Below are 57,671 nucleotides of genomic sequence, written 5' to 3' on the forward strand. Positions count from 1 at the left end.
AATTTGGGTGACCGCTTCGGCGTAAAGATCACCCTTGCTCTCAAAGTAACTATAGAAACTTCCCCGGGTGAGCCCGGCATCAGCCATAACGTCGTCGATTGACACAGTATCGAACCCACGGCGATTGAAGAGTCGCCAGGCGCTCCGAACAATTTTCTGTTTGGTTAGGCGGCGGTGGTCAGCAGGATACGACATCGAACCTCTCTCTCGCGCGACAAGCTGGTGTTTCGATCTTGAAAGCCACAAGCAAGCAGTAGGATCGCTTGGGAGCGCTTTTACAAACTGCGGTACCGTCGCAACCGTTCCACCGCAAGCCGGTCACGGCTTCTCTTACGCAGTAAACTCTTCGTTCCCGCACCGAAAACTAAAATTCAATTTAGTAGTGTCGGCGGATTGGCGGACCTACACAAGCTTCACGGGGCGTTCTAGTGAATCCTAGTGGAGCTCCCCCATGTCAAACACCTCGGTAAAAGTCGCCGTCCTCTTCGTGCTCTTGGCCTTGCCTGCCTCTTCATTTGGGCGCGGCGGAGGCTCGGCTGGAATGGGACATTCAGGAGGGGTAGGAGGGGCCCGGTCAAACGCTGCTCGGTGTCTGGCATAGGTTCAATCGCCGCGTCGATCTTGAGAACCATGTCCGTGGCCTTCTCAAGAACCTCGGTCTAGTGATCGGCCGCGCCACGTTCAATGTCTTCGCCGTGCGAGCCGAGGAGTTGATCGAGGGCCGTCCTGAGTTGGTGGCTGCGATCAGGCCGCTGCTCGAAGCCCGCAATGCCGTCGAGCAGCAGGTCAGCGACCTCGACCGCAAGGTTATGAAGTTGGCTCGTCGTGATGCGCAGGTCCCAGCGGTTCATGACCATACCTGGGGTGGGCTCGATTACCGCGCTTGCATTCAAGGCAGCGATTGACGATCCGGCACGGTTCGCGCGATCGAGAAGTGTGGGTATGTCGGATTAACGAGCAGACGGTACGCTTCAGGCGAGATCGACTGGAGTGGTCGCATCTCGAAGTGTGGTGATGCCATGCTTATCACGCAACGCCACCGCGGCTGTGGCCATTGATACGTTGCTTCAGAAGAGCGGACGGCGTGAACACGATTACGCGACGCGGAGAATTCGGCATCTCGGTGCCGGTCTTCGGATTGCGGCCGATACGCTGACCTTTTTTGATTTTTCTTGTCATAGCTCTGTTTCCTTTCAGTTTCAGAATCGCCGATCACCCTGCGCACGGCGTAAGTACCATTGATCGGCCCTTGGTTGTTGAACGTCGGCGGGAATGATGGGGTGTGAGTTGAGGTGGTGGCTCACCTGAGAGAGCTAGGGTTTCGCGGTTCGCCAGTTCTCCAGGTGAGCCCCTTAAGATTTCGAAAGTCGCGCCCGCAACTTCCGAATAGGATCACCACTCAGTAGGTGCAGGTGTAGGGCAAGTCGTATGACGTGTAATACGGACAGCTGCCGTAGTCGTAATAGCCGCCGAAACCACGTCTTCCATTGCCATAGTGATCTCGGCCCATGCCCGCCGTGCGAGCTCCGCCGAAGCCAGCCATGTGACCTCCGCCAAAGCCACCAACATGACCTCCGCCGAAGCCACCCATAGAACCTGCGCTGAAGCCGCCACCGCCCCCGTGTCCTCCCCCGCCGCCGCCGCCGCCACCACCACCGCCTCCGCCACCGTGAGCCTGCGCACCCGTCGCAAGCAGTGACCCGGCCAACAAGGCGGTAGCCAATACCATCATCGTTCTTCGTCCAGTCATGACACTTTCCTTTCAATGGCCAGAGCCATTAGTGATCATTTCTCGCCCAGGCCTCATATGGTCGCCCGGCTCCCAATCGCTAACGGGAAATTTCGAAGGCATTAATCGGAGCAGCCGATTGCGCCCGGTTAGCACACAGGCATCGCCACAATGGATGCCGACCTGGCACGCTGCTCAGCGCGCTGCCAGTGCTTCAATGTCATGGTCGGGCGCAAAGGCTCTCTTGGTACCGGTCAGACACACTCGGATAAGATTTCCGAGCATCCTGAATTCGGCGCCGCGCGAAGTTGTCGGCCGCCAGGCCAGGACCAGGGTGCGGAACGGCTTGTCTGGAAAGAGCGGGCGAATCACAACATTGCGAGTTGAAGCGAGCTCCGAATCCACCGCGATCTGGGGCATTAGTGTAATGCCAAGTCCTGCGGCCACCATCTGGACAAGCGTTCGCAGGCTAGTCGCCTGGAAGATTTCATTGCGAACCGGATCCACGATCCGACATGCCTGCAGCGAATGGCTGCGCAGGCAATGCCCGTCCTCGATCAGCAGCAGTTGCTCACGCGCCAAGTCATGACGGTTTACCACTTTGTGATGGCGAAGAGGATGGTTGCTCGGCATCGCTACGACGATTGGATCTTCCGTGATTTCCATCGCCTCGACATCACCAAGTTCGTAGGGAATGGCCACCAGCAAAATGTCGAGCTCTCCTCCAGCGAGCTTGTCCAGCAAGACTGGACTCGGAGCCTCCCGCACGTACAGCTTGAGCTTCGGCTGCGCAGTGCCCAGATGCGACAGCAGCGAGGGCAGGACATAGGGCCCGACTGTCGGGATTATCCCGAACCGCAGCGGCCCGGACAATGGCTCCTGCGCGTTGCGAGCCAACCCGACCAGTTCCTCGGCGTCGACCAGCAGGCGCCGGGCGCGCGTCGCGATCTCTTTCCCCAAGGGCGTCAGCATCACGTGGCGATGGCTGCGCTCAAACAGCGTGACGCCCAGCCGTGCCTCGAGCTCCTTGATCCCTCCGCTCAGCGTCGATTGCGTGACCGCGCAACTTTCCGCAGCACGGCCGAAATGGCATTGCTCGGCCAGCGCGCACAGAAAGCGGAGTTGTTGAAGACTGGGCAGGATCACCATCGGGATGTCCAATGAAGCTGTGCGTTTTTATCCATTGGACCAATGGCCAGGAATGGCGGACCTTCCGCAGACAGGAGATATGAGCCGGTAGATGAACTTTCCATGGTCGGTTGCACATAATCGATCGCTTGCGAACATCTCACCATTCGGTGAAGCACCATGAACTACCGCCAACATTTCGCATCCGCCATCGAGTCAGTTCGCGGTGAGGGCCGACGGTGTGGAGGCCGCAGTGTCGCCCAACACTCAAGCGTGATGAGCATGGTGCTCGTTTTCTTCCTACATCGAAAACGACACGAAAGACCAATCTTGCAGGCAGTGCGGTCATCGTGTTGCCGGGATCTCGATTACTCGTGAACAGGAATGACACTTCATGGCCAAACGCCCCACCCTCACCACCATCACCGGCATGCCGGTTGCCGACAACCAGAACAGCATCACGGCGGGCCCGCGCGGCCCGGTGCTGATGCAAGATTTCTTTTTGTTCGAGAAGCTTGCCCACCAGAACCGCGAGCGCATTCCCGAACGCGGCCAGCACGCCAAGGGCTCAGGCGCGTATGGCACGCTGACCATAACTCATGACATCATGAAATACACAAAGGCTAAGGTGTTGCAGAAGGGCAAAAAGACCGAAGCTTTCCTGCGCTTTTCGACGGTCGCCGGTGAGCGCGGGGCCGCCGATGCCGAGCGCGACGTCCGCGGCTTCGCGCTACGCTTCTATACCGAAGAAGGCAACTGGGACATGGTCGGCAACAACACGCCGATATTCTTCGTGCGCGACGCGCTGAAGTTCCCTGACTTCATCCACACCCAGAAGCGGCACCCGAGAACCAACATGCGGTCGCCGACCGCGATGTGGGATTTCTGGTCGCTGTCGCCAGAGAGCCTGCACCAGGTCACCATTCTAATGTCAGACCGCGGCCTGCCGCAGAGCTATCGCAATATCGACGGCTTCGGCTCGCATACCTACTCGTTCATCAACGCCAACAACGAGCGGCACTGGGTAAAATTCCACTTCAAAACCATGCAGGGTATCAAGAACTGGACCAATGCCGAAGCCGCCGAGAAGGTCGCGCATGACCGCGAGACCCACCAGCGTGACCTGTTCGAGTCGATCGAGCGCGGCGATTTCCCGAAGTGGAAGTTCTCGGTGCAGATCATGCCGGAGAGCGATGTCGGCAAGCACTGGTACAACCCCTTCGACCTTACGAAAGTATGGCCGCACAAGGATTACCCGCTGATTGAGGTCGGCGTGCTCGAGCTCAACCGCAATCCGGAGAATTATTTCGCCGAAGTCGAGCAGGCCGCGCTCTCGCCCGCAAACATTGTGCCCGGCATCAGCCATTCGCCAGACAAGATGCTGCAGGCGCGCATCTTCGCCTACGCCGATGCGCACCGCTACCGCGTAGGCGTCAATGCTGATCAGCTTCCTGTCAACAAGCCGCGCTGCCCCGTGCACACTTACAACGCCGATGGTGCCATGCGGCTCGCAGGCAACCCGAATCCTGATGCCTATTACGAGCCGAACTCGTTCAACGGCCCCGTGCAGGACGAACGCTTCCGCGAGCCGCCGCTGAAAATCTCGGGCGATGCCGACCGCTACAATCACCGCGACGGCAACGACGACTATCGTCAGCCGGGCGACTTGTTCCGGCTAATGACGGCCCACCATAAGCAGCAGCTCTTCCATAACTACAAGGCAGCGATGGAAGGTGTGCCGGTCGAGATCGTCAAACGGCAGATCGTCCACTGCTACAGGGCCGATCCCGAATACGGCACTGGCGTCGCCAAGGCGATGGGCATCAATTTCACGCCGCAGATGATCGCCGCGGAGTAACCGCCGCTCGCTTCGGCGACCGGCGGCCGCTCCTCCCGCGCCGCCGGCTACCCCTAAACAATTCAATGCGAGCGGCGCACGCTCGTCTCTGGAGATCAACAATGTCTAACCGGATTGCACCCAAGCTCCTTGCGGAGTTCATCGGCACCTTCTCGTTCGTGTTCATCGGCGCCGGCGCCGCGGCCGTGGTCGGCGACGGTGTCGGCCTGCCCGGCATCGCCGCGGTTGCCTTCGCCCATGGCTTGGCCATCATGGCCTTCGCCTTTGCCTACGGCCCCGTGTCGGGCGGGCATATGAACCCCGCCGTCACGGTCGGCGTGCTCGCCGCCGGCGCGATGCGCGCCGGCGACGCGGTCGGCTATATCATCAGTCAGCTCATTGGCGGTGTCGCTGGCGCGCTCTTCTTGCGGGTCGTACTGGGAGGCGCGGAAACCGGCCTCGGCACGCCTGCGCTCGCGCACAACCTCGCTCTCGGCGCGACGACCCTCACGATCACGCCTGCTGCCGGCTTCATGATCGAGGCCGTGCTCGCCTTTTTCCTGGTGACGGTCGTACTCAGCACTGCGGTTGCGGGCCGCGCGGGCAATCTCGCCCCGCTTGCGATCGGAATGACGCTGACCCTCAACATCATCATGGGTGGGGCCCTCACGGGCGCACCATTCAATCCCGCGCGGGCGCTTGGCCCGATGGTCGCGACCGGCAATTTCAACGATGCCTGGCTGTACGTGATAGCCCCGCTCGTTGGCGCCATCGTCGCTGCCCTCTTGCACACGGGCCTCGCTCACCTCGCCCAAGAGGGGACGGCGTCGGCCGGGCCTGGCAGCGCCGCCCAGACGCCCGCTGAATGAGTCCCATTCGCGACTCATGCTTCAAGCTCAGAGCGAAATGGCGCTGCTGCCGATCGGCAGCGGCGCGGTCAGCAGTCGTGACGCGAACTCGGAGTAGCAGGGTTGGCCGGTCAGCCAAGCCTGCTACTCGCGTAGCGAGGTAATCGGTCGACGCGCGCGATCCGTACGCACCTTGCATTTTGCAGATGAAATCTCCCTGTTAACGGCTAAAGATTCCCTGTTCATCGAAATATTTTCCCTGTTAGCTTGAGTAGGGAATTGTTCGAAAAATCCATGCAGCACAGTGGTTTCGTGCAACGAAATTGGCGTCTGAGAGACCAAAATCACAAAATTCCCTGTAAAATTCCCTGTTTGCAGGGAATTTAGCCTGGAGACGGGTGCGATCAGCACTGCGTCGCCAGCCAGACAGTCCAGCAACTGGATGCCAAATTCAAACAATCTTAGCGCGAATTCATCGATAGTCTCCGGCTGATATTCGAAATATTCCCGTTTTGGGGAGACTTCGATAGGAGACCGGGGTTCGATCTGCACTGCGTGGCCCGGGTCGGACGGCAATTCGTGGAAGTTTTCGGCGGTACCTCGCGCGGCAGTATCTATGGAATGCGCACGTTCACAACGGGCGAGCGATGTCGCGCAGCGAGTTTCAGCTTTTGATCTGGACGTATCCATTGAAGACAGAACACGCAATCTAACGTGCAACCGGCGATCCAATTGTGGTCGTCACAGGGAAGTTAAATTTTTGTTAAGTTCACCTGCTTAGGTCGCCTAAGTCGGAGGCACCCCTGTTTTCGGCGAACGTTTGGTTTGTCCAGCCATCCCCGACAGGAAGATCAACTCGCCTCTCTAGCTCGCCGCCTGCCTCACGCCATTCAATTCATCGACGCGAAAACATGAGTTTTCGCGAACAGCTTTCTGTGCTCTTTTTTTAGGAGAATTTCCATGGGTCCCGGTTCCATCGCCTTCACTGGCTTCAACGTCCTGCCGAACACAGTGTCGCAATTCAATTTTGTCGCGTTGGAAGGCATCACCGCCGGGACGACAATTGCCTTCACCGACAACAATTGGAATGGCTCGGCGTTCACGACGAACGAAGCCACTTGGACCTGGACGGCGACCAGCGACGTTGCTGCCGGCACCATCGTCACACTCAACGACCTGATCCCCGGCAATTTTGGCGGCACGGCGCACCCGGCCAGCAATCTCGGCACGGTAGCTTATTTCGGCACCCAGCCTGTCCAGCAATATCAGTTCGCGGGCGAAACTCTTTATGCCTATACCGGCGACGCGGCGAATCCGACGTTCCTAACGGCTTTCGCCACCGGAAACCTGACCGGCAGCGAGTTGACCAATACCAGCCTCGTCGAAGGCGTGAACGCGGTCTCTTTGAATAACACTGTCGAGGGGATCTTCTATCCAATGATCTCCGTCTATGACGGTCCGACCTCCGGCTTCAGTTCCTTCGCCGATTATCTGGCGGCGCTACACCAGTCTGACAACTGGACCGGCCAGCGCGCCTATCCCGATGCCGGCAACGACGGCACGCATCCCGACCTGCCGCTGCCGACCGATCCACTCACCGTTGATCCGACGGTGCAGACCATCGGCTTTGCGCCCGATTCGGTTCGTGTCTCGGTCACGGAGGGGCAGGCCGGCGAGAGCACCATCCTGACTTTCACAGTCGTGCGCTCGGGTTCGACCGAAGGTGCGATCGACTTTTCCGGCTCGCTGCTTGCCGGTGCCGGCATTGACGCCGCTGACTTCGGCGGCACGCTGCCGACCTTCTCCGGCATGATCGCGGCCGGCGCGACATCTGCCGTTGTGACGATCACGGTCTCCGGGGACATTCGCTATGAGAGCAACGAGACATTCGACATCGTTCTTGAGGGTGGATCGAATCCCGGCCACGAGGTCGTCGTCGGCGGAAGCGATACCGCGCATGCGACGATCACCAATACCGATCAGCCCCAAACCGTAAATTTTGCGGCAGCGTCCCAGAATCTTCAGATGACCGAAGGCAATGCCGGCGAATTGACGTTGACCTTCACCGTCGAGCGGACGGGCGGAACGCTGGGCGAAACGACCTTTACAGTCGTCGCTCCGGCGGGCGGCAGCACCGCCAATGGCGATGATTTCGGCGGCGTTTTCCCCTTCACCGGGACGATCCCGGATGGCCAAAGCTCGGCAACGTTTACGCTTACGATCAACGGCGACGTCCGCGCCGAGCTGACCGAGCAACTCCGTCTGCAAATCACATCCGTCGGCAACGAACCGGTCGGCGCGATCATCGGTAACGGTGGATACGCATCCGCAACCGTGACGATCACGAATGACGACCCTGCCTTCACCGGCAACGTCATTGGCGCTGGCGAGATCGTTGAGACTCCAATTACCGTGGCGGGCGGCGGTCAGTTCACGGTGGAAGCGGGGCAAGCTCGATGTCCCCGGCAACCAGATTGCGCTGCAGTGGAGCGGCGCGAACAGCCATCTCGTGGTTGAGAATGCCGGGCTGATCAAAGCCGACGGAACAGCGATCCACAGCACCTCTGATGCGAGCGGTTCCCTCACCATCAACAACCTTGAAGGCGGCAAAATCGAAGGGACGGTCAGCACTGGGAAGTTGTACATGGGATCTTCGGTCACGCTCAACAATGCCGGCACGATCGAAGCGCGTGGCTCGGTCATCGCCTTTGCCAACGCCGCCGACAACGGCGCGTCGGTCCTTCATCAACAATCTTGAAGGCGGCATCATTCAGCAGACCGGCGGTGGCGATTCGGTCATGCTGTATCTTGACACCAAGCGTGTCGGCGGCGCGATCGTCGTCAACAATTCCGGCCTGATAATGATGGAGGAAGGACACGTCGGCGGCGGCGATGTGATGGACTTTGACGAGAAGCTCGATGGTGTGGTCAACAACTATGCCACCGGTCATATCGAAGGCTCGCGCCATGCCGTCACCGGCGAGCGCGCCATCACCGTCTACAACGAAGGCACCATGATCGGCCGCAATGGTTCGGCGGTAAACATGGACACCTCCGGAACGGAGGTGGTTACCGTTGTCAATCGCGGACGGATGGAGGGTCGTTCGGCCGATCTCACCGACAGCGATGGCGACGCCATCGACGTCGATTCTCTGCTGACCCTGGACAATTACGGTTTCATCGGCGGCATGGGCCATGAGGGCTATCACAACGGCGAGCCGAACGTCTCCGAAGGCCTTGCGATCGGCGGCGGCACGATCCGCAATCATGCCGGTGGTGAGATCTACGGCTACGGCCGCGGCATTCAGGTCGACAATTCCAGCAACGGAAACGCCTGGGCTGCGACCACCATCATCAATGCGGGACTGATCCGCGGTGACGGGCACCAGCCGGAAGGCGTCGATCCGGACGATTTGGCCGGCTTCGACCTGCGCGGCAATGAAGCGATCAATCTGATCAACGACTTGAACGATTCCCTGACCAACACCGGTACCATCATCGGTGGTGTGTCGATGGGTCGGGGCAACGACCTCCTCGTCAACAAGGGTACGATGACCGCGACCGGCGGTTCGGCAGCAAACCTTGGCGATGGCAACGACACGTTCGAATTCCATGTCGGCTCGAATGTCACCGGCCTGATCGATGGCGGCGCGGGCAACGACACCCTCAAGCTGATGGGCGCCGGTTTCGGTTCGCTCGGTGCCAATGCGAACTTCGAAAAGCTCGATGTTCAAAGCGGTATGTGGACGCTGCAGAGCGATGCGTATGACGCCGTGAATATTGCGCCTGGCGCGACGGTAACGTCGCAGGTCAAGCTTGCCGATCAGGGCGAGATGAATGTTGCCATGGGTGGCATTGTGCTGGTCACCAATGGCAGCGATGCAGTGGTGGCGGAAGGTGCTGCCGATATCGAGAATGCCGGTCTGATCCAGGCGCTCGGCATGCAGGGCGCGAGCTTTGCGAAGGCGATCGTCACCAATGGCGGCACGATCCACAACAAGGCCGGCGGCACGATCCTGGCCATGGGTGCGACCATCGTCTCGGGAGCGTCCGCCGTTGCCGGCGCCGACATCGTCAACGAAGGTATGATCCAGAGCCTTTCGGGTCAGGCCATCGCGCTTGTTGGCGATCAAGATGACTCAGTTGCCAACAAGGGCATGATCAACGGCAGCGTCGATCTGGGCGCCGGCGACGACACGCTGAGCATTCACACCGGCTCCAGCATCACGGGTGCGGTGAACGGCGGCGAAGGCGCTGACACCGTCAAGCTGGTCGGAACGACTCCGACGACCGTCGGCAGCTTCAACAGCACAGGTCTCTCAAGCTTTGAAAAGCTGGTGGTCGCCGAAGGCACTTGGTCGGTCCTGAACAGTAGCGTTTACTCCGACATCACGATTGAGGACGGTGCGACAGTGACGTCCGGCATCATTCTCGACAATACCGATCACCTGGTTGTCGAGGCCGGCGGCAAGCTCGACGTTACGGACAATGCCATCTCCTGGGAAGGCTTCGGCGAAAACAGCAACGTCGTGGTCGACAATGCCGGGCTGATCGAATCGGACTTCCGTGTTTTCAATACGCAGGGAGGTCAGAGCGGCGACTTCACCTTCAATAACCTTGAAGGCGGCATCGTGCGCGGCTCGTTCAGTCCGCGTCAGGAAGTGCGGCCGGAATCGGTGATCACTTTTAACAATGCCGGCCGGATGGAATATTCCGAGCGCATTTTCGAGCTCAAGGAACTTGTGAAAGACGGCGCTCATGTCGTCATCAACAACCAGGCAACGGGCGTGATCGAGCAAGTTGGCGGTGATGGCGAAGAGGACGTGATGGTCCTCGACGACAACACGGTGGTCAACAACTGGGGCGTCATCAAGTCTCAGCAAGGTTCGGTCGGTGGCGGCGACGCGCTCAACTTCGACAGCGGGCGCGATAGCTCGGTTCACAACTATGCCGGTGGCCTGATCGAAGGCTCCCGTCATGCGGTGACCGGCAAGCAGGACTTCACCATTGTCAACGAAGGCACGATGATCGGCCGCAACGGTTCGGCGGTGAACTTCGACACAAACGCCAACGAACTGGTCAAGATCACCAACCGCGGCACGATGGAAGGCCGCTCAGCCGGACTGTCCGACTCGGATGGCGATGCCATCGATGTCGACGGTCTGGTATATGTCATGAACTACGGCCGCATCGCCGGCCTGGGGGCTAACGGCTATCACGATGGCGAGCCGAATGTGTCCGAAGGCATCGCGATTGGTGGCGGCACTATCTTGAACTATGGCACGAACGCCGAGATCTATGGCTACGGCCGCGCCATCCAGGTCGATGACTCCAGCAACGGCGGTGCGTTGGGAACGACCTTCATCAACAATGAGGGCCTGATCAAGGGCGATGGTCATGGTCCGGAGGGCGTCGATCCCGAGGATGCAGCGCAGTTCGACCTGCGCGGCAACGAGGCGGTCAATCTTGTTGGCGATTACGCCGATGAGATCATCAACGGCAGCACCGGCCGGTTCGTCGGCGGTGTGTCGATGGGAGGCGGAGACGACCATCTGCAAAGCCTGGGCTCGTTCACCGCGACTGGCGGCTCGGCGATCGATATGGGCGCCGGCAACGACACGGTGTACCTGTACACCGGCGCGACGGTGCAAGGTACGATCCTGCTCGGCACCGGTGATGATCTGTTGCTCTCGACCGCTGACAGCGGCTTCGTGATCGATGCCGGCGACAGCGACGACCAGATGTATATCTCGGGCTACACCGGCGGCAACGACACCCTCGGCGGCGGCGCCGGCAACGACGTGATCTACGCCGGTCTCGGCAACGACCAGATCGACGGCGGCGCCGACAACGATACGCTGAGCGGCGAGGACGGCAACGATCTGATCAAAGGTGGGGCCGGCGACGATACTACCCTCGGCGGTCGCGGCAATGACACATTCCTCTACAATCCGGGCAATGGCGGATCGATCGTCGGAGACGGTTCTGACATCATTGATGGCGGCGAAGACATTGATACGCTGAAGATCAGCCGTCTGGCATCTGAGCAGAATACCTACACCATCGCCGCAGCCGGCAACGGCTTCTCGGTTTCCGTCGACAACTTCTCCGGCGGCGCGCCTGAGGCCTTGCTGTCGGTCACCAATGTCGAGAAGGTGGACGTCGAGTTGAAGGGCAATGAGTGGTTGGTGCTCCGCGACAACCTGACCGGTCTTGCGCAGGTGACTGTCACGGGCAACGACGAAAGCCAGACGCTGTTCACGGCGGGCCTTGGTTCGGCAACGGCAGTGATCGCCAGCCTCGGTGGTGGTAACGACGGCTTCTATGCCGGCCAGGCTCCGGCCGCGGCAACTGTCGATGGCGGCGAAGGCGTCGATACCATCAGCTACTCGATCACAGGCAGCCCGGTCACGATCGATCTCGGAGCCGGCACGGTGGTGCGCGGCAACGTGACCGACATCGTCAGCAATTTCGAAAACGCAACCGGAAGCCAGGGCAACGACACCCTGATCGGCAGCAGCGCGGTCAACGTGCTTCAAGGCGATGCGGGTAACGACCGCATCATTGCCGGCGCTGGCGACACTGTCGCAGGCGGCACCGGTGATGACGTGATCGAAATTGCGATCGCGACCGGCGCTCCGGCGTCGATTGATGGCGGCGAAGGCAACGACACCGTGAAGCTGCTTGGCAGTGGAACGGGTGCTCTCGGTGCGACGAGCAACGTCGAAAACCTCCTGGTGCAGAGCGGCACCTGGTCTGTTGCGGCCAGCGACTATGCCTCGGTCACGATCGAGGATGGTGCCACGGTGACGAGCACGATCGCTCTCAACAAGGACGACACGCTGACTGTTGAACATGGCGGCAAGCTCATCAGCGCGACCGCCATGACCTGGGCTGGCGGCGGCGGCGTTGTCGTCGAAAATTCCGGTTTGATAGAAACATCGAGCCGCGTGTTTAACACCACAACGGGCGCGACCGGCTCCTTCACCTTCAACAACGACGCTGATGGCGTGGTTCGGGGGTCACTCAGCCCGCAGCAGCGGGCGGCAGCAGACGCAGCTGTCACGATCAATAACGCTGGCATCATGGAGGCCAGCGGCCGTGTTATCGACTTCCAGAACCTCGTGTCTGGCGGCGCGGATGCCACGATCAACAATCTTGCCGGCGGCGTCATCCGCCAGACCGGCAGCGACACCGATGTGATCCGTCCGGGCCAGAACACCACCGTTAACAACTGGGGCACGATTACCACGGCTCCGGGCTTTGTCGGCGGCGGCGACTTGATCGACTTCCAGAGCAGTACCGGTGGCAAGGTCAACAACCATGTCGGCGGCTGGATGGAAGGCTCGCGCCATGTTGTGACCGGTGACAACGCCATTACCGTTGTGAACGAAGGCACGATGATCGGCCGCAACGGCTCTGCGGTGAATATCGACAATGGCGGAACCGAAGCTGAAAAGGTGTTCGTCACCAACCGTGGTACCATGGAAGGCCGTTCGGCCGCACTGCTCGACTCCGACGGCGACGCCGTGGATGTCGACGGTTTGGCGCAGATCCTGAACTACGGTCGCATCGCCGGCATGGGTGCCAACGGTAGGCATGACGATGAGCCGAACGTGTCCGAAGGCATCGCGATCGGCGGTGGCACTATCTTGAACTACGGTGCGAACGCTGAGATTTATGGCTACGGTCGCGCCATCCAGGTCGACAATTCCAGCAACAGCAATGCGCTGGGCGAGACCTTCATCAACAACGACGGCCTGATCAAGGGCGACGGCCATGGTCCCGAAGGCGTGACCCTTACGCCCGCGGAGGTCGCCAAGTTCGACCTGCGCGGCAATGAGGCGATCAACCTTGTCGGAAACTACGACGATGAGATCATCAACGGCAGCACTGGCCGGATCGTCGGTGGTGTGTCGATGGGCGGCGGAAACGACCACCTGCAAAGCCTGGGTTCGTTCATAGCGACCGGCGGTTCGGCGATCGACATGGGTGCCGGCAACGACACGGTGTACTTCTATGCGGGCACCACAGTGCAAGGCACGGTCTTGCTCGGCACCGGTGATGACCTCGTGCTCTCGACCGCTGACAGCGGTTTCGTGATCGATGCGGGCGACGGCGACGACCAGATGTACATCTCGGGCTACACCGGCGGCGACGACATCCTTAGCGGTGGCGCTGGCAATGACCGCATCTACAGCGGACTGGGCGAGGACCGTATCGACGGTGGGGCTGATAACGACAGCCTCTACGGCGAAGCCGGCGACGACCTGATTTTCGGCGGCTCCGGCAACGATATCGTCGATGGCGGCGCCGATGACGACGTCATCTTCGGCGATGCCGGCAACGACACGCTGATGGGTGGTCTCGGCAACGACGTGATCAAGGGTGGTGCCGACAATGACACCTTCGTTGTGCAGGCTACGGGTGACGGCCGTGACAGCTATGACGGCGGTGATGGCATCGATACCCTAGATTACAGCGCGCTGAATCTGGCGGTGAACCTGACTCTCAAGGATGGCGTCACCACCTATCAGACCGACACGATCGAAAACATCGAGAATGTCATCGGCGGTTCGGCGGCCGACAAGCTGACCGGCAACTCGCTCGACAATGTGCTCACCGGTAATGCTGGCGACGACACGCTGAAGGGCGGGGCGGGTAATGACATCCTTAACGGCGGCGGAGGCCTCGACAGCTTGGACGGCGGCGCCGACAACGACCTACTGTTCGGCGGTCTGAACAACGACATTTTGAAAGGTGCGGCCGGGAACGATCATCTCGATGGCGGTGACGGCTGTGACGATCTCGACGGCGGTGCCGACAACGATGTCTTGCTCGGTGGTGCCGGAAACGACGTGCTGAAGGGTGGTGCGGGCAACGACGTCATTACCGGGAATGCGGGTAACGACACCCTGACCGGCGGTGCTGGCAACGATCAATTCGTGTTCGGCAGCATAGCCGACGGTATCGACACCATCACCGACTTCAAGATGTCGGGCGCTTCCGAAAACCGTTTCGTGATATCGGCCTCGACGTTCCAGAACTTCACTGGCGACGATGCCTTCGATCTGGTCGGCTCGGGTTACCTGCGGGCGTTGTTCGGCAACGGCACGACGCAAATCCAGATCGACGTTGATGGCGGCGGGGACTCGTTCGTCACAATGGCGATGCTGACCGGCAACATGAGCAACGGTGTGCTGGCCGACCACGTCGTCATCCATCAAGACCCGGTCGCTTAAGCATTCTTATGACATTATAGCCGGCTGCGCATCCTCCGCAGCCGGTGACTATGAACCGATTGAATGGCTAAAAATAGCACGGCAGTTTTGCGTGGCGCTGAGGGCTGAGCGGGCACAGGGATTTTATTTTCCACCATCATTCACGACATCAGCCCGCCGTCATCACCGTGTCTCGTTCAGATCGTTGATCGTCATCACGGACGTTCAGGTACATGGCGATCAAAGTAATGATCTTTCGAAATACTCTCATTCGCTCGGCTTTCACCGGATTGCTGATTATTGGCGTTTTGACCTTTGTATTGAATATGCTGGCGCTGGTGCTGCCGGTCTACATGCTTCAGATGTATGACCGGGTATTGCCATCATCGAGTTTCGCAACGCTGGCCTATCTGACGCTGATTGCTGTCGCGATTCTGGGAGTTCTGGGCGCAATCGAGGGTATACGCCAAGTTGTCGTCCAAAGGGTCGGTGCCAGGCTGGAAGTCGATGTCGGTCAGCGGTTGCTGGCGGCGTCGCTGGCCGGTTCTGCGCAAGGGCACGATGCTGCAAGTCTTTTGCGCGATCTCGGTCAGGCGCGTTCCTTCCTGTCCAGTCCGGTTTTCTCGGCCCTGCTCGATGCACCGTTCGCTCCGCTTTTTCTGCTGATTGTCTTCATGATTCACCCCATGCTGGGCGGGCTTGTCCTGCTGGGCATAGGCGTATTGCTCGTCGTTACTCTGATGAACCAATGGGCGCTCAGCCGTCCGCAGCAACGAAGCAGCGACGGTGCTGCGATCGCGGGTCATCTCGTCATGGCGTTCACGCGAAATGGAGAAGCCATGCGGGCCATGGGCATGTCGGGGAATGCCATCGGCATCTGGGGCGATGTCACCGCCAATGCGTTGAATGCACAGGATAGAGCAACCCGGGCAAACGCAGTATTTTCGGGATTTTCCCGCTTCATTCGCCTTGTCGTGCAATTGGGCATTCTCGGGCTCGGCGCCTATCTGGTGTTGAAGCAGGAAATCACCGCCGGCATGATTTTCGCGACATCGCTTGTTTCTGCCCGTGCGTTGGGGCCGATCGACAACCTTATCGCAGGATGGAAAGGGCTACTGCAAACGATCATCAGCCTGCGAGAGATCAATCGAGCGTTGAACGACGTGAAGGACGACGGCCACAAGCTGCCTCTGCCTGCACCCCTGGGACAGCTGTCATTCGAGAAAGTCATTTATGTGCCGCCCGGTGCGGCGGAGCCGACCATCAAGGGAATCTCGTTGCCGGTGAAAGCGGGCGAAGCGATCTGCATCGTCGGCCCTTCCGGTGCAGGAAAGTCGACCATGGCCAAGCTCGCATCGGGAGCATTGAAGCCATCGCATGGTACTGTTCGTCTGGACGGTTCGGATTTCCAGAACTGGGATGCTGGCGAACGAGGTCGTCATACGGGCTATCTGCCCCAAGATGTCGAACTGCTTCCCGGCACCATTGCGCAGAATATCGCCCGTCTCGATCCCCGTGCTTCACCTGATGAGGTTGTAGCCGCTGCTGAACTCGCAGGCGTCATTGAACTGGTGAAAAAACTTCCCAATGGGTTTGACACGCGGGTCGGTCCCGGCGGGATGCCTCTCTCCGGCGGGCAGCGACAACGCATAGCGCTCGCACGCGCCGTGTTCAGAATGCCGCGTCTTGTTGTTCTCGACGAACCGAACTCTCACCTTGATGCGGAAGGCGAGACTGCGCTGAATAGTACCATCGTTAAGCTCAAAGCTGCCGGCTCTACCGTTATCGTGATTTCGCAGCGCTCGGGCGTCCTTCAATCTGTCGATCAGATATTGTTTATGCGCGATGGACAAATCGCCGCCTCTCAAAGCCGGGAGGAAGCGCTTGCGCATCTGATACCGGGACAGCGCGCGAGTGAAATGGTGCCGCGCGCCGCAGTCGGCGCGTGACAAGGACGACGTCAATGGAAAATGCCACGATCCCGCCTGCCAACGATGATTGGGCAAAAAGGGTCAAGACATCGCTGCGCGGGCCGGTGCTTGCGGCGTTGATGATTATTGGCGTTGGGCTTGGCGGATTTTTGGTCTGGGCGTCGACCGCGAAACTTTCCGGCGCTGTGGTTGCGAGCGGGAACGTTGCCGCCAATGGCGAAAATCAGACCATCCAACATCTTGAAGGAGGGATCGTTAAAGAGATCATGGTCAAGGACGGCGAATCTGTTGTCGCCGGCCAACCTTTGATCGCGCTCGATCCGACTTTGGTGGAAGCCAACTTGAATCGCGCGCTAAAGACAATCGTCGTCCTGCGTGCCGATGAAGCGCGGCTGCAGGCTGAATTGTCGGGCCGCGAGACGTTCGATCTGCCGCCGGAACTCACCGACGACGCACTCGATCCTGCATTGAAGAGCTTTATCCAATCCAAGAAATCGGAATTCGAGCTGCGAACGTTGCGCTATCGTAACGAAGTCAGCATTCTGCATCAGCGTCTCGGCGGGCTACATGAGGAGATCATGGGCACGGACGCACAGCGCGTCGCGGTCCGGAAGCAGATGTCCCTGATCCGCGAAGAACTCAAGGATCTCGAATATCTGCTCCAGAAAGGGTTGGCACGTCAGGATCGCGTGTTTGCCATGCAGCGGTCTGACGCAGATCTGGAGGGCAAGGACGGGGCGCTGCTAGCCTCGATCGGAAAGGCCAAGCAAACGATCGCCGAAATCCAGCAACAGATCGAAAAGCTTGGTCACGATCGCAGGACCGAAGCGGGAACCAAGCTGTCGGATACCCGTACGCGCATTGCCGATACAATGGAGCAGGTGATCGCTTACAAGAGCATTCTCTCCCGCATCATTGTACGCGCTCCTGTCGATGGCGCCGTCGTGCGTATGAATGTCAATACCGTCGGAGCCGTCATTTCTCCCGGGCAGGCTGTTTTGGAACTGCTTCCCCGCAATGCAGAACTTGTCGTAGAAGCGCGTCTGCAACCGACAGATATCGACGCAGTTCATGTCGGACGCGAAGCCAATGTTCGTCTTGCGGCGCTTAATCAGCGGACCACACCGGTCGTGCCTTCGCATGTACTGTTCGTTTCGGCTGACAAGCTGACTGATCGGCAGACCCAGCAGCCGTATTACCGTGTCCGGCTAAGTCTTGATCTTGAAAAGCTGACGCCCCGGGATCGTGCATTGCTGGCGCCGGGTATGCCGGCCGAGGCTTTTATCGCAACATCGGAGCGCACCATGATGCGGTATCTGTTCCGTCCGATAGAGGACAGTTTCGCCAAAGCGCTTCGCGAAGAATAACTCAAGTTACATGGTCGAGCCCTGTGGCCAACTGCGCAATATATTCATACGCTTGCGAAGTCTCTGCACACCTGAACGTCCATACCCGAGCCTGACGAAATCGCCAGGCTCTTTTTGGCTATGTCCAACGCGGTGCAGTTTGCTGAGCGGCTGGCAGGGATGCCCATAGTACTTTCCTGTTTCCAGCGAGAGATTTCCTGTTTCTCGGGATGGCTTCCCTGTCAAGGATTTCGGGGGCAAGAAATGCCAGTCGAAGCTCGTTCCCGACTACCTTTTATTGAACTTCAGTGTCTTGGGCTTCGGGCGCAATCGCCGAGCCGCTTCAGGGTCGTTCGTCGAAGCTACACCGGCGAGATATGAACTTGGCGAAGAGTAGATCGTGTTTTACTGATGATGCATGGCGCCTCATCCGTTGTCCCGCATTGTCGGTCAATTCAAGCGAGAGCATTCGCGAACTGGATCATTGATTATCACCTTCTACGGTGACGCGATCCTTTCCGCGCGGTGGATCGGTATGGCTAGGCACGTTGATGACCTTTCTGGAAACGCTTCAGATCGATAGCGGCGTGGTGCGGACCGCCGTATCACGTCTTGCCACCGATGGTTGGCTCGACCGCGACAAGGTCGGTCGCAATAGCTTCTACAAGTTGGCCGCGAGCGGCCGCGAGCGATTCGAGTCGGGCGTGGCACATGTATACAATCCGCAATCGCCGGATTGGGCGGGGCGCCTTGAACTTGTGTTGATCAGTAATGGTGCAGACCGCGACGCGTCACGGGCCGCGTTGAACGAGGCAGGTTTCGGAAACCCGATGCCGGGCGTTTGGGTGGCGCCATCGGGCGTTGCGCTGCCTTCGGTGGCGGCTGGCGCGATCCGATTGGAGGTCTCGGCTGACAATGAAATGGGGCGACGCCTGATCGGGGAATCCTGGCCGCTGCCGCGTATCGCGGATTCATATCGGGTTTTTCTGAAACTGTTTGCGCCGCTCGATAACTGGGTCGCGGGCTCCGACACCCTGCCTCCAGCGGATGCGATGCTGGTGCGTGTTCTTTTGATCGATCAGTATCGCCGTGTCCTGCTGCGCGATCCTCTGCTTCCGCCTGAGCTGTTGCCTGCGGACTGGCCAGCCGCAGAGGCCAGAGCGCTTTGCGGGCGCATCTATCGGGCGCTGCTCCCGGAAGCCGAACAATGGCTGGACCTGCATGGTCAAAGCGCCGCTGGAAAACTGCCGCCAGCCGGCAAGGAACTCGCGAGAAGGTTCGCCGAACGGTAGCTCGATATGTTACAAAAATGTCTTGCATATGGATATTTTTGTTATATGTTTGAGAAAACCGACCGGAGGAAGAGGCATGTATACGCAAGCCCTAAATGCGCCGCAGGCTGACGATCGGCATTTGGAAGACGCTGGCAAATCCGCCCGTTTCGAAGAGCGTGTCGCCAACGAGGAGCGTATCGAGCCCAATGACTGGATGCCCGCGGCCTATCGCAAGACGCTGACGCGGCAGATCTCGCAACATGCGCATTCCGAAATCGTCGGCATGCTTCCGGAAGGTAACTGGATCACCCGCGCGCCGACGCTGCGCCGCAAGGCGGCTCTGCTGGCGAAGGTGCAGGACGAATGCGGGCATGGTCTCTATCTGTATGCAGCCGCTGAAACACTCGGTACCTCGCGAGAGGAGCTGATTGATCAGATGCTGAGCGGCAAGGCCAAGTATTCGTCCATCTTCAATTACCCGACGCTGACCTGGGCTGATATCGGCGCGATCGGATGGTTGGTGGATGGTGCCGCCATCATGAACCAGATTCCGCTGTGCCGGTGTTCTTACGGTCCCTATGCGCGCGCCATGATCCGCGTCTGCAAGGAGGAGTCGTTCCATCAACGCCAGGGTTATGAGATCATGGTGACGCTGTCGCACGGCTCGATCGAACAGAAAGCGATGGCTCAGAGCGCGCTGGATCGCTGGTGGTGGCAATGCCTGATGATGTTTGGTCCGCCTGATGGCGAGAGCCAGCACAGCGATCAATCCACGCGCTGGAAGATCAAGCGTTTTTCCAACGACGAATTGCGCCAGAAGTTCGTCGATGCCACCGTTCCCCAGGCGGAATACCTCGGCCTCAAGGTCCCGGATGCGGACTTGAAGTGGAACGAAGCGACTGGTCATTGGGACTACGGCGTCATCGACTGGAAGGAATTCCAGGACGTGCTGTCAGGCAATGGTCCCTGCAATCGTGATCGCCTCGCCGCGCGCCGCAAGGCGCATGATGAAGGCGCGTGGGTGCGTGAAGCCGCCGTAGCTTACGAGGAGAAGCAGCGGGCGCGTCGCGCGACCGCTGCGGCTTGAGAAGAATTTCAGGGAGCTGATCATGAGCACGCCGAACATCCAGCTTTGGGAAGTTTTCATCCGCAGCCGCAACGGGCTCGCACACAAGCATGTCGGGTCGCTTCACGCCGCCGATGCGGTGCTGGCGATCCAGGCCGCCCGCGACATCTACACGCGTCGTGGCGAAGGGCTGTCGATCTGGATCGTTCCTTCAGACGCGATTATCGCCTCGGATCCCGCGGAAAAAGATATGATGTTCGAACCCGCGATGTCAAAGATCTACCGTCATCCGACGTTTTACGATGTGCCGGATGAAGTCGGACATATGTAAGTGAGCTGCGCGCGACTTTTGTCGCGCAAGCATCACGCCTAGCAACAAGAGCTACGCTTGCCAACAGGATCGCCAGCCATGGCCGCAGCTTCCATCTCGGTCGTCGAGAGTCCTCTCGTACTCTATGCGCTGCGTCGCGCCGACGATGCGCTGATCCTGGGGCACCGTCTGTCCGAGTGGTGCGGTCACGCGCCGATGATGGAAGAGGACATGGCGCTCGCCAATATGGGCCTCGATCTGATAGGCCAGGCGCGCGAGCTCTATAGCTACGCTGCTAAGGTCGAAGACGCCGGCAACGACGAAGACGGCTACGCCTATCTGCGTGATGTCCGTCAGTACCGTAATTTGTTGTTGGTCGAACAGCCGAACGGCGACTTTGCCCGCACCATCGTTCGGCAGTTCCTGTACTCGGCCTTCGCCGATTTATACTGGCAGGCCATGATGAATTCGAGGGATGCCACGCTGGCAGCGATCGCCGCGAAATCGGAAAAGGAAAGCGCATATCACCTCAGGCATTCCTCCGAATGGGTGATCCGACTCGGCGACGGCACGGCAGAGAGCCATCGGCGCGCGCAAGCCGCAGTTGACGATCTCTGGGCGTTTACAGGTGAGCTTTTTTACACCGATGAAAGCGATCGTGGTCTCATCGCAGATCAGCTTGTCGTCGATCCGGAGAGCCTGCGCACCGGCTGGATTGAAATCGTCAAGGAAGTTCTGCAGACGGCGACGCTGGATTGCCCCACCAAAGGTTGGATGCAGAAGGGCGGCCGCTACGGGAATCATAGTGAACATCTGGGGCATCTTCTCAGCGAGCTGCAGTCGTTGCAGCGCTCGTTCCCGGGCGCAAAATGGTAACAGCCGGCACCAACGATAGCGCGTTGCGCGAACTCGCCTGGGCCGCGGCGGCGCAGGTGGTAGATCCGGAAATTCCGGTTCTAACCATCGCCGATCTCGGCGTGCTGCGCGAGGTCTCGGTAGTTGACGGACAGGTCGAGGTCGCGATTACGCCGACCTACTCTGGATGCCCGGCCATGAACATGATCGCGCTGGAGATTGAGTTGGCGCTCGCGCGTGAGGGGATGCCGAATTCGAAGGTCAGAACGGTGTTATCGCCAGCCTGGACGACGGACTGGATGAGCGACGAAGGTCGCCGAAAGCTCAAGGACTATGGCGTGGCACCTCCGCAGACCGGCGGCGGCCGTCGCGCGTTGTTCGGCGAACAGCAGGTCGCTTGCCCGCAATGTGGTTCGACCAATACCGAAGTACTGTCCGAATTTGGCTCAACGTCGTGCAAGGCGCTCTGGCGCTGCATCGCGTGCAGTGAGCCGTTCGATTATTTCAAATGTCATTAGGACGACCGGCCGATGTCTCTCACACCAAAATTCCATCGTCTCGCGGTTGATGATCTGCGTCGGGAAACCTCCGACACGGTGTCGATGACATTTGCAATTCCTGAAGACCTCGCAGGGGACTACGCGTTTGCTCCCGGTCAGTATCTGACACTGCGGACCATGATGGATGGCGAAGAGGTGCGCCGATCATATTCGATCTGCTCAAGCCCCGATGACCACGAGCTGCGCATTGCCGTGAAGAAAGTCGACGGTGGTGCGTTCTCCAGCTGGGCGCTGGACCAACTCAAATCGGGTGACGAACTGGATGTCATGACGCCGACCGGACGTTTTGGCGTCGCTCACGCGCCGGAGCAGGCCCGCATCCATGTCGGCTTTGCCGCCGGCTCCGGTATCACGCCGATCATGTCGATCATCCGCGGTATTCTCGCGCGTGAGCCGAAGAGCTGCTTCTTTCTGTTTTATGGCAATCGGACCCCGTCCGGCATTCTGTTTCGGCAGGCGCTGGAGGAACTGAAAGACCGATTCATGGGCCGTTTATCGGTGTTTCACGTACTCTCGCAAGAAGAACAGGACCTGCCAATCCTGTACGGCAGGCTGGATAGCGACAAGGTCTCGATCCTTCTACGCGCGATGGTGCCGGCGCAGGCCGTCGATCACGTCTTTATCTGCGGTCCGGTGGCGATGAGCGAGGAGATCGCCGCGACCTGCATCGAGCTCGGCGTGGTTGCCGATCATGTTCACGTTGAGCGTTTCGTCTCGGGCCTCGGCGGCAAGCCGCGGCCGAAGCCGATCGTGGCGCCGGAGACGCCGCCCAAGGCAATCGCAGCCCTCATCGTCGATGGCAAGCGCAAGGACGTGCCGCTGGTGGATGGTGAATCCGTCCTCGACGCGGCGCTTCGCGCGGGCATGGACCTGCCTTATGCCTGCAAGGGCGGAATGTGCAGCACGTGCCGCGCCAAGGTCATCGAGGGCGAGGCCCGGATGGATGTCAATTATTCGCTGGAGCCATGGGAGCTGAAAGCGGGCTTCGTGCTCACCTGTCAGGCCCATCCGGTGTCGGACCGCATCACTATCGACTACGATCAGGTTTGATCATTTGCCGTCGCGCATCAAGGCATAGGCGGTTTGCGCCGACGCGATCGGTCTTGCATCGCTCTGCGTCGTAATTGGCACGCTGCCGAAAGCCATGGTGCGGCCGAGCCCGACGACACGCGCCTCTGCAAGCAGATCGGAACGCATCGCCGGCTTGAGAAAGTGGATGGTCAGAGTCTATCCGAAAATCGCATACGCAGAATAGCGCCGTTGGCGTCGATGCTCTCGATGGACAGATCGAGATCCTGGACCCATGGGGCGAAGACGGTCCGTAGCAGGTTGGTGGCAGCGGATTCGCCGAATGTCGTCATCGCGGAGCATCCTGCAATCAGTGTGAAGCAACTATCCAACCGTTACGGGCAATGATGTGAAGCCGCGAAATCGGGCGCGCCGGGCCCGGTGTGCGGGTCCTGCGGCTGCGAAATCGGGGAATTGGGCCATGAAGTGCCTCTCTGACGGCAACAGCCCTGTGATGGGCTCAGGCCAGTATCTCGTTGATCTGAACCGTGGCTTGCGTATCGGTGAAGTTTGGGATGTCGGCGAATATCTCGCGGCCGTGCGCCTTGCCCGCGGCTTTGAAATTGTCGATAGAGCCGAAAGTCAGCAGCGCCATCATCTGATAATCGGCGCCGCTGCCATCCGGCTTGCCGGTTCCCTTAGCGACTTGAACCTGACTCAGCCCGTGCGGGTTCCAGCGCTCCTTGACCAGCGGGATATGTTTGCCGAGATAATAATCGAGGTCGAATTTCGTCTCGGCCCCGGCGGGGTACATCACCGTGATGAGGATCATGGTCATCTCCTGAATAGATTGCGGGTTTGATGGCCGGCGCCGATTGATCGGTGCCGGATGGAAGGATCAGGGGCGCACGGCGTTCATGGTAAGCAGTTCATAGGTTGCCGCGGTGTCTCCCGTGGCTGTCGTGATCTCGACGTCCCAGCGCACCTCGCCATACTGCTTGTTGCGCGGCGACTTTTCCTTCGCGGTCAACCGCACCTTGATGGCTTCGCCGGGCTGCACCGGCTTCACAAAGCGCAGCGAGTCCAGGCCATAATTGGCAAGCACCGGACCTGGATCGGGATCCACGAACAGTCCTGCGGCGAAAGACAACAGAAGATAGCCATGGGCGACACGACCGGGAAAGAACGGATGTCCCTTGGTCGCTTCCTCGTCCATGTGGGCGTAGAAGGTGTCGCCAGTAAAATGAGCAAAGTGCTCGATGTCATCCAGGGTGATCGTGCGCTCCCCGGAAATGAAGGTCTGTCCAACAGCCAGGTCTTCGAAGTGATAGCGGAACGGATGGCGTTCCTTCTCGACGATCGGTGTACCCTTGGACCAGCTTCCCGTGATTCCGGTCAGCATGGCCGGTGAGCCCTGCAATGCGGTGCGTTGCATGTAGTGATGCAGGCTGCGAATGCCGCCGAGCTCCTCGCCACCGCCGGCGCGGCCGGGGCCGCCATGGACCATTTGTGGCATCGGCGAACCGTGGCCGGTCTGTTCCTTGGCGCAATCGCGATCGATCAAGACGAGGCGTCCGTGGAAGCAACTGACGCCAAACACGAGGTCGGCTGCCGTGCTGGTGTCGTGCGTATAGATGGATGCGACGAGACTGCCGCCGCCGCGATTGGCTAGTGCGATCGCGCCGTCCAAGGCATCGTAGCCCATCACGGTGCAGACCGGGCCGAACGCTTCGATCTCGTGAACGCTGACGGCACGGGCGGGATCTGGGCAATGCAGCAGCAGCGGTGGAACGAACGCGCCGCGTTTGGCATCTGCGCCTTCGACAGCGAAATTGTCGGGATCGCCAAAGACCAGTTCGGCTTCGGCGCGCAGCTTCGCCACATTTGCAAGAACGTCGCGCCGCTGGTCGAGGCCAACCAGCGATCCCATCCGCACGTTTTCCAGTTCGGGATTGCCGATGGTGACCTTGGCCAGCCGCTCGCGCAGCGCCGAGATGACCGCATCGACATGAGCGGACGGCGCGATGGCGCGGCGGATCGCGGTGCACTTCTGCCCTGCCTTCACCGTCATTTCCTTCGCCACTTCCTTGACGAAGAGGTCGAACTCCGGCGTGCCGGGAGCGGCATCCGGCGCAAGGATAGCGGCGTTGAGCGAATCCCGTTCGGCCACGAAGCGCACGGCCTCGCGCGCGATGACCGGATGCCGCTGCAGCTTCTGCGACGTCTCTGCGGAGCCGGTAAAGGACACCACATCCTGGCAGGTGAGGTGATCGAACAGGTCGCCGGTCGAGCCGACGATGAACTGAAACGCGCCTTCGGGAACAAGGCCGGACGCCGCAATCATGCGCGCCAGTGCATGCGCCACATAGGAGGTCACGGCCGCAGGCTTGGTGACAACCGGGACGCCGGCGAGCAGGGCGGGAGCAAGTTTCTCCAGCATGCCCCAGCAGGGGAAGTTGAATGCATTGATATGCACGGCCACCCCGCGCATCGGTGCCATGATATGCTGGCCGGCAAAGCCGCCGCTTTTCGAGAGCGATTCGACGCCGCCATCGAGAAGAAATTTGGCATTTGGAAGTTCGCGGCGTCCCTTGCCGGCATAGACGAGCAAAGTCCCGATGCCGCCATCGACATCGATCATGCTGTCGGTGCGAGTCGCGCCGGTCTGGAACGACAGTTTGTAAAGCTGTTCTTTTCGCTCGGTCAGATATTGTCCGAGCTTCTTCAAAATATCTGCGCGCTGGTGGAAGGTCAGCCGTCGCAGGTTGGCACCGCCGATACTACGGGCATAGTCGAGCGTCTTGCGCATATCGAGGCCGCCGCTCGCCGCCTGTGCGACGACATCGCCGGAAACCGCGCTGGCGATCTCGATCATCTCGAGCCCGGGGGCTGCCCATTGACCGTACACAAAGCTTTCGAGTTTCATGAGATCGCTCTTTTCTTTGGGGTGCCTGGGTTGCGATTGAAGCACCGCTACTTCCGCCTCGTGGCGGCGCGTTTTGGCGCGCGTGCCTTCTGCACCTGCAGGTCTCGCGTTCCATAGACGATCAGTCGTGTCACCAGGTCGGCGTAATCCGCGCGGGTGAAAGGACCCTGGCTCCTGAACCAGAGGTAATGCCAGTTGACCATCCCGAACAACGACATGGTCACGGGCTTGAGCATCGTCGTGTCCTTGAGCTCCGGAGCGACCGCCGATACTGCGCTCGAGAAGATGCGCACGAGTTCGCGTTCCATGTTCTTCAGCGCAGATTGCCGCTCGTCCGACAGGAATCTCATGCTGCTGATCTGGACGCTGTGCTGCGCATCGGCATCGCGATATGCTTCGAGTAGCGCCGCTACCAGTTCACGCAGCCGCGCGTTCGGTGCCAGATCGGGCTGGTCTGCAGTCTCTACGACCTGCAGCAGGTCTTCGAGGTGAACGCGGATGACGTCGAACAGTAACTCATCCTTGTCCTTGTAATAATGATAAAGATTTGCCTTCGACACCCCGCATGCGGCGGCAATCTTGTTCATGGATGCACGATCATAGCCATACTCGGAGAATAGCTCCGCCGAGCGATCGAGGATCGCGCGACGCTTATCGTCGTAGTTGTTGGCGCGGAGACGGGCCATGTTGAAGAGGGTTCCCTAGAGGTCTAGCGGTCGGCGGTCAACTATGCGACGGGCCTTGCCGGCCGATCGCTCGATGCTATCGGGGTCGCGGATGATGACGCGCGATGTGATGCCGATGGTGCCCTTGATCACTTGCTCCAGCCGGTTGGCGGCTGCCTGGCGTATATCGGGAGCGGAGGATTCGGGGCGTGCCTCGACGTGAATCTCCATCTCGTCCAGGCGACCGCTCCGCGTCAACACAATCTGGTAATGCATCGACAGCTCCGGGATGGCCAGGAGCTTCTCCTCGACCTGAGTTGGAAACACATTGACGCCGCGCAGGATGATCATGTCGTCGGTCCGGCCGGTGACCTTCTCCATGCGCCGCATGGCGCGGGCCGTGCCGGGCAGCAGGCGCGTGAGGTCGCGCGTCCGATAGCGAATGATCGGCATCGCCTCCTTAGTCAGCGATGTGAATACCAGCTCGCCCTCCTCGCCGTCGGGCAGCACCTTGCCGGTGTGGGGATCGATGATCTCCGGATAGAAATGATCTTCCCAGATATGCAGGCCGTCTTTCGTCTCCACGCATTCGCTGGCCACGCCGGGGCCCATAACTTCCGACAAGCCGTAGATATCGACGGCGTGGAGATCGAAAGCTTCCTCAATCTCTTCGCGCATCGCATTGGTCCAGGGCTCGGCGCCGAAAATGCCGATTCGCAACGACGACTTGCGCGGATCGAGACTCTGCTTTCTGAATTCATCGAGGATCGCCAACATGTAGGATGGAGTGACCATAATGATGTCAGGCTTGAAATCGGTAATGAGCTGCACCTGACGCTCGGTCATGCCGCCCGAGACCGGGATTACCGTGCAACCCAGACGTTCCGCGCCATAATGCGCACCGAGCCCACCCGTGAAGAGGCCGTAACCATAGGCATTGTGCAGTTTCATGCCGGCACGTCCGCCTGCCGCGCGGATCGAACGGGCGACGACAACGCTCCAGGTCTCAAGATCGCGCTTGGTATATCCAACGACCGTCGGTTTGCCGGTGGTTCCCGATGAGGCGTGGATGCGCGCGACCTGTTGCTCGGGAACTGCGAACATTCCAAACGGATAGTTGTCGCGTAGATCGGCTTTGGCTATGAATGGAAACTTTGCGAGATCGTCGAGGCTCTTGAGATGGTCGGGATGAGTGCCCGCTGCGTCAAACTTGGCGCGGTAATGCGGGACGTTGTCATAGGCGTGGCGCAGCGACCACGCCAGCTGCTTGAGTTGCCATGCACGAAGATCCGCCGCGGCGGCGACTTCATAGCGGTCGAGTTCGGTGGGCTTGGGCTTAAGCTGGTCCAGTTTACGCAACGGCATCTGCAACATGGAGGTCCCCCAAATCGGCTTTTTACTGAGCTTTGGTGGAATTCGATGGGAGCAATTCGCCCGAAATGGTGCGCGAGTGCCCGCGGAATTCGGCAACGACGATGTTCTTGCTGTCCCGTACGGTGACGTCATAGATACCGCCACGCCCGGCCTTCGAGCGCTCGACGGCATGGGCGGTGAGGGTCTCGCCAGCATGAACGGGCCGGATGAACGTCACGGCACACTGCTGTGCCACGGTGCGCTGATTGTAGGTGTTGCAGGCGAATGCGAACGCCGAGTCGGCGAGCGTGAAGATGAACCCGCCGTGGCAGATATCGTGGCCATTGGTCATGTCCGACCGCACGGTCATGGCCAGCACGGCTTCGCCTGGCGCAATGCGCCGGATCGACATTCCCAGCGCCTCGCTGGCGCGGTCGTCGTGCCACATCGCATCTGCGCAGGAATGAGCCATGGTCTGCGCCGCAGTGCCGGACAGCGCCTCGCGCGATTCCATCACTGCCTCCCGACGAAGCGCGGCGCGCGTTTTTCCATGAACGCGGTCACTCCTTCCAGATAGTCAGACGTGCGACCGGCTTGTCCCTGAAGATCGCATTCAAGGTCGAGTTGCCGGTCGAGGCTGTTTGTTTCGGACGCGTCTAACGCCTTTTTCATCAGAGCGAGGCCAGCAGTCGGCTGCGTCGCAAAATGTGTGGCGAGGCGATGGGCTTCGGCCATCAGGCCGGCGTCATCGACTGCTTTCCAGATCATGCCCCAGGCTTCCGCCTGGTCTGCCGGCACGGGTTCGGCGAGCAATGCGAGCGCTCTGGCTCGCGCGGTGCCCACGAGCCTCGGCAAAATCCAAGTGCCGCCGGCATCCGGAACGAGGCCGAGCTTGGCAAAGGCCTGAATGAATTTTGCGGAGCGCGCGGCAATCACGATGTCGCAAGCGAATGCCACATTGGCGCCAGCGCCGGCGGCAACGCCGTTCACCGCGCAGATCACCGGCATCGGCAGGCTGCGCAGTTTGCGGATCAAGGGATTATAGTAGGTCGCGATGGTGACCGAGAGATCCGGCGTTTCGCCTGGCGTAAAAACGCCATCGGATAGATCTTGGCCGGCGCAGAACCCGCGGCCGGCGCCGGTAAGAACCAGCGCCCGGCAGGAGGTGTCGGCTTCCGCGGCGATCAGCGCTGCCAACAAGTCAACGTGCATAGCGGCGCTGAACGAGTTCAACCGGTCGGGCCTGTTGAGTGTGAGAACGCGATAGCCATCGCGGATATTGGTCGTGACGAGATTCATATCCACCGCTTCCTCCCAATTATTATTTTTCGGCTGTGCGCCGTTGTGAAGCAGATAATACTATTGACCAACCGTCCGGTCAATTATAAAAGTCGATGCGGGATTTGGTGCCTCGGGCGCGGCTTGGCCGCTAGGATGCACACTAAGCGCCAGGCGAGCTCAAAAATGAGCGGCCATCACAGGGAGGAAACGAGATGACGTGCCAATCGCATATCAAGAGCCTTGCTATGGCCGCAGCCGTCGCGCTGTGGGGTCTATCTATCCACAGTCCTGCGTTCGCGCAGCAGACGGTCAAGATCGGGTCTGTGCTGTCCGTCACCGGGCCCGCGTCGTTTCTCGGTGAGCCCGAGGATAAGACGCTGCGCATGTATGTCGACAAGATCAACGCCGCCGGCGGCGTGGCCGGCAAGAAAATCGAACTTGTGATCTATGACGACGGCGGCGATGCCAACAAGGCGCGCACATTCGCCACCCGGCTGATCGAGGACGACAAGGTCGTGGCGATGGTGGGCGGATCGACCACCGGCACCACCATGGCGATGATTCCGGTGTTCGAGGAAGCGCAGGTGCCGTTCATTTCGCTCGGCGGCGCGATCGAAATCATCGAGCCGGTCCGCAAGTATGTTTTCAAGACGCCGCACACCGACAGGATGGCCTGCGAAAAAATCTTCGAGAACCTGAAGCAGCGCAACCTGACGAAGATCGCCATGATCTCCGGCACTGAAGGCTTTAGCACATCGATGCGGGCGCAGTGCACCAAGGTGGCGCCGAACTACGGCATCCAGATCATCACCGAAGAGACCTACGGTCCGCGCGACAGCGACATGACCGCGCAGCTGACCAAGATCAAGAACACCGCCGGGATCCAGGCGGTGGTCAATCCCGGCTTCGGCCAGGGCCCGGCGATCGTGACCCGCAACTACGCCCAGCTCGGCATGACCGCGACGCCGCTCTATCAAAGCCATGGCGTGGCCTCGAAGAGCTTCATCGAGCTCGCAGGCCCGGCGGCGGAAGGCGTGCGCCTGCCGGCAGCGGCGCTGCTTGTCGGTGACAAGCTGCAGGACACCGATCCGCAGAAGAAGGTCGTGGTCGACTATAAGAAGACCTATGAAGACACCACGAAGCAGCCGGTCTCCACCTTCGGCGGCCATGCCTATGACGGCCTCTTCATCCTGGTCGAGGCCATGAAGCGGGCGAATTCGACCGACCCGAAAAAGCTGCGCGACGAAATCGAGAAGACCAAGGGGTTTGTCGGCACCGGCGGCGTCGTGAATATGTCGCCTACCGACCACCTCGGGCTCGACCTCTCGGCGTTCCGCATGCTCGAAATCAAGGGTGGCGACTGGAGCCTGCTGGCACCGGGGACCTGAAGCATGATCGCGTTCGAGACTCCAGGGCTAACGGCCTCATGGTTCGAGACGCGCGGCTGCGCCGCGCGCCTCACCAAGAGGGAAGAGGGAGCGTGCTGCAATTGATGCGTCATTTCCGGACTTGATCCGGCAATCCACCTTTATTCAAGAAGATAGATACGCGCTGCAAGAAATGGATACGCGGGTCAAGCCCGCGTATGACGCAGAAAGTATGACACCAGACCCTCATCCTGAGGAGGCGCGAAGCGCCGTCTCGAAGGATGAGGCCACCGCAATGCTTGAACGCGCGGCAACGCGAGCCGCTGAGGGTCATGGCCGAATTTTTCCAATTCCTGATGTCAGGGCTGACCGTGGGCGCGGTTTATGCGCTGGTCGCGCTCGGCTTCACGCTGGTCTACAACGCCTCCGACGTGGTGAATTTCGCGCAGGGTGAGTTCGTCATGCTGGGCGGCATGGTGACGGTGTTTGTTGCCGCCGCCGGCGTTCCGCTGCCGCTCGCGGCGCTCATTGCAGTTGTCGCGGCCGTTGCCGTCGGACTTCTGCTGTATTGGCTTGCGATCGAGCCGGCGCGCGGCGCCTCCGCCGTCACTTTGATCATCATCACCATAGGCGCTTCGATCCTGCTGCGCGGCGCGGCGCAGATCCTTTTCGACAAGCAATTCCACAAGCTGCCGTCATTCTCCGGCGATACGCCGGTCAATCTGTTCGGCGCCGCGGTGCAGCCGCAGAGTTTCTGGGTGCTCGGCGGCACCGCGGTGATCGTCCTGTTGCTGTACGCGTTTCTTGAACGCACTGTGCTCGGCAAGGCGGTGCTCGCCACCGCGGCGAATCGGCTGGCGGCGCGCCTCGTCGGGATCAACACCGCAACGGTGATGGCCTTGGCGTTCGGCGGATCGGCGGCCATCGGTGCCATCGCCGGCATCCTGATCACGCCGATCACCCTGACGAGCTATGACGTCGGTACACTGCTCGCGCTGAAAGGTTTTGCTGCGGCGATGCTCGGCGGCATGGGCAATCCGCTCGGCGCGATGGCGGGCGGGCTCCTGCTCGGCCTGCTCGAGGCGTTCGGGGCAGGCTACATCAGCTCGACCTACAAGGATGCGTTCGCCTTCATCGTCATTCTCGTCGTGCTGTTCGCTATGCCGCAAGGCCTGTTCGGGCGGCGCGTGGTGGAGAGGGTCTGATGCCGGCATGGTTCGGCCATCGCAGTGTGACGCTGATCGTGCTGGCCGCGATCGTGGTCGTACTGCCGCTGCTGTTTCCGTCCAGCTATTACTTTCGCGTCGCATCGCTGGTGTGGGTGTCGGCGTTCGCGGCGATCGGCCTCAACATCCTGATGGGGCAGGCGGGCCAGGTCAGCCTCGGCCATGCCGGGTTCTTCGGCATCGGTGCCTATGCGGTCGCGATCGGGCCGGCGCATCTCGGCCTGCCGTCGTGGGGTGCGCTGCTCATCGGCGCGGTGATCTCGGCAGCGTCGGCCTGGCTCGTCGGCCGTCCGATCCTGCGCCTCAAAGGGCATTACCTCGCGATCGCGACGCTCGGCCTCGGCGTGCTGGTGGCGCTGGTGATCACCACCGAAAGCCGCTGGACCGGCGGGCCGGACGGAATGTCGGTGGCAAAATTGTCGCTGTTCGGATGGCGCGCCAGCGGATCGAGCACCTGGTACTGGATCTCCGGCGGCGTGCTGGTCGTCGGCACCTGGATCGCACTTAATCTCGGCGAGACGCCGACCGGCCGCGCCCTTCGCGCTTTGCACGATAGCGAAGTCGCCGCGCGCGTCGCCGGCATCGACGTCGCCCGCTTCAAGCTGCAGGCCTTCGTCATTGCGGCGGTCTATGCGTCGCTGGCGGGTTCCATGCTCGCCATGATGAACGGCTTCATCAATCCGGATCAGGCCGGCTTCCTGCACTCGGTCGAGCTCGTCACGATGGTGGTGCTGGGCGGGCTCGGCTCGGTGGTCGGCAGCATTGTCGGCGCCGCTGTCCTGATCACGCTGCCGCAGGTGCTGACGGTGTTCCAGGAGTATGAGCATGTGCTGCTCGGCCTGATCATCATCGTGTCGATGATCTTCATGCGCGACGGCATCGTGCCCACCGCGTCGAGATGGCTGGCAAGGCGGGTGCGGGTATGACGATCCTGGCTGCCAGCAACATCGGAATTTCGTTCGGCGGCATCAAAGCCATCGACGGCGTCAGCTTCGCTGTCGATGCGGGCCAGATTCTCTCCATCATCGGGCCGAACGGCGCAGGCAAGACCACGCTGTTCAATGTCGTGTCGGGTCTCTACGAGGCGGATCAGGGGCGCGTCGAGCTGGTGGGCGAGGATGTGACGAGCCTTGCGCCCGACATGCTCGCCGCCCGCGGTCTGTCGCGCACCTTCCAGAACCTGCAGATTTTCCAACGCATGACCGCCGCCGAGAACGTGATGGTCGGGCGGCATTTGCGCGAAACCTGCAACCTGTTCGCCGACCTGTTCCGGCTGCCGTCGGTGACGCGGCAGAACCGCGCAACACGCGAGGCGGCGCTGGCGCTGCTCGACGGTGTGGGCCTGCGTGGCAGCGCCGATCAATTGGCCGGATCGCTGCCGTACGGCGCCTGCAAGCGGCTCGAAATCGCCCGCGCGCTCGCCGCCGAGCCGCGCGTGCTGCTGCTCGACGAGCCGGCGGCCGGCTGCAACGCGGTGGAAACTGAAGAGATCGATGAGCTGGTGCGCCGGGTTGCTGCAAAAGGCATCGCGGTGGTGCTGGTCGAGCACGACATGAAGCTGGTGATGAAGATTTCTGACCGGATCCTGGTGCTGGAGCGCGGTCGGCCGCTGACGGAAGGCACGCCGCGCGAAGTGCGCGACAACCCGGCGGTGCTGGAGGCCTATCTCGGCAAACACGGGGCGGGGGAAGCGGCACGTGCTTGAGGTTTCGAACCTACACAGCGCCTACGGTCGCATCGAGGTGCTGAAGGGCGTCAGCCTCGAGGTGCGCACGGGCGAAGTGGTGGCGCTGATCGGCTCCAACGGCGCCGGCAAGACCACGCTGTTGCGCGCGCTGTCGGGCGTGCAACCGATTACCGGCGGCGAAATCCGCTTTTTCGGCACGCGCATCGACAAGCTGTCGCCGCACCGGCGGGTGGAGCGCGGCATGACGCAGTCGCCGGAGGGGCGGCAGGTGTTCGGCCCCCTGAGCGTCGAGGACAATCTGCGGCTCGGTGCCTACATGCGGCGCGACGGCGAGATCGAGAGCGACCGCGAGCGGGTGTTTGCGATGTTTCCAGTGCTGCGCGAGAAGCGCCACCTCGCCGCCGGCGGGCTGTCCGGCGGTCAGCAGCAGATGCTGGCGATCGGCCGCGCGCTGATGGGAAAACCCAAACTGCTGTTGCTCGACGAGCCGTCGCTGGGGCTGTCGCCCATTCTCGTCGACCAGATCCTCGCCGTCATCGTGGCGCTGAAGGCGAGCGGCATCACCGTGCTCTTGGTCGAACAGAACGCCACAGCCGCGCTCGAAATCGCCGACCGCGGCTACGTGCTCGAGACCGGCCGCATCGCCTCGACCGGCGCGGCCTCGGTGCTGTTGTCCGATCCCAAGGTCAAGGCCGCTTATCTCGGCGCGGATTAGGCGGGCCGCGTAAGTCGAACCTGTTGAGGTGATCGGCTCACCGACGGCTCGGTTGGCGAGCTGCTGTATGCCTTCTATGACGAGCAAACTGCGTCCCGAAACTGGATCTATCGCCGCGGCTCCATCCCCTTCGACGAAATCGAAGCAATCCATGTCGGGTCGACGATGCTCGCCGACGACAAGGGGGCGGCCCAAGCGCTTGCTCTGGTCGAGGATGCGCGCGGATCAATCACCATCTCGTTCGATCCGAATTGCGGGCCCAATCTCGTCAAACACAAGGCCCACTACGGCGATCTCATGGATGCGTTCGCCGCCACCGCAGACATCGTGCGAATGTCGGGTGCCGACTTTGAATTTCTGTATGGCGGTAGCGATTATGCGGGCGCGCTCATTCGGAGCGTTGGCAGAGTTGAACGTTGCAGCAACTTCTCCCAGGGTAGTCAGTCAGAATAACGGACACCAAGCTTGCTTATTTCTGAGTAGCACGCCTGACCCGGTCTCGATCGCGCAAGACTTCGGCAATTTCAGACCCGGTTCCTGCGACATGCCGTTCGATCAATCGCGTTGCACCCCTGACATCGCCTGCAAGAGTGGCTTCGAGCAGGGCGCGGTGCTCATAGCGGTCCTCATCAATCGTTCCGACCAGCGTGGCCTCCACCCGAAGATACCTCGCAGCCGCATCGATGTACTGACCGATCAGTTTGTGCAGGCGGTCGCCTGCCGCGGCCGACAGCGAAAGATGAAATGCTCGGTGCGCATTTGAGGCGTGTTCGGATGCCGCCTGCTCCAGAGTCTGTAGAGCGGCGGCAGCGGCGACCTTTTGACGTTCATCCAGACGCGGGATGGAGCGTCGCAATGCCAACGATTCCAGCGCGGCGCGAATGTCGAAAATCTCGAGCGCATCGTCCGGGTCCAAAGGGGCGACCACCACGCCTCTATTGGGCCGATTGACGACCAGGCCTTCCGCTTCAAGCGTGCGCAGCGCTTCACGCACCGGCATTCTGCTGACGCCGTAAGTCGCTGCGAGTTCTTCCTGTCGAATAAGACTGTGAGCGGGCCGAGTGCCATCCAGGATTGACGTGCGGAGGTTTTCCAGAAGCCAAGTGGCTGTGGATACCGGTCGCGGCGCATGAGCGGTATCAGTCATAGGTGGATATTGGATCCGTAGTTGATAAACCTATGAGCAAAAGGCGCTCCATTTGGTGGCAGGAGGGTCAATTGGATCCAGGAAAACTTCCGAATCCGGCATCGGCCTCTCTATGCTACCACAAATTACTGAAAGTCGAGCTGTCTGCCCGACGAATTAAAGCGGAAATAGCGATCTCTTGACCTGCAGCCACGCGGCGCCAATGGCATGACAATTGCTTGCTTAAGTTTGGATCCAAAGATCCGGCGCGGCAAGCGTGCTTCCAGCTAAGGAAAATAACATATGGCGACGATTTTATGGAGATTCTTGGTTTGCCTGTCCAGAGAGCGAAAAAAGATCTTGCCAGTCCGAAATATTGGATCCAGTATCCCATCAGTTAAAGGTGAGTTCCCGCTAGTCGAAGCCATAACAGGGCCGACGAGAAGGCGAGAGTGTTCGGCAGTCGTCCGTCATTCAAGTCGGCACATCAGAACCGGATCTCGCCGCGAATGGAGGAAACTAATGATTTGCCATCGTGCAGTTTTGGGATTCTTGTCGGCTTTCTTGCTGTCCGCGTCGCTATCGACACAAGGCGCGCAAGCGGCCGATAAACTGACGTTCGTGACCGACTTCGGATATCTGGGGCGCCACGCATATTATTTCGTTGCCTTGGACAAGGGGTACTACAAAGACGCCGGTCTGGATGTCGATATTGTCCGCGGACAAGGCTCGGCAGACGCGGTCAAGCAGGTTGCCGCGGGTACCGCGCAAATTGGCTTTGCCGACGCCGCCTCGGTTATTCTTGGCCGCGCCAATGACGGCGTTCCCGTGAAGTTGGTGGCGGAGGTTTACGCCAAACCGCCTCACGCCGTTTTCACCATCGAGGGTTCGCCAATTACAAAGCCCAAGGATCTGGAGGGCCGAACCATTGCCGATTCCGCATCCAGTTCGCTTCCCAAAATGTTCCCCGCCTATGCGAAAGCCGCCGGCATTGATGCGAGCAAGGTGAAGTGGGTTTTCGTCACCAGCGATGCGATCGCAGCTACTCTTGCCCTGGGGCGCGCGGATGCAGTGACGTACTACACCATCAGCGAAGCCTTGATGCAGAAGGCCGTCGCTCCGAAGAAACTCGCCATTATGAAGTTTTCGGATGTGGGCATGGACTTCTACAGCAACGGGATCATCGCGAATGACGAGGTCATCAAGTCCAAGCCGGACATGGTTCGGCGCTTCGTCCAAGCCACGTTGCATGGTTTGAAGGATGCGATCAACGATCCCGAGGCAGCAGCAAAGATTCTGAATAAGTATCAGCGCCAGATTGATGTCGATGTCGGAACTGCAGAAATGAAGGTCATTTCAACTCTGGTGCAGGCGCCGCCAGAGCCGTTGGGTGTCGTGGACAAAGCCCGGATGAAGCGGACGATCGACCTTGTCGCGAGTTCGTTCGATCTGAAGAAGCCTGTGACGACCGATGACGTGTTCGCGGACGGCTTCGTGACCAAGTGAGTTAATCGCAAACAACCAACAGAAACAGGTTATCGACTCTTCTCAATCTTTGAGAACTCTGATGCGTCGTCGGGTTACTCTGGCGCGCCAGAGACCGGATCGAACTTCAACGAGAGCATTCAAGAGGCCGCCGACGTATGGGTAAAAGCCAAACCGTGTCTTTCTCATCTCGAGAATCGCTGATGGAAGAGTCCAACAAGTTTCTTCAGGAGAGAAAACGGCCGGAACGGCCGACGGACAAGGTCGTTATCGAAAAGCTCCACAAGACATATTTGACTTCAAGCGGCAGGACGGTCGCGCTTCAGGACGTCAACCTGACGATCGGAAAGGACGAGTTTGTCGCTCTCGTCGGCCCATCAGGATGCGGAAAATCTACCCTGCTCCGCGCCATCAGCGCCCTGATCAAGCCTTCGAAGGGGAAGATCCTTATCGACGGCACTCCCGTGTCCAGTCCGAGCAATCAGGTAGGGATTGTATTTCAGCAGGCCGTGTTGCTTCCCTGGCGGACGGTTTTGGACAACGTGCTTCTGCCGGCCGAAATCCTTCGCCTCAATCTCGTCAAAGCCCGGGCGCGAGCCCGCGATCTTCTGAATATGGTAGGCTTGTCGGGATTCGAGGCGCGATATCCCGGCGAGTTGTCGGGCGGGATGCAGCAGAGAGCCGCGATCTGTCGCGCTCTGATTCACAACCCGTCCATGCTTTTGATGGATGAACCGTTCGCGGCGCTGGACGCGCTTACGCGTGAAGAGCTCGGGCTGGAGCTTCTGCGGATTTGGGCTGCGGAAAAGAAAACGATTGTTTTTGTGACACACAATATCTCCGAGGCGATTTTGCTCGCCGACAGGGTTGTTGCCATGTCGCCGCGCCCCGGGCGGATTTCGGAAATCATTTCGGTCGATCTGCCGCGCCCCCGTGCGCTCGATATGGAGTTTCTGCCGGAGTTCAAATCGTATTCGGATCGCGTCCGTGCGGTCATCGGTCACAGCTGAGGGAGTGGACCATGACTGAACAGACGATCTCGCAAATCGACACCGATATCGAAGACGAAGTGATCCCTGAGGGTCGCTGGTCGATAAAGGACAGTATCGCGCCCCTGCTGACATTTGCCGTGCTCCTCCTGATTTGGGAGGGTTGCGCCATTTACTTGGCTATTCCGACCTGGCTTTTGCCGGCACCGTCCGAGATCGCGAAAGCCTTTATCGAATGGCATGGCGAATTGTGGCGCCATACGCTGGTTACGCTCTGGGAAACGCTTGCCGGATTTGCGCTCGCGATCGCGCTGGCGATTCCGCTCGCAGTTCTGGTCGTCTATTCGCCGTTCCTCCGTAAATGCATCTATCCGCTTCTTCTTGGATTGCAGTCCGTTCCAAAAGTCGCGATTGCTCCTTTGCTCGCCCTCTGGATCGGCTTCGGCGTCTTGCCGAAGATATTGGTCGTCTTTCTGGTCTGTTTCTTTCCGATCGTTGTCGCCACAGCGACCGGCTTGTCATCCGTGCAACCGGCGGTGATGGATCTGATCCGCTCATTGTCGGCCAATCAACTGCAGACGTTTGTCAAGATCCGCTTCCCGACGGCGATGCCTCATATCTTTGTTGGTCTGAAGATCGCAATCACATTCGCTGTAATCGGCGCTGTGATAGGTGAATTTGTCGGAGCGGAATCAGGATTGGGGTATCTCATTCTCGCATCATCTTCGCAGGCGCGCACGCCAGTGGCGTTTGCCGCTCTGGTTGTCCTGACGATCATGAGCATCGTGCTGTACTACGCGATGGAGTTCATCGAAAAGCTCGCCGTTCCCTGGGCCGTTGGCGAATGACAGGACAGGCGATGATTTCGCCATCCCGCTGAAGCACGAACGTGCGCTCCTCCGAAGGAGGAGGTGGTTGGCGGTGACCGTTTGTCTGCCGGAAGGAACTTGGCAGCATCTCCTGCCCTCAATACTCACGCCATTCGACCGTCGTAAAGGAGAAGCCAAATGAAGCAGCACACTCAGGTGGGGGAAACCTCATGGGATCGAAAAAATCCCCGCGACGTGCGACGAGCCGCTCGCAGCATGGGCTACACGGGTTACACGGCCGGGTTGGCGCCGGGCCATGTGCAAGCGAACATCTGCATTCTTCCCAAGGCCTGGGCGGAAGATTTTCTGCTGTTCTGCCAACGCAACCCCAAGCCGTGTCCATTGCTTAGCCGTTCAGATGTCGGCAGTCCGCGCTTACCGTCGCTTGCTGACGATCTCGATATCCGGACCGACATTCCGCGCTACCATATTTTCAGGGATGGGAAGTTTGTCGAGGAGGTCACCGATATCTCCGCGTATTGGCAGGATGATCTCGTAACGTTCGCTCTGGGCTGTTCGTTTTCATTCGAGGAGGCTCTTCAGGAGGCCGGAATTCCTCTTCGCTTTCTGTCCAACAACAATGTCGCCGGCGTCTATGTCTCGAATCTGCCCACCGAACCTGCGGGGGCGTTTGCAGCACCGCTAGTGGTCACGATGCGATCCTTCCGTCCCTCCGATGCCATTCGCGCGATCCAGATCACGTCCCGTTTTCCCAACGTTCATGGAGCGCCTGTTCACATCGGCAATCCGGGAACGATCGGCGTCGACCTCAACAATCGATATCAGAACGTCGGTGACGGCACGGTTGCCGACGGCGAAATCCCGCTGTTTTGGGCGTGTGGATTGACGCCGCAGTTTGCGGTGATGAGTGCGAAGCCGTCGCTATGCATTACCCATGCGCCGTCCTCGATGCTGGTGACCGATTTGCGTAACGCAAGTCTTGCCGTGCTGTGATTTTTTTAACTGCGATGTGGAGCGTAACGATATGACCGCCTGTCGCGATTTTGAGCTGCCGGGCAGATCAGAGGCCGTTGGCGCAAATGGGATGGTCGCAACCTCTCATCCGCAGGCGACTCTCGCTGCGCTTGATGTCCTGCGGGCCGGTGGAAACGCGATCGACGCAGCCGTCTGCGCAGCCGCGGTACAGGCCGTTGTTGAGCCGACGCAGACTGGAATCGGTGGGGACTGCTTTGCTTTATTCATGCGCGAAGGCGAGGCGACGCCGACAGCATTGAACGGCTCCGGCTGGGCGCCCGAGGCCGCCAATCTGGACTGGTATCTCGATCGCAGAATGGCCGAGATCGAAGTCGAAAGCCCGCATTCCGTGACGGTGCCCGGTGCATTGGCAGCGTGGGAAAAGCTTGTTCTCGATCATGGACGCCTGCCGTGGGGCCGCGTTCTTACGCCGGCGATTGAAGCTGCCGAGGAGGGAAGCTGCCTGCCGGAGCGGCTGGCACGCGATTGGGGCAAACAAGTCGGCAAGCTAACGCGAAACCCGGCGGCAGCCCGGCTGTTTTTGTTCGATGGCGAAGCCCCGCGCGCTGGAATAATTCATCGACAGCCGGCGCTGGCCCAGACCCTTCGTGAAATCGCAGTCGCGGGTGCGAAGGCATTTTACACGGGACATCTTGCAGAAAAACTGGTCGCGACCTTGCGCGAGCGCGGGGGCCTGCACCGTTTGGAGGATTTCGCGGACTTCGGGCCCGAGTACGTGACAGCCATTTCCACGAATTACCGCGGCTATGACTTATGGGAATGTCCGCCGAACGGGCAGGGGGTCGTTCCCATGCTCATGGCAAAGGCTCTTGAAGGATTTGATCTGTCGAATTGGCAGTCGGTGAGTGTCGAGCGCTTTCACGTCATGGCGGAAATCGCGCGACAAGCCTATGCCGAACGAGATCTTTTTGTTGCCGACCCCCGAACGGGGAAGGTTCCGGTCGATTGGCTGCTATCGGATGCGCACATCCGCCATCTGCGCCGAAACGTATCATTGACTGGTCGGATCTTGAACCTCGAAACCGTTCTTCAACGTCCGCACCGCGACACAGTATTCATATCGGTTGTCGACCGCGACCGTATGGCCGTTTCGCTGATCAACTCCGTCTTCGAAGATTTTGGCTCCGGAATCGCCTGCGAGAAGACGGGCGTCCTGTTTCACAATCGTGCGTCATCATTTGTGCTGGAGGCTGGTCATCCCAACTGCATCGCGGGCCGCAAACGCCCCATGCATACGATTATCCCGGCGATGCTGACGAGGAATGGTCAAGCCGTGATGCCATTCGGCGTGACGGGGGCGCACTTTCAGCCGTTCGGACAGGTGCAGATCCTGACGAACATTGTCGACTACGGCATGTCGGTCCAGGGCGCGATCGATCATCCGCGCATGTTTGCGCGGGATGACACTTTTGAAATCGAGCGAAGTGTGCCGGAAGAGGTCATGCTTGGTCTAGGGAAACTCGGTCATCGGGTTACGCGTCCTGAGAACCCATTGGGAACGGCCCAGGCGATCTGGATTGATCGGAAACTCGGTGTTTTACGGGGCGGGGCCGACGGCCGACGCGACGGAATTGCGCTTGGCTATTGATCAGGCATCAACATCATCGGTTAACGAAGCAAATGGCGGGCGATATGAGCGTTATCAAATCAAGTGCGTTTCAGTTGTTAAGCAATCCGCAACTTGATCGCTCCGTTTCTTACGACCGCGAGGGCCGAACGGATATTCTGAGCGACACAGCTTTTCAGGTCGCGAGGCGGGAGATCATGTCCTGGCCCGGCTACAGCGAAACCCCGCTCAGGAAATTGCCAAAACTGGCTCGTGCGCTGGGCGTGAAGCAAATCATCTACAAGGATGAAGGCGAGCGGTTTGGGCTCGGCAGCTTTAAGGCCCTTGGAGGAGCCTATGCCGTCTTTCGTCTTCTTCAGCAGGAACTGAAGCAGCGGAAGGGAGTCACGGTCCACAGCAAGGACCTGTTATCGAAATTATTTTCGGAGACAACGTCCGAGATTACGGTGACATGCGCAACAGATGGAAACCACGGCAGATCGGTTGCCTGGGGGGCGCAGAAATTCGGCTGTCCCTGTGTTATCTATGTTCACGCAGGTGTCAGCGAGGCGCGTTGCCGCGCGATTGCTGCTTACGGCGCCGAGGTCAGGCGCATATCGGGGAACTATGACGACGCTGTCAGGCAGGCTGCCAGCGATGCCGCGAAGCATGGCTGGCACGTCGTTTCCGACACATCGTATGAGGGTTATCTCAGCGTTCCGCGCGATGTGATGCAGGGCTACAGCATCATGGTCGACGAGGCGCTTAGCCAATTGCAAGAGAAGCCAACTCATGTTTTTGTTCAAGGTGGCGTGGGAGGATTGGCAGCGGCGGTTTGCTCACACCTTTGGCAGCGCTATGGCGAACAGCGCCCGAAATACATTGTTGTCGAGCCCGACAAAGCGGATTGCCTCTATCGAAGCGCTGCGGCCGGTCAACCAACCGTAGTGCACGGCGCTCTTGACACGATCATGGCTGGGCTTGCTTGCGGCGAGGTTTCCCTGCTTGCGTGGAAGATCCTGCAGCCAGGCGCAGATGCGTTTATGACGATCACGGATGATGCCGCTGCTGAAGCGATGTGCATCCTGGCAGATGCAAGGTTCGGCGATGAACCTGTTGTGGCTGGAGAGTCGGCCGTCGCCGGCCTTGCGGGATTGGCGCTCGCCGCGAGCGACGCGGGCAGCCGCGCCAGCCTCTCTCTCGGTCCGGATAGCGTGGTGCTGCTTTTCGGAACCGAAGGTGCAACTGATCCCGAAGTCTACCAGCGGATCGTGGGACGTTCCGCGGATGTCGTCAAAGCCGCAGCGGCGTGAGAGGCTCACAAATGTCGAATTTGGACCAAGTTCTTCATACGATCGATGCTGAAATTCAGGCGGAGCGCGAATCTCTGGTCGACCTTTGCCGGCGGCTCGTGGCGGCGCCAAGCGCAAGCCCGCCAGGCCGCACGGTTGAAGTGGCACAAATCGTCGAGAAATTCCTGAATGCCGGAGCGATCCGAACAGAGACCGTAGCCGAAGATCCTGAGGCGCCCAACATTGTGGGGCACGTTTGCGAAGGAGTAGGTCGGCACGTCGTGTTCAACGCGCACATGGATACGATGCAGCCCGGCGACGAAAGCAAATGGTCGGTTCCGATTCTCGAGCTGACCAGGAAGGACGGACGGCTCTATGGCCTTGGCATGGGAAACATGAAAGGCGCTCTTGCGGCGATGTGCGTCGCCTCGGTGGTGTTGGCGCGTCATCGAAAATCTCTTCCCGGCCGCCTCAGCATGACGGCTGTCTGTGATGAAGTGATGTTCGGCGAGAGAGGCGCGGTCCATCTTCTGAAGATGCGGCCCGATGTGCATGGTGACTTCCTGATCAGCGGCGAGGGCCCTGGTTTCATGCAGCTCGCGCCGGCCGAGAAGGGCCTGCTATGGCTGGACATTGAGACAACCGGCGACGGTGGACATTCCTCCGGCGCACTGCGTGGGAAAACGGCGGCGGCGAAGCTTGCAGGACTTTTGGCGCGCATTGATCAGATCAACGACTTATATGCCGATATCCCTTCGGAGATTTCTAGCATCTCGGGGGGAGATGGAAATCTCGGGCTGCGCGTCTCCCTGAATGCCGGGACGGTGGAGGCCGGCGGCGTACGAAGCCTGATTGCAACGCAGGCCCGCGCGCAAATTGATGTTCGTCTCCCTCCCGGGATCAACGGGGCCGCGATCGAGCAGAAGGTTCGGCTTGCAGCTGAAAACGACCCAGGCATCGCGATCAAAGCAGTCAAGGCGTGGGATGCAAACTGGACGGCGCTCGCCAATCCGGTGGTCGCAGAGCTGTCGTCTGCCGCCGCAGCAGTACGTGGCAAGGCGCCACAATTTGTCGTCCGTCTGCCTGGGAGCGATGCGCGGCGGTGGCGAGACCTGGGCGTGCCGGCTGCGTGCTACGGACCGCAGCCGACTTTGTCTGCCGGGGTGGACGACTATGCTGGCGAACAGGATGTTCTCGACTGCGCACGAGTCTACGCGCGCACTGCAATTCGCCTCATGCAAAATTAGGTTGGGGCATACCGCCGGTTGATCTTGCGGAAGGTGATTGTGGCGTTCTGGACGAAATCCATTTACAATCAATCATATCGCGACGCTTTTGCATGAGCGCGTTTTTCAAACACCGGTGTCCAGTTGAGCCCGAAAGCGGTGACCAAACGTCCAGCCGGAAAGAAGCGCAAGGCCTACTCGGGCCCAGTCCAACATTCGATCTTTGAGCGGTCCGCAGCAGGCAGGAAGCCCGGTGAGGTATTGGGAGACTATGCGTATCGCGTGTTGCGCGAATCCATTCGCGCTGGTGCCTTCGAGCCTGGTGATCATCTCCGTGAGGCCGATGTTGCAAATTGGCTCGAGATTAGCAGAACGCCTGTACGGGAGGCGTTTCACCGGATTGTATCCGAGGGGTTGCTGGTCATAGGCTCCTGGAATGGCGCGATGGTCGCGCAGCTCGATGCCCAGCAGCTTGTGGATCTTTACGCCGTGCGCGCTTTGCTGGAGGGGGCCGCGGCAGGCTGCGCCGCGGAACACGCCTCGCGGGTAGAGATCAAAAACCTCTTTGCGATCGCTGACAGGGAGATGGCGGCCAAAAACAATCCGGAGGCTCTCGTGATCATCAATGCGGAGTTGCATCAGGCGATCTATAGCGCCGCGCACAATCGTTATCTGCTCCAGTCCCTGAACACCATTGTCGACACCTTGGGGCTTTTGCGTCACTCCACGTTTGTGCTGCCGGGCAGCATCGAACTGGCACACAAGGAACATTTGGGGATTCTTCGAGCAATCCAGGACGGCGACTCGAAGCGAGCTGAGCAACTGGCCTCCGCCCATATCAACAATGCCCTCGAACTGCGCCTGCAGCTTCTTCGGGAGAAGGGAAAGTAGAAGCTCTTACAATCGGCCGGTTTCTCGGAAGACTCAGGATGTCAGCACGCCGTCAGGATCGAGTTCCCGGAGAATACGAAGCTCGGTCCCCGTAGGTAACTGTGTGATGGGCAGGTCGCTGTCAAACAGGAGTTCGAAACCTGTATTTTCCTGAACCTGAGACGGGGAAACGCCGGGATTCAGGGCGATAACTTTCATCTCCCTAGAATGCTCGTCAAAACCAAAAACCGCAAGCTCGGTAACGACCCGGAAAGCTCCGCCGCTCTGCAGACCGCTTTCATGGCGGGTCGACCGTCCACGAAGCCAACCTGGGCTGGTGACAAAGTCGACATGTTCGACAAAGCGACGCTTCTCGTGCTTCATCGTGACCATAAGGTTGGTCAGGCTGGCGATATCGTTGCCGCCGCCGCTTCCCGGCAAGCGAATGGCTGACTTGTTGCCGGTCCCGTTGATCAGCGAACTATTCAAATTGCCGTATTTGTCGATCTGGGCGCCGCCCATAAAGCCGATATCGACATATCCCCGTTGCAACAGCAGAAGGACCTCCGAACTGCCGAGAACCATATTCGAGCGCTTCGCCCCGCGTTGATCGTTGGTCGACGGCGGAAGCCTTCCCGGCTCAACCAGAGCGCCGATCGTTCCACCTTCAAAGAGGATGGTGAGGTTTGGACAATGTGCTCGTTGCGCAAGCGCTGCGGCCAGAAGAGGGATTCCGATGCCCGCAAAAACGACCTGACCATTCCTGAGCTCGCGCGCGCTTAAGATAGCGAGGTGTTCGTTGGTGGTGAACTCCGCAAGCTTAGTCATTGCTTCTCCCCCTGTGCGCTGCGCCCAGAACCTCTTCAAGGCCGATCAGGTTCAGGTAGTCATTCCACGAACGGGGAGCATAGATGTGTTCGTCGAGGTAGCTTTTCATCCCACCGATGGGATCGGAATTTACCTTCCTCACGTAACTATCCAAATGGTTCATCATGGGCTCGTAAACGCCGTAGCATTCATGTGGCGCCGACCCAAAGGGAACCTCGACGACTCCGTCGACACAGAAAAACGGAATTTTGGTCTGGTCGGGTGCGCGCCGGATCTGGTCGTTAGATATGATGCGTTCAGTTGTCAGAATGACCTTGTCGGCGGCCATCGCAAGATCGATGTCCATGAATTGCAGACCTTCGATGCGGGCATTTCCGTACGGATCACAGCTGTGAACATGGATGATCGCGACGTCCGGGTTAAGCGCAGGGACGAGAAGTATATTTTCGCTCGTGAAGGGGCAATTGATCACGCGAGCTTCGGGCCGCGACGCAAGAACGTCGGATCCCAGCATCGGCCGCATAGGCATGAAGGGCACGCCCATCGCGCCCGCACGGAAGCGCATCCCGATGGCCAGGTGACTCCATTCATCGTAACGGGCTTGGCCGCTCTCGACGTGCATTCTCATGACCTTCGAGATACCCCACATGATCCCTTGGCTAAACCAGCTCGTAATGATGTGGTTGCTCAATCCCGATCCAAGCAGCAGGTCACCTTCGCTGGTGGTAATGGAGCGCGAACAAACAAGGTTCTTTCGTCCACTTCTGATCAATTGCCAAATCATCGCCATTGGGGTGCGTGACATCATACTTCCGCCGATTCCGACCGACTGGCCATCGGTGATCAAGGCCGATGCATCTTCCAGCGACATGACTTTTTCGCTGAGGCCGCGATCGCGCCGGGACAGCCTTTCCCGCAAGTCTGAATACGATCGTGCTTTTTCCAAATGCATGCCGTGGCTCCAAGTTTTTCTCATTCCAGCACGAGTGCTCAGGATGTGTCCGGCCAGAATCGCCGCGCGGCAGTTGATTCCTAGAATTGTATAAATTAGTATACAAAAATAAGCAGACGGGCAACTCGCCCGTTCTGGGTCTAAAAGGGCGGAAACGAGAAAGGCAGCGGGCGAATGATTCCCAGGACAATGAAGGCGTCGGCATACGATCAGTATGGTAGTCCGGAAGTGCTCAAATATACGGAGGTTCCCACCCCCGTCCCAGGCCGGGACGAAGCGCTTGTCCGGGTTCACGCTGTCGGCCTGAACGGCTACGACCTGATGGCCAGGTCTGGCCGCTACAAGCCGAACAAGGGAAAATTTCCGCATATTCTGGGTGGGGATTTTGGCGGCGAACTGGTGGCCCTGGGCCCAGAGACGTCATCCGACCTGCCGCTAGGAACGCGGGTCACGAGCTGGTGGGTGGTGCCGTGCGGTAAGTGCGAGCAGTGTATGGGCGGCTTTCCTAACCGGTGTTCGCGGAATTATCGTTACCTTGGTGCTCATCTGCCGGGTGCATATGCTCAATACATCAAACTGCCGGCTCATCATCTGATCCCGCTGCCTGATACGGTCACCTACGAGCAGGCGGCGGCATTTCCCAATGCGTTCGGCACGGCCTGGCACATGATTGTGACGCGCGGCAACGTCCGGCCTGGCGAAACTGTGCTGGTGAATTCGGCAAGCTCCGGGGTCAGCATGGCAGCGATCCAGATCTGCAAAAATCTCGGCGCGTATGTTTACACGTCTTCAAGTGCCGACTGGAAGTTGCAGAAAGCGAAGGAGCTGGGGGCGGACGAGGTCATCAACTACAACGAGACGGATTTTGTCGAAGAGATCCTCAAGCGTACAAAGAAGCGCGGTGTTGATGTCGTCATCGAGCACGTCGGCGGAGATTTTCTCGGCAAATCCGTTCGATGCCTTACGCGAGGCGGTCGCGTCGTAACGGTCGGCGGCACCAAATCTTACCAGTGCGAAATTGAAGTGCAGTATATCTTCCACAAGGAACTTCAGATCATCGGCTCGAACAGCGCAACCAAGATGGACCTCGAGGCGATGATGCCGATGCTTGGTCAGGGCAAATTGAAGTCGGTGATAGACAAAATCTTTCCTCTTCAACAAGCCGCAGAAGCTCACGCCTACCTCGAATCCGCAAAGCAGTTCGGAAAGATACTGTTACGTGTGGATCACTAACGGCCTCCAACCCGCCTGAAGATCATCCAGAAAAACGGCGGGCCGTGATTGTGTTCCGCCGTCGCGGGCCCAGCTGGAAGCGGGTTGCGCAGGCAATTGACGGACCGAAACAGCTATTCTTTTACAGAGTAAACGTCGGAGTAAATTTATGCGAGACATCCAGCCGCTCGTAGCGCCGCGCTCGATCGCCGTCATTGGCGCGTCGACAAACCCCAATAAGTCCGGAGGCGTATTGTTCAGCAATCTGGTGGGCGGCAACTTCAAGGGAACGCTTTATCCGATCAATCCAGGGTCTCCGGAAGTCATGGGGAAGAAGGCTTATGCTCGTCTCTCGGACGTGCCGGAAGCTGTCGACTTGGTATATATCGTGCTTCCAAGCCAGCAGATGGAAGCCGCCATGCAACAGTGCGTCGATGCAAAGGCTCGCGCGGCCTGCATAATCACCGCGGGATTTTCCGAAGCAGGTCCGGCGGGCAGGGCCGCACAAGACAAGCTGCGAGAGACCGCGCGACGGGCGGGGATATTGCTGGCAGGTCCCAATACGATCGGCATGGTCAATACCGATTGCGGTATGATGGGCAGCTTCGTCAATTTTCCGCGCTGGGAAAAGGGCGGCATCTCCCTTTTTACCCAGACAGGAATTTTCACGGGTGCGGTGATGCGCCAAATCATGGACTCGAAAGTTCAGCGGTTGCCGATTTCGAAGAGCATCGATGTTGGCAACAAGATCGACGTTGACGAAGTCGACTTCCTTGATTTCGCATCGGGTGACGCGGGTACGGATGTTATAGGTCTCTATATCGAGAGCATCAGAAATCCTGAAGCGTTCCTGCAGAAGGCAAAGGCGCTTCGTGGAACAAAGCCGATCGTGCTCTTGAAGCCGGGCCGAACGGCGGAAGGGAAAAAAGCTTCGGCCTGCCATACCGGTTCTCTTCCGTCAGAGAATGCGGCAATCGATGAAGCGATTCTGGAAAGCGGAATACTTCGAACCGAAGACGAAGACGATTTCGTGAATACTCTTCGTGCTCTCGCCATGCTTCCCAAGGCGAAAGGAAAGCGGGTCGGGATCGCTACGACGAGTGGCGCGCTGGGTGTTATCGCAGCCGATCTTGTCGCAGATCATAATCTCGAATTGGCGACGTATGACGAGTTAACGATTAGCAGAATGGCGACCATCTTTCCTGAATGGCTGACGCCGTCGAACCCGTTCGATTTCTGGATTGGCATTGACGTGAAAGGGTCAAAGGAGGCGCATCATGTTGGCCTCCATGCGGTTTTCGCCGATCCCAACGTGGATCTTGTGCTCTGCACGCTACTGGCCCCTCCAAACGCCGATTTTCCAGAAATGGGAGATCTGCTCAGAACGCTACGGCGTCAGTACGACAAGCCTTTTGCTTTGGTAGCGTATGGGAGTGCGGCGGCGCGCTGGACAGAAGAGGTGGAGGGCGCGCGCATTCCTGTTTATTCGACTGTTCGAACAGGGGTGCGTGCATTGGCCATGGTTGCGAGGGCTATCTCGTAGGTCCCATGGCGAGCTAGGATTCGAGGGCTGGCTCACGGATGATTGGGCGCAACCATTCATTCTGAATGGCAGGCTAGCGGGACTTGCCGCCGATCGTTCCGCCTGGCTTGCGGGATACCAAGAAGTTAACACTTAGCGTCAGTTTGCTCGACTGATAAGCAAATTGCACAAAGCTTATCAGTTGACCGGCATGTTCCATAACATTCGATTTGCGAATTTCAGGTGCTAAGCCAAAGACATTTCGATCGCCCCCGCAAAACGCAAGGGTCCGTGGGTGAAAGTCTGGGCGGATTGTCTCCCGAGAACCGCTCCGATGCGGTTTAAATCTAAGCGGTGGTCCAAGAGCCTCCTCTACAATCCCGCGAATAGCGTGGAAGGATACAACCCTTAGATGCGGGAGCTCGATATGGCGCCACGCAACATAGTTGTTTTTTCGGATGGTGCCGGTGCCCGCGGTGGAGCAGCGCGCCGATTACCGCAGGCCAACAAAACGTCGAAGTCATTTTTGTCCGCGTCGGCTTGACCGGAGCGTTCTGGACGCACCGAATTTTAGTTTATTGCACCACGAGACGGCATTTTGACGTGGCAAGCGGTTGAAAGGCTTCGTCGCCCGGGACGCTTTCTTTCAAAGCGTAATAATTTCACTTGTCGTTTACCTCGCCGGGCGCCTTATCTGGACCAGATAGAGGCCGTGGAACATCCGTCCATCCGCGCGGATACGACCGTTTCGTGCAAACATATCGTTGATCGGCGCCTATTTGAGCTGCTGCATCACGACGGGACCTCGTGGGCGCGCTCTTGTTAGCGGGAATTGTCATTGGCAACTGCAGAACGGTCATCAACGTTGCGGCAGCGATCGTCGAACACGAATGAATGAAACTCGGACAAGGTCAGTCGATGGGTAACGGGTCCTCAGGACGGCTGACACAATTCAGTAAGCGACGAGCAGTAAGGTAGCCATGATGTTTTTGGTTGCCACTACAATGGTCTGCGATCATTGTGACGGCTGCGTCACACCAGAGATCAGAACTGCTACCACAGGCCGCAAATCGGTCATGAATCAGATCGAAAGTTTAGGCCTCGTGGGCGAGGACGTGCAAAATGGATAAAATATTTGAACAATTCGTTCAAAATCTCTCGATGCACGATAGCACGTCTGAAATTGAGCGTTTGTTACAACAAACTTTGGATCAATACGGCTTTCCGTGTTTTGCCTATCTAAGCTTCGCTCCACGAGGCGATGACGACGTCACACTGGCAATGACGACGTATCCGAGTTCCTGGGCGGAGCAGTACTGCGCAAATCGGTATGACAGGATCGATCCGGTGATCGCGCGCTCGATCGCAACGACGCTTCCCTTCGCGTGGTCGGCCGACCGATTCGAGACAGAGCTAACCAATAAGCAAAAGTGCCTTTTAGAAGAGGCCAGCGAGTTCGGGATTCGACATGGCGTCACCATTCCGATCCATGATCGCCAGGGAAAGGTTGCAACGCTCACGCTCGCCGCATGCGATTCCCGCTCGGCGTTCGATGCCCGAGTCGAGCAATACCGCCATCAGCTGCATCTCATTGCGATCTACCTGCATGCGCAACTGCGCAATGTAACGCCGGCGCCCATTTCACCGCTTCGCCCATGCCTGACTCGGCGCGAGAGGTCCTGTCTCCAATGGGCGGCTCGGGGAAAGAGCGCTTTGGATACCGCGGAAATCATAAGCATCAGCCGGCGAACTGTGGTCTTTCACACCGAGAACGCCAAGCGCAAGCTCGGTGTGGCCACCGTGCAGCAGGCGGTCGCCAAGGGACTGATGTACGACATCATAAGCATGTAGCCGATCGTCGATGCGTCTGAAGTCTGTGCCCTGACTTGATCCATTAGCGGCGCTTGGGCTTGCCGATCCGCGTCCTCGTATCATGTTTCTCAGCCGGCCGAGCGTCAGGGACCATTAGTCGTTGTTCTGGCCGCGTGGCGGAACGCGTCCAAGCGTAACCTCCAACTTCTCACATCCGCCGTGCACAGGATACCTGTAAAGGTAGACAGCTCAAGCTGATGTTTACCGTCGGTAATGTTCCATCCCAATGAACGGGATGAGGACGCCAATGATTAGAATTGTCACGAAAGACAACGCAGAACGCCACGTTAGCAATTTGTATGAAATGCATCGCATTCGGAAGACGGTTTTCAAGGATCGGCTCGGCTGGGACGTCACCGTAAGTGGCGAACTCGAATTCGACGAATACGACGCCTTGGGGCCGAGCTATCTGCTCTCGATAGACAGATACGGTACCCTCAACGGGTGCGTCCGCCTTCTGCCGACGACCGGCCCGAATATGCTTCGCGACATCTTTCCGTCTTTTGTGACCAAGGCAGCCGTGCCTCGCAGCGAACGGGTGTGGGAAGCCAGCCGATTTGCCGTGAGCGGGAAGACCACCGCGGCTGAAGCAGGCCTATCACAAACGACCTACGACCTGCTGATCGGCGTTCTGAAATTCGGCCTGTCAAACGGCATAAGCACGATCGCCTGTGTTGTCGACGTGCGAATGGAGCGAGTCCTGAGGCGCGCTGGCTGGCAACTTGAGCGTCTCGGCCACGCGCACCGAATCGGCAACACCATCGCCATGGCCGGACAGCTTGCCGTGTCCGCACAAATCCTCCGACAGCTTGAAGCACGTGTGGGCCTCGCGCACGCAGCCGCAGCCTGATCGCAAGCGCCGCACGACTGAACTCATCCCTCTAACCGAGATCGGAGCACGACACGTGAGCAACCCTTTTGACGATCAAGGCGGCGCCTTCGTCGTCTTGATCAATGACCAAGGTCAACACTCGCTTTGGCTCGCAGCCGCCGAAATTCCGGCCGGCTGGTCTATCGCCTGCGAGCAGAACGGCCGCGAGGCCTGCATCGAATACGTCAACAGGAATTGGACGGACATGCGTCCGAGAACCGGCGCTGATATCCAGCGGGCCTAGCCGAGCCCGTCATCGATCATCCGCCAAAGACATACAGGATTGGGGAAGCCGTGGACGCGATCAACAACTCTTCACAGCTGCTGCCGCTCACCACCGCTCAGACCGGCATGTGGTTTGCGCAGAAATTCAGCTCGCCGGATTCGATATTCAATCTTGCCGAATTCATAGAAATTCACGGGCCGATTGATCCTGCGCTGTTTGAGGCGGCCTTGCGGCAAGTCGGTATCGAGGCGGAAACCGTGCGGGTACGGTTCATCGAGCAGAGCGACGGGCCTCGACAGCTGATTGCCCCCATATTGGATACGACCTTTCCATTGATAGATGTCAGCTCCGAGCCGGATCCGCGGGCCGCGGCAGAAAGCTGGATGATGGCGGAACTGACCCGGCCGGTCGATCTGCTGACAGGACCGCTTTGGGTCTGCGCGTTGTTCAAGGCCGCGCCGGAACAGTATTTCTGGTACCATCGCGGTCATCACATCGTCATGGACGGCTTCAGCGGCGGGCTGTTGGCCCGGCGCGTCGCCGAGATCTATACCGCGTTCGCCGAGGGACGCTGTCCAGACGAGGGCACGTTCGGTCCGCTGGAGTTCCTGCTTGAAGAGGAGACCACGTATCGAAGCTCGGAACGATTTGCACGCGACCGCCACTATTGGCTGACGCGCTTCGCCGATCGGCCAGCGGCGTTCAGTCTCGCCGATCAACGACGGCAAAATGTCGGCGGCCTGCGTCGTCAGACCATTCATCTCTCCGCCGAAAGCGTCGAGGCGTTGCGCGCGACGGCGCAGGCCAGCGGCGCAAGTCTGCCGCAGATCATGATCGCTGCGATCTCGGCCTATTTCTATCGCGTGACGGGTGTTGAAGATCTGGTCGTTGGTCTGCCGGTCGCGGCGCGGCCCAAGGGACGTCTGCGCCGCATTCCCAGTATGGTTGCGAACGCCGTGCCACTGCGTTTGGCCATAAGTCCGGGCATGAGCGCCATGTCGCTGATTCGCGAGGTGGGACGGCAGGTCCGCGAGGCGCTTCGCCGTCAGTGCTATAGGTATGAGGACCTGAGGCGGGATCTCAACCTGCTTCCGACCAACCAGCACCTTTTTACGACCGTCATCAACATCGAACCGTTCGACTACGATCTCCGCTTCGCCGGCCATCGCGCGACGCCGCATAACCTGTCCAATGGCTCGGCCGACGACCTTGCCGTGTTCGTCTACGACCGCGGCGATGGCAAAGGCCTGCGGATCGATTTCGATGCCAATCCCGGGCTCTACAGCGCAAAGGATCTCGCCGGTCACCAGCAACGTCTCGTAAGGCTTGTCGACGCGATCGTGCGCGATCCCGGCCGGCCGATTGGCGCAATAAACCTTCTCGACGCGGCGGAGCGGCGCCGGGTGCTGGTCGAGTGGAATGACACCGCGCGCACTGTGCCGCGAACGACATTGGCGGCGCTGATCGAGGCCCAGGTCGCGCGGCGCGGTGACGCCACCGCCGTGACCTATGAGGACACCACGCTCAGCTATGCCGCCCTCAACGCCCGCGCCAACCGGCTCGCGCATCTTTTGATCGCGCAGGGCGCCGGCCCCGAGCAAATCGTCGCCGTTGCCTTGCCGCGCTCCGCCGAACTGGTCGTCTGCCTGCTCGCCATCCTCAAGAGCGGCGCCGCCTATTTGCCGCTCGACCCGGATTATCCGGCCGACCGCATCGCCTTCATGCTGGCCGATGCCAAGCCGGTGTGCCTCATCACCACCAACGCCATTGCCCAGCGCCCGCCCGAGACCGCCCCGCGCCTTGTGCTGGGTCATCCCTACACCGCCGACATGCTTGCTCGCCAGCCTGACAGCAACCCGCGCAACCAGGACCGCATCGCACCGCTCACCCCGCTCGACTCCGCCTACGTCATCTACACCTCCGGCTCCACCGGAACCCCAAAAGCCGTCGTCGTTTCTCAGGGTGGTCTCCTCAATCACATGCTGTGGATGATGAGCGCATACCCGATGGGCGAACAGGACCGGGTGCTGGCTCGGACCTCGGTCTCCTTCGATGCCGCAGGTTGGGAGATCTGGCTGCCACTGCTTTCAGGTTCTGTGCTGAGCGTTGCGCCTGCCGATGTCACGCGCGATCCACAGCGGTTGATCGACTACATCAGGCATCAGGGCATCACCGTTGCCCAGTTCGTGCCATCTCTGCTCGCGGCAACATCCGAACTGATCGGTCCGGCGGATACGCATTGCCTCAGGCAGGTCTTCGCCGGGGGCGAGGCGCTGACGTCGGGTCTGGTGCGAACCGTGACGTCGGCCTGGAATGTCCAATTGGTCAACCTCTACGGTCCGACTGAGACGACGATCCAGGTGACGTCGTCGCCTTGGCAGCAGACTTGGCAGCACAACGGCGATGGTCAATTCGCGCCGATCGGGCGTCCGATCTGGAACACGCAGGTCTACGTGCTGGACGATGGATTGCAGCCGGTGCCGGTCGGCGTGGCGGGCGAACTCTATGTCGCCGGCAGCGGTCTGGCGCGCGGCTATCTCAACCGCCCCGGCCTGACCGCCGAGCGTTTCGTCGCCGATCCGTTCGGACCGCCGGGCAGCCGCATGTACCGCACCGGCGACCGGGCGCGCTGGCGGCCCGACGGCGCGCTGCATTTTCTCGGCCGTGCCGACCACCAGGTCAAGATCCGCGGCTTCCGCATCGAGCCCGGCGAGATCGAGGCCGCGCTCGCGCAGCATGAGGGCGTCGTCCAGGCCGCGGTGGTCGCCCGCCAAGACCGTGTTGGCGACAAGCGCCTCGTCGGCTATGTCGTCCCCGCCGCCGGTCACGCGCCGGACCCGACGATGTTGCGCCTGCATCTGGCGCGCACCCTGCCGGACTACATGATCCCCGCCGCCTTCGTCGTGCTCGACACGCTGCCGCTCACGCCGAGCGGCAAGCTCGATCGCAACGCCCTGCCTGCCCCGGACCAGCAACCCGCCACCGCCTACACGCCACCCCGGACAGCACGGGAGGAGAAACTCTGCGCGCTGTTCGCCGAGGCGCTCGGGCTCGCCCGCGTCGGCATCCATGACAACTTCTTTGATCTGGGAGGCCATTCGTTGCTCGCCATCCGCCTCGGCCGCCGCATCCGCAACGAGATCCGGCCGGACTTCCCGATCACGGCGGTCTATACGACGCCGATCGTCAGCGACCTCGCCGCGCTGCTCGACTTCGACGGTGCTTCGGATGGCGCCCCGGACCTGTCGCGCGACATCCTGCTGCCGCCGCACATCAAGCCGAGCCGCGCCCGCGTGACCGACAAGCCCGAGCGCATTTTCCTGACCGGAGCCACCGGTTTCGTCGGCAGTCATCTTCTCTCGACGCTGCTGCAGGAAACCGATGCGCATATCGCCTGCCACGTCCGCGCCGCGGACCGCCGATCGGCAGAGATCCGTCTGCGGCAGGCGCTCGACAAGCGAAAGCTTTCGGCATGCTGGGACGAGCGTCGTATCGAGATCCTGACCGGAAATCTCGCACAGCCGGCGCTCGGACTTGATGAGAAGGCAACCCGCATGGTGCGCGAGGAGTGCGACGCGATCTATCATTGCGGCGCCAACGTCGAATTCCTTCATAACTACTCCGCGCTTAAACCCGCCAATGTGGACAGCGTCCTGACGCTGCTCGATTGGACCGCGAATGGACGGCCCAAGAGCCTGCACTATGTTTCCACGCTTGCAGTGATCGACAAGCATCAGTCCGGGCCGGTGTCGGAGCACACCGACCTCACCTCGTGGCAGGGTCTCGTCAGCGGCTATAGCCAAAGCAAGTGGGTCGGCGACACGCTCGCCCGCCAGGCACAGGCGCGCGGCCTGCCGGTGTCGATCTATCGCCTAAGCAGCGTCACCGGCGATCGCGTCAATGCAATCTGCAACGAAACCGATCTGATCTGGCGGTTGGTCCGGCTCTATGCCGAACTCGGGGTGATTCCCGACCTGGATGTTCTGGTGAACATGACGCCAGCAGATGACGTGGCGCGGGCGATCGTCCGGCTCGCGGGCCGCGAAGCGTCCTGGGGCAGCGTCTATCACCTCATCAACAGCGAACCGCTTCATGTGCGGGAGGTCCCCCGGATCTTTGACCGGCTCGGCTTGCGGCTCGAACTGGTGTCGCTTGATCGATGGACCGAGATTGCGCAACGGCGGCTTGCGAAAACCCATGACGATGATCTCGCAGCCGTGCTGTCGATCCTGGCACAAGAGGACACCTCGCGATCGCACCCCGAAATCGCGTCGGACTTCACCCAGCAACATTTGGCCGCGGTCGGCGCGCCGATCGCGCCGGTCAGGCCCGCCCTTCTGGAGCGCTATTTCGCCAGCCTGCGGCTCCCGGAAGTGGTGTCCGATGCTCTGGCGCCGGCAACCTCGAATGAGCAGCGGTCGGTTGATGGGTAAGGAATAGGGAGAGCGCAACATGGCGCGGTTTCTCGTCGCCGCTACCGCGGTACCCGGTCACGTCTTCCCCTTAATGGCGGTTGCCCAACACCTCGTTGGTCGCGGCCACGAAGTTGTCGTGCATACCGGCAGCGTGTTCCGGCAGCGAGCTGAGGCGACCGGCGCGCGATTCGTCGCGTTCCATCCGGAGATCGATGTCGACTATCGGCAACTCGACCAGCGCTTTCCCGAACGCCGCAATATCCCGCCTGGTCGCGCCCAGGTCTGCTTCGGATTGCAGCACCTGTGTGCCGATGCGATACCGCATCAGAGCGCCGGGATACGCGACATCCATCGCGACTCCCCGCTCGATGCGATCATTGTCGACACCATGTTCTGCGGCACCTTTCCGCTGCTGCTCGGACCACGCGAAGCAAGACTCCCGATCGTCGCGCTCGGGATCACGGCTCTCGGCCTGTCGAGCGCGGACACCGCATTCTTCGGCACCGCGCTTCCGCCGCCGCTAACGCCGCAGGAGCGGGCGCGCAATGTGGTGATGAACGGTCATTTGCAGCAAGCGGTGTTCGGCTCCGTGCAGCGATACTTCAATGACGTCCTCGCCAGTCAGGGCTCGCGCCCGCTGCCGGCATTTCTGTTCGACGCCGCGGTCACGCTGCCCGATCTGTATTTGCAGCTCACGGCCAGAGCATTCGAATATCCGCGCGCCGAAATGCCGGGCAGCATCCGCTTCGTCGGACCGCTGCTGCCGCCGCCATCCACCGATTTTCGCCCGCCGCCCTGGTGGGACGATGTCGGCACGGCCGGCTCGATCGTGCTCGTCACCCAGGGCACCGTCGCCAACCAGGACCTTGGGCAGCTTGTCGGGCCGACGCTGACAGCGCTGGCGAACCAGGATCTGCTGGTCATCGCGAGCACCGGCGGCCCTCCCGTCGAAGCGATCCCCGTTCCGTTGCCGCGCAATGCGCGGGCGGCGTCATTTTTGCCGTTCGACCGCCTGCTCCCGAAAGTGAGCGTCATGGTGAC

General features: G+C 59.8%; 47 protein-coding genes and 4 pseudogenes (1 of these 51 running past the window's edge). 35 read left to right on the top strand and 16 right to left on the bottom strand.

The annotated features are described in order from the left end of the window. Positions 1-195, bottom strand: a 195-nt coding sequence (locus N554_RS43260) for a TetR/AcrR family transcriptional regulator (protein ID WP_029586916.1), incomplete at its 3' end; no start/stop codon positions are given. A gap of 464 nt (positions 196-659) precedes the next feature. After that, entirely contained in the window at positions 660-851 is a 192-nt protein-coding gene (locus N554_RS40605; RefSeq protein ID WP_156042207.1) for a hypothetical protein, read from the bottom strand. On the opposite strand from N554_RS40605, the pseudogene N554_RS43265 reads away from it, so the two are divergent. Beyond that, positions 838-1,016, top strand: a pseudogene (locus tag N554_RS43265) (transposase); the annotation flags it as partial. The gene N554_RS40605 and the pseudogene N554_RS43265 overlap by 14 nt on opposite strands. Positions 1,017-1,026: 10 nt before the next feature. Here N554_RS43265 and N554_RS39225 read toward each other — a convergent pair. The 3 genes and pseudogenes from N554_RS39225 to N554_RS0130630 all read right to left on the bottom strand — a co-directional run. Then, positions 1,027-1,164: pseudogene (locus N554_RS39225) on the bottom strand (HU family DNA-binding protein); the annotation flags it as partial. Positions 1,165-1,399: 235 nt separating this feature from the next. Then, complete coding sequence (locus N554_RS41360; protein WP_197033812.1) at positions 1,400-1,750, bottom strand: hypothetical protein; 351 nt, start codon at positions 1,748-1,750, stop codon at positions 1,400-1,402. Between the two features lie 174 nt (positions 1,751-1,924). Continuing rightward, complete coding sequence (locus tag N554_RS0130630; RefSeq protein WP_081851511.1) at positions 1,925-2,878, bottom strand: hydrogen peroxide-inducible genes activator; 954 nt, start codon at positions 2,876-2,878, stop codon at positions 1,925-1,927. 373 nt (positions 2,879-3,251) lie between these two features. On the opposite strand from N554_RS0130630, the gene N554_RS0130635 reads away from it, so the two are divergent. Both N554_RS0130635 and N554_RS0130640 read left to right on the top strand, forming a co-directional pair. Further along, on the top strand, positions 3,252-4,715 hold the full coding sequence (locus N554_RS0130635; protein WP_029586920.1) for a catalase: 1,464 nt from the start codon (positions 3,252-3,254) through the stop codon (positions 4,713-4,715). 101 nt (positions 4,716-4,816) lie between these two features. Next, positions 4,817-5,563, top strand: a complete 747-nt coding sequence (locus N554_RS0130640) for an MIP/aquaporin family protein (RefSeq protein ID WP_051677806.1) — start codon at positions 4,817-4,819, stop codon at positions 5,561-5,563. A gap of 123 nt (positions 5,564-5,686) precedes the next feature. On the opposite strand, the gene N554_RS0130650 is transcribed toward N554_RS0130640, so the two are convergent. Further along, a complete protein-coding gene (locus N554_RS0130650) occupies positions 5,687-6,232 on the bottom strand; it encodes a hypothetical protein (protein WP_156042208.1) in 546 nt (181 codons plus the stop codon). Between the two features lie 270 nt (positions 6,233-6,502). Between N554_RS0130650 and N554_RS0130655 the strand changes: the two genes are divergently transcribed. From N554_RS0130655 to paaE, 11 genes and pseudogenes are all read left to right on the top strand, one after another. Beyond that, positions 6,503-8,059: a Calx-beta domain-containing protein gene (locus tag N554_RS0130655; protein ID WP_029586923.1), complete on the top strand. Its 1,557-nt coding sequence runs from the start codon at positions 6,503-6,505 to the stop codon at positions 8,057-8,059. Then, entirely contained in the window at positions 8,052-8,300 is a 249-nt protein-coding gene (locus tag N554_RS41365) for a hypothetical protein (protein ID WP_029586924.1), read from the top strand. The genes N554_RS0130655 and N554_RS41365 overlap by 8 nt, the downstream gene beginning before the upstream one ends. Before the next feature lie 40 nt (positions 8,301-8,340). Beyond that, positions 8,341-14,784: a beta strand repeat-containing protein gene (locus N554_RS42515; RefSeq protein WP_245283764.1), complete on the top strand. Its 6,444-nt coding sequence runs from the start codon at positions 8,341-8,343 to the stop codon at positions 14,782-14,784. Between the two features lie 269 nt (positions 14,785-15,053). Further along, positions 15,054-16,712: a type I secretion system permease/ATPase gene (locus tag N554_RS0130670; protein ID WP_197033813.1), complete on the top strand. Its 1,659-nt coding sequence runs from the start codon at positions 15,054-15,056 to the stop codon at positions 16,710-16,712. Positions 16,713-16,726: 14 nt separating this feature from the next. Continuing rightward, positions 16,727-18,061, top strand: a complete 1,335-nt coding sequence (locus N554_RS0130675; protein WP_029586927.1) for an HlyD family type I secretion periplasmic adaptor subunit — start codon at positions 16,727-16,729, stop codon at positions 18,059-18,061. A 397-nt stretch (positions 18,062-18,458) separates the two neighbouring features. After that, positions 18,459-19,332, top strand: a pseudogene (paaX, locus tag N554_RS36820) (phenylacetic acid degradation operon negative regulatory protein PaaX). A gap of 76 nt (positions 19,333-19,408) precedes the next feature. Next, complete coding sequence (paaA, locus tag N554_RS0130685) at positions 19,409-20,401, top strand: 1,2-phenylacetyl-CoA epoxidase subunit PaaA (protein ID WP_029586928.1); 993 nt, start codon at positions 19,409-19,411, stop codon at positions 20,399-20,401. 22 nt (positions 20,402-20,423) lie between these two features. Then, on the top strand, positions 20,424-20,711 hold the full coding sequence (gene paaB / locus N554_RS0130690; RefSeq protein WP_029586929.1) for a 1,2-phenylacetyl-CoA epoxidase subunit PaaB: 288 nt from the start codon (positions 20,424-20,426) through the stop codon (positions 20,709-20,711). A 78-nt stretch (positions 20,712-20,789) separates the two neighbouring features. Further along, a complete protein-coding gene (gene paaC, locus N554_RS0130695) occupies positions 20,790-21,566 on the top strand; it encodes a 1,2-phenylacetyl-CoA epoxidase subunit PaaC (protein ID WP_029586930.1) in 777 nt (258 codons plus the stop codon). Then, positions 21,560-22,063 carry a 1,2-phenylacetyl-CoA epoxidase subunit PaaD gene (paaD, locus tag N554_RS0130700; RefSeq protein WP_029586931.1) on the top strand — a complete coding sequence of 168 codons (504 nt, stop codon included), beginning with the start codon at positions 21,560-21,562 and terminating at the stop codon, positions 22,061-22,063. The genes paaC and paaD overlap by 7 nt, the downstream gene beginning before the upstream one ends. A gap of 12 nt (positions 22,064-22,075) precedes the next feature. Next, positions 22,076-23,155 (top strand): 1,2-phenylacetyl-CoA epoxidase subunit PaaE, encoded by a 1,080-nt coding sequence (paaE, locus tag N554_RS0130705; protein WP_029586932.1) that lies wholly within the window; start codon positions 22,076-22,078, stop codon positions 23,153-23,155. Here paaE and N554_RS39230 read toward each other — a convergent pair. The 7 genes and pseudogenes from N554_RS39230 to paaG all read right to left on the bottom strand — a co-directional run bounded on the left by N554_RS39230 (position 23,156) and on the right by paaG (position 29,356). After that, positions 23,156-23,466: pseudogene (locus N554_RS39230) on the bottom strand (PaaI family thioesterase). It lies immediately after the preceding gene. Positions 23,467-23,633: 167 nt separating this feature from the next. Further along, positions 23,634-23,945, bottom strand: a complete 312-nt coding sequence (locus N554_RS0130715) for an EthD family reductase (protein ID WP_029586933.1) — start codon at positions 23,943-23,945, stop codon at positions 23,634-23,636. A gap of 66 nt (positions 23,946-24,011) precedes the next feature. Beyond that, a complete protein-coding gene (gene paaZ, locus N554_RS0130720; protein ID WP_029586934.1) occupies positions 24,012-26,039 on the bottom strand; it encodes a phenylacetic acid degradation bifunctional protein PaaZ in 2,028 nt (675 codons plus the stop codon). Positions 26,040-26,086: 47 nt separating this feature from the next. Continuing rightward, entirely contained in the window at positions 26,087-26,725 is a 639-nt protein-coding gene (locus N554_RS0130725) for a TetR/AcrR family transcriptional regulator (RefSeq protein ID WP_029586935.1), read from the bottom strand. 15 nt (positions 26,726-26,740) lie between these two features. Next, positions 26,741-28,078, bottom strand: a complete 1,338-nt coding sequence (gene paaK, locus N554_RS0130730) for a phenylacetate--CoA ligase PaaK (protein ID WP_029586936.1) — start codon at positions 28,076-28,078, stop codon at positions 26,741-26,743. A 22-nt stretch (positions 28,079-28,100) separates the two neighbouring features. Further along, positions 28,101-28,571: a hydroxyphenylacetyl-CoA thioesterase PaaI gene (gene paaI / locus N554_RS0130735; protein WP_029586937.1), complete on the bottom strand. Its 471-nt coding sequence runs from the start codon at positions 28,569-28,571 to the stop codon at positions 28,101-28,103. Then, positions 28,571-29,356, bottom strand: a complete 786-nt coding sequence (gene paaG / locus N554_RS0130740) for a 2-(1,2-epoxy-1,2-dihydrophenyl)acetyl-CoA isomerase PaaG (protein ID WP_371259543.1) — start codon at positions 29,354-29,356, stop codon at positions 28,571-28,573. Before paaG ends, paaI begins: the two co-directional genes overlap by 1 nt. 227 nt (positions 29,357-29,583) lie before the next feature. Between paaG and N554_RS0130745 the strand changes: the two genes are divergently transcribed. The 6 genes from N554_RS0130745 (at position 29,584) to N554_RS43270 (ending at position 34,786) form a co-directional block, all read left to right on the top strand. After that, a complete protein-coding gene (locus tag N554_RS0130745) occupies positions 29,584-30,726 on the top strand; it encodes an ABC transporter substrate-binding protein (protein WP_371259544.1) in 1,143 nt (380 codons plus the stop codon). A gap of 311 nt (positions 30,727-31,037) precedes the next feature. After that, positions 31,038-31,910: a branched-chain amino acid ABC transporter permease gene (locus N554_RS0130750; protein ID WP_029586940.1), complete on the top strand. Its 873-nt coding sequence runs from the start codon at positions 31,038-31,040 to the stop codon at positions 31,908-31,910. Then, positions 31,910-32,857 (top strand): branched-chain amino acid ABC transporter permease, encoded by a 948-nt coding sequence (locus N554_RS0130755; RefSeq protein WP_029586941.1) that lies wholly within the window; start codon positions 31,910-31,912, stop codon positions 32,855-32,857. Before N554_RS0130750 ends, N554_RS0130755 begins: the two co-directional genes overlap by 1 nt. Continuing rightward, the gene (locus N554_RS0130760) at positions 32,854-33,636 is read left to right on the top strand and encodes an ABC transporter ATP-binding protein (RefSeq protein WP_029586942.1); all 783 of its coding nucleotides are present in this window, start codon (positions 32,854-32,856) and stop codon (positions 33,634-33,636) included. The genes N554_RS0130755 and N554_RS0130760 overlap by 4 nt, the downstream gene beginning before the upstream one ends. Further along, positions 33,629-34,333, top strand: a complete 705-nt coding sequence (locus tag N554_RS0130765) for an ABC transporter ATP-binding protein (protein ID WP_029586943.1) — start codon at positions 33,629-33,631, stop codon at positions 34,331-34,333. The genes N554_RS0130760 and N554_RS0130765 overlap by 8 nt, the downstream gene beginning before the upstream one ends. Positions 34,334-34,498: 165 nt before the next feature. Beyond that, complete coding sequence (locus N554_RS43270; protein WP_051677808.1) at positions 34,499-34,786, top strand: carbohydrate kinase family protein; 288 nt, start codon at positions 34,499-34,501, stop codon at positions 34,784-34,786. Positions 34,787-34,802: 16 nt separating this feature from the next. Here the strand turns inward: N554_RS43270 and N554_RS0130775 are convergent, their stop codons facing one another. Beyond that, positions 34,803-35,480 carry a GntR family transcriptional regulator gene (locus tag N554_RS0130775; RefSeq protein WP_029586945.1) on the bottom strand — a complete coding sequence of 226 codons (678 nt, stop codon included), beginning with the start codon at positions 35,478-35,480 and terminating at the stop codon, positions 34,803-34,805. 282 nt (positions 35,481-35,762) lie between these two features. Between N554_RS0130775 and N554_RS0130780 the strand changes: the two genes are divergently transcribed. The 8 genes from N554_RS0130780 to N554_RS0130815 all read left to right on the top strand — a co-directional run bounded on the left by N554_RS0130780 (position 35,763) and on the right by N554_RS0130815 (position 44,753). Further along, positions 35,763-36,965, top strand: a complete 1,203-nt coding sequence (locus N554_RS0130780) for an ABC transporter substrate-binding protein (protein ID WP_245283765.1) — start codon at positions 35,763-35,765, stop codon at positions 36,963-36,965. 182 nt (positions 36,966-37,147) lie between these two features. Further along, a complete protein-coding gene (locus N554_RS0130785) occupies positions 37,148-37,954 on the top strand; it encodes an ABC transporter ATP-binding protein (protein WP_081851512.1) in 807 nt (268 codons plus the stop codon). Between the two features lie 11 nt (positions 37,955-37,965). Continuing rightward, a complete protein-coding gene (locus tag N554_RS0130790; protein WP_029586948.1) occupies positions 37,966-38,781 on the top strand; it encodes an ABC transporter permease in 816 nt (271 codons plus the stop codon). Positions 38,782-38,940: 159 nt separating this feature from the next. Beyond that, on the top strand, positions 38,941-39,756 hold the full coding sequence (locus N554_RS0130795) for a putative hydro-lyase (protein ID WP_029586949.1): 816 nt from the start codon (positions 38,941-38,943) through the stop codon (positions 39,754-39,756). Positions 39,757-39,847: 91 nt separating this feature from the next. After that, complete coding sequence (locus N554_RS0130800; protein WP_197033814.1) at positions 39,848-41,386, top strand: gamma-glutamyltransferase family protein; 1,539 nt, start codon at positions 39,848-39,850, stop codon at positions 41,384-41,386. 44 nt (positions 41,387-41,430) lie between these two features. Further along, the gene (locus tag N554_RS0130805; RefSeq protein WP_029586951.1) at positions 41,431-42,657 is read left to right on the top strand and encodes a diaminopropionate ammonia-lyase; all 1,227 of its coding nucleotides are present in this window, start codon (positions 41,431-41,433) and stop codon (positions 42,655-42,657) included. A 260-nt stretch (positions 42,658-42,917) separates the two neighbouring features. Then, positions 42,918-43,883 carry a M20 family metallopeptidase gene (locus N554_RS0130810; protein ID WP_245283766.1) on the top strand — a complete coding sequence of 322 codons (966 nt, stop codon included), beginning with the start codon at positions 42,918-42,920 and terminating at the stop codon, positions 43,881-43,883. 123 nt (positions 43,884-44,006) lie between these two features. Beyond that, a complete protein-coding gene (locus N554_RS0130815; protein WP_051677809.1) occupies positions 44,007-44,753 on the top strand; it encodes a GntR family transcriptional regulator in 747 nt (248 codons plus the stop codon). A gap of 33 nt (positions 44,754-44,786) precedes the next feature. On the opposite strand, the gene N554_RS0130820 is transcribed toward N554_RS0130815, so the two are convergent. Together N554_RS0130820 and N554_RS0130825 are read right to left on the bottom strand one after the other, a co-directional pair. Further along, positions 44,787-45,560, bottom strand: a complete 774-nt coding sequence (locus N554_RS0130820; protein WP_029586954.1) for a CoA-transferase subunit beta — start codon at positions 45,558-45,560, stop codon at positions 44,787-44,789. After that, positions 45,553-46,512, bottom strand: coding sequence for a CoA transferase subunit A (locus N554_RS0130825; protein WP_029586955.1), 960 nt, complete (start codon positions 46,510-46,512; stop codon positions 45,553-45,555). The genes N554_RS0130820 and N554_RS0130825 overlap by 8 nt, the downstream gene beginning before the upstream one ends. 189 nt (positions 46,513-46,701) lie before the next feature. Between N554_RS0130825 and N554_RS0130830 the strand changes: the two genes are divergently transcribed. From N554_RS0130830 to N554_RS0130865, 7 genes are all read left to right on the top strand, one after another. Further along, positions 46,702-47,745, top strand: a complete 1,044-nt coding sequence (locus tag N554_RS0130830) for a zinc-binding dehydrogenase (RefSeq protein ID WP_029586956.1) — start codon at positions 46,702-46,704, stop codon at positions 47,743-47,745. Between the two features lie 148 nt (positions 47,746-47,893). Continuing rightward, on the top strand, positions 47,894-49,267 hold the full coding sequence (locus N554_RS0130835) for an acetate--CoA ligase family protein (RefSeq protein ID WP_029586957.1): 1,374 nt from the start codon (positions 47,894-47,896) through the stop codon (positions 49,265-49,267). A gap of 1,101 nt (positions 49,268-50,368) precedes the next feature. Continuing rightward, positions 50,369-51,097 (top strand): helix-turn-helix transcriptional regulator, encoded by a 729-nt coding sequence (locus tag N554_RS0130845; protein WP_029586958.1) that lies wholly within the window; start codon positions 50,369-50,371, stop codon positions 51,095-51,097. A 268-nt stretch (positions 51,098-51,365) separates the two neighbouring features. Further along, positions 51,366-51,968, top strand: coding sequence for an acyl-homoserine-lactone synthase (locus tag N554_RS0130850; RefSeq protein WP_029586959.1), 603 nt, complete (start codon positions 51,366-51,368; stop codon positions 51,966-51,968). 55 nt (positions 51,969-52,023) lie between these two features. Continuing rightward, positions 52,024-52,233 carry an MbtH family protein gene (locus N554_RS0130855; protein WP_029586960.1) on the top strand — a complete coding sequence of 70 codons (210 nt, stop codon included), beginning with the start codon at positions 52,024-52,026 and terminating at the stop codon, positions 52,231-52,233. Between the two features lie 50 nt (positions 52,234-52,283). Beyond that, positions 52,284-56,648 carry a non-ribosomal peptide synthetase gene (locus N554_RS0130860; protein ID WP_029586961.1) on the top strand — a complete coding sequence of 1,455 codons (4,365 nt, stop codon included), beginning with the start codon at positions 52,284-52,286 and terminating at the stop codon, positions 56,646-56,648. 19 nt (positions 56,649-56,667) lie between these two features. After that, positions 56,668-57,671, top strand: partial view of a glycosyltransferase gene (locus N554_RS0130865; RefSeq protein ID WP_156042210.1) — the 5' portion only. Its footprint extends 376 nt past the window's final position; the window shows 1,004 of its 1,380 coding nt (coding positions 1-1,004); the start codon lies at positions 56,668-56,670; its stop codon lies off the right edge, out of view.

It is taken from the genome of Bradyrhizobium sp. URHD0069, assembly GCF_000701345.1.
In the GTDB taxonomy this organism is placed as follows: domain Bacteria; phylum Pseudomonadota; class Alphaproteobacteria; order Rhizobiales; family Xanthobacteraceae; genus Bradyrhizobium.

Excerpts from the sequence above, each read along its gene's own strand:
- N554_RS0130780 (WP_245283765.1), top strand. The coding sequence starts at position 35,763 with ATGGCGACGATTTTATGGAGATTCTTGGTTTGCCTGTCCAGAGAGCGA.
- N554_RS0130805 (WP_029586951.1), top strand. The coding sequence starts at position 41,431 with ATGAGCGTTATCAAATCAAGTGCGTTTCAGTTGTTAAGCAATCCGCAA.
- paaK (WP_029586936.1), bottom strand. The coding sequence starts at position 28,078 with ATGTTGCAGATGCCGTTGCGTAAACTGGACCAGCTTAAGCCCAAGCCC.
- N554_RS0130775 (WP_029586945.1), bottom strand. The coding sequence starts at position 35,480 with ATGACTGATACCGCTCATGCGCCGCGACCGGTATCCACAGCCACTTGG.
- paaE (WP_029586932.1), top strand. The coding sequence starts at position 22,076 with ATGTCTCTCACACCAAAATTCCATCGTCTCGCGGTTGATGATCTGCGT.
- N554_RS0130635 (WP_029586920.1), top strand. The coding sequence starts at position 3,252 with ATGGCCAAACGCCCCACCCTCACCACCATCACCGGCATGCCGGTTGCC.
- paaC (WP_029586930.1), top strand. The coding sequence starts at position 20,790 with ATGGCCGCAGCTTCCATCTCGGTCGTCGAGAGTCCTCTCGTACTCTAT.
- paaD (WP_029586931.1), top strand. The coding sequence starts at position 21,560 with ATGGTAACAGCCGGCACCAACGATAGCGCGTTGCGCGAACTCGCCTGG.
- N554_RS0130725 (WP_029586935.1), bottom strand. The coding sequence starts at position 26,725 with ATGGCCCGTCTCCGCGCCAACAACTACGACGATAAGCGTCGCGCGATC.
- N554_RS0130750 (WP_029586940.1), top strand. The coding sequence starts at position 31,038 with ATGGCCGAATTTTTCCAATTCCTGATGTCAGGGCTGACCGTGGGCGCG.
- N554_RS0130850 (WP_029586959.1), top strand. The coding sequence starts at position 51,366 with ATGATTAGAATTGTCACGAAAGACAACGCAGAACGCCACGTTAGCAAT.
- N554_RS0130650 (WP_156042208.1), bottom strand. The coding sequence starts at position 6,232 with ATGGATACGTCCAGATCAAAAGCTGAAACTCGCTGCGCGACATCGCTC.
- N554_RS0130835 (WP_029586957.1), top strand. The coding sequence starts at position 47,894 with ATGCGAGACATCCAGCCGCTCGTAGCGCCGCGCTCGATCGCCGTCATT.
- N554_RS0130630 (WP_081851511.1), bottom strand. The coding sequence starts at position 2,878 with ATGGTGATCCTGCCCAGTCTTCAACAACTCCGCTTTCTGTGCGCGCTG.
- N554_RS41360 (WP_197033812.1), bottom strand. The coding sequence starts at position 1,750 with ATGACTGGACGAAGAACGATGATGGTATTGGCTACCGCCTTGTTGGCC.
- N554_RS0130790 (WP_029586948.1), top strand. The coding sequence starts at position 37,966 with ATGACTGAACAGACGATCTCGCAAATCGACACCGATATCGAAGACGAA.
- N554_RS0130715 (WP_029586933.1), bottom strand. The coding sequence starts at position 23,945 with ATGATCCTCATCACGGTGATGTACCCCGCCGGGGCCGAGACGAAATTC.
- N554_RS0130825 (WP_029586955.1), bottom strand. The coding sequence starts at position 46,512 with ATGCATTTGGAAAAAGCACGATCGTATTCAGACTTGCGGGAAAGGCTG.
- paaI (WP_029586937.1), bottom strand. The coding sequence starts at position 28,571 with ATGGAATCGCGCGAGGCGCTGTCCGGCACTGCGGCGCAGACCATGGCT.
- paaZ (WP_029586934.1), bottom strand. The coding sequence starts at position 26,039 with ATGAAACTCGAAAGCTTTGTGTACGGTCAATGGGCAGCCCCCGGGCTC.
- N554_RS0130760 (WP_029586942.1), top strand. The coding sequence starts at position 32,854 with ATGACGATCCTGGCTGCCAGCAACATCGGAATTTCGTTCGGCGGCATC.
- paaB (WP_029586929.1), top strand. The coding sequence starts at position 20,424 with ATGAGCACGCCGAACATCCAGCTTTGGGAAGTTTTCATCCGCAGCCGC.
- N554_RS0130675 (WP_029586927.1), top strand. The coding sequence starts at position 16,727 with ATGGAAAATGCCACGATCCCGCCTGCCAACGATGATTGGGCAAAAAGG.
- N554_RS42515 (WP_245283764.1), top strand. The coding sequence starts at position 8,341 with ATGCTGTATCTTGACACCAAGCGTGTCGGCGGCGCGATCGTCGTCAAC.
- N554_RS40605 (WP_156042207.1), bottom strand. The coding sequence starts at position 851 with ATGAACCGCTGGGACCTGCGCATCACGACGAGCCAACTTCATAACCTT.
- N554_RS0130845 (WP_029586958.1), top strand. The coding sequence starts at position 50,369 with ATGGATAAAATATTTGAACAATTCGTTCAAAATCTCTCGATGCACGAT.
- paaA (WP_029586928.1), top strand. The coding sequence starts at position 19,409 with ATGTATACGCAAGCCCTAAATGCGCCGCAGGCTGACGATCGGCATTTG.
- N554_RS0130830 (WP_029586956.1), top strand. The coding sequence starts at position 46,702 with ATGAAGGCGTCGGCATACGATCAGTATGGTAGTCCGGAAGTGCTCAAA.
- N554_RS0130785 (WP_081851512.1), top strand. The coding sequence starts at position 37,148 with ATGGAAGAGTCCAACAAGTTTCTTCAGGAGAGAAAACGGCCGGAACGG.
- N554_RS43270 (WP_051677808.1), top strand. The coding sequence starts at position 34,499 with ATGCTCGCCGACGACAAGGGGGCGGCCCAAGCGCTTGCTCTGGTCGAG.
- N554_RS0130800 (WP_197033814.1), top strand. The coding sequence starts at position 39,848 with ATGGTCGCAACCTCTCATCCGCAGGCGACTCTCGCTGCGCTTGATGTC.
- paaG (WP_371259543.1), bottom strand. The coding sequence starts at position 29,356 with ATGAATCTCGTCACGACCAATATCCGCGATGGCTATCGCGTTCTCACA.
- N554_RS0130655 (WP_029586923.1), top strand. The coding sequence starts at position 6,503 with ATGGGTCCCGGTTCCATCGCCTTCACTGGCTTCAACGTCCTGCCGAAC.
- N554_RS0130755 (WP_029586941.1), top strand. The coding sequence starts at position 31,910 with ATGCCGGCATGGTTCGGCCATCGCAGTGTGACGCTGATCGTGCTGGCC.
- N554_RS0130820 (WP_029586954.1), bottom strand. The coding sequence starts at position 45,560 with ATGACTAAGCTTGCGGAGTTCACCACCAACGAACACCTCGCTATCTTA.
- N554_RS0130795 (WP_029586949.1), top strand. The coding sequence starts at position 38,941 with ATGAAGCAGCACACTCAGGTGGGGGAAACCTCATGGGATCGAAAAAAT.
- N554_RS0130640 (WP_051677806.1), top strand. The coding sequence starts at position 4,817 with ATGTCTAACCGGATTGCACCCAAGCTCCTTGCGGAGTTCATCGGCACC.
- N554_RS0130745 (WP_371259544.1), top strand. The coding sequence starts at position 29,584 with ATGGCCGCAGCCGTCGCGCTGTGGGGTCTATCTATCCACAGTCCTGCG.